This window comes from Butyrivibrio sp. INlla21 (assembly GCF_900116875.1).
In the GTDB taxonomy this organism is placed as follows: Bacteria; Bacillota; Clostridia; order Lachnospirales; family Lachnospiraceae; genus Butyrivibrio.
The window spans coordinates 229639-272234 of the sequence record NZ_FPCC01000002.1 but is presented as its reverse complement, the minus strand read 5'-3'; the positions used below and the strand labels follow the sequence as shown (position 1 = coordinate 272234).

Sequence of the window (42596 nt, the reverse complement as noted above, 5' to 3'; positions counted from 1 at the left end):
GATACTGTGGATTGGTTGTTACCTCCTACCGCATAGACGGTTTTTAAAAGGCTCCAACCACAGTCTCTTTGTTTATTTGTTAATCAGTTAGTTACCGCATGACGGTTTATCAAGAAGTAGGTTACGATTGCAAGGAGCCCTGTGGATCTGAAACAGTATCAATACTATTTTAGGGAGGTCCTATATGATCTATGTAGGAATTGATGTCGCTAAAGACAAACACGATTGCATTATCAAAAACTCTGTTGGGGAAGTTGTTTTCAGAACATTCACCATCAAAAACAATCTCGATGGGTTCAATGATCTTTATCAGAAAATAGAATCCGTAATGGAAGATGTATCAAAAGTAAAAGTAGGGCTAGAAGCCACCGGACACTATAGTTACAATCTTCTTGGGTATCTCATTGATAAAGGTTTGCCCACCTTCGTTATCAATCCGTTACATACCAATCTGTACAGAAAAAGTCTAAGCCTTAGACAGACGAAAACGGATAAAGTAGATGCCAGTACGATTGCTTCTATGCTCATGTCAGATGTGAACTTAAAGTCCTACTCTGACACATCGTACCACAACGAGGAACTCAAGTCACTAACCCGCTATCGCTTTGATAAAGTAAAAGAACGGGCAAAGCTTAAAACTTCCATCTCTCGTCTAGTCTGTATCCTTTTCCCTGAATTAGAAAAACTTGTTCCTACTCTGCATATGAATTCTGTTTATTCATTGCTATACGAATTTCCTGGAGCTAAGCAAGTAGCATTCGCTCATCTTACAAGGCTTTCTAATTTACTGTCCGAATCTTCTAAAGGTCATTACGACAAGGATGTTGCAATAACATTTCGAGAAGCAGCAAGAAACTCTATCGGCTCAAATATGTCAGCAAAATCACTTGAATTAAAGCACACCATTAAGCTGATACGTGAGCTTGATTCCGAGATTGATGAAATCGAAGGAAAAATCAAGGCTATCATGGATACCATCAATTCTCCAATTCTTAGCATTCCTGGAATAAGCTATCGTATGGGCGCCATGATCATAGCAGAGATTGGAGATTTCAGCAGATTTGAATCTGCCGATAAAATCCTTGCCTATGCCGGTTTATCACCATCTACATATCAATCCGGGCAATTAGATAACTGTCATCCTCGAATGGAAAAGCGGGGTTCCAGATATCTACGATATGCTCTGTTTAACGCCACTATCTATGTCTGCCATTGGGATCCGACGTTCAACGCCTACCTTGCTAGAAAGCGAGCTGAAGGAAAGCACTATTATGTCGCTATGTCCCATGCAGCTAAGAAGCTCGTAAGACTGATATATCGGCTTGAAAAATCTAATCAGCCATACAATAAAGCCGTTTAACTAATTCCATACAAATCTTCTTTCAAGAGCATCTTGTGCGATGCTCTATTTGTCATGCAGTTTTCAAGGTACTAATTGCGATGAATAAATCACCATCACTATATTTAAAACATTTCTGTCTTAAAACATTTCTATTGACTTTCTTTAATAGTTAGTCTTTTAACTTTGTATACAACGAGAATCCATATTGTCGAAATCAATTATTGTACCGTCAGCAAACTTTATAGTACCTCTGTCAAATGACGACTTGTAATGATGATAACCGTCATACTTATCCTTAAATTCTATATCGTAATAATAACTCGTATATGTTTCATGGGTTTGAAAATCTCTACATTCTCTTTCGTATAGGTCTTGATGAATAATTTCCTTTACTCCAATTCCTAAAATACTTTCTATTTCTCTCATAAGAGTTTCTCCTTTATTATACCAAGAATATATTAACAGTTAATATATTCTTGATTAGATTATATTCGCCATTCTCAAGCACGTCAATGCTTTTAATTATTACTAGTAAAGAGGATAGCTTTATCCATCCTCTAGAATTTCTGCTCTTATATCATCTTCAAGTTCCCTTATGTCCTTGTCCGTGTAACTAAACAGCTCATGTAATATCCAAGAGATCTCCTGCAGATGTCCTGCTTCACAAGAACTTGGCCCCTTATTGTATTCCTCATACTCTTTTGAATACCGCTTATACCGCCCGATTAACTGCTTTTCAAATTTCCTTATCATGTCTGTTCTCCTTTTCCATAAAATCAAATATAGTCGTTTGGTAGAATCCACTATTATTTTCTTTTAGTCTATAACCGATTCTTCTGTATTCGTCGTATACTGGTTTCCATATCAATTCGCATTGCTTTCTCTCTTCAGGGAAATACTTTTCAAGAGTGTCAAGTTCTTCCTGGAGATAAAGTGCGAATGGACATCCCTTGCATCCAGTTCTCACAAAATTGTAAGGTGGATAGTAAATGTCACAGAGCTTTATCTGATATTCCCTTATGAACCAGTCTTCCCAAGCTTTTGTGACAATGCTCATGGGTTGGAACTTATCGGGGATACCATTTGAATCTTTCTTTGCTTTTCCGGAAAACACAAGACATTGTGCATTTTCACGTCTTCCACCCTCGTCACGCATGATACCAACGATAGCAATTGGACGGTTATTTGCCTTGCCCCACTCATCAAGCGGTTCTTCCTTCATCCTTACACAGCACATATCAGATACGTTCAGCCTTTCTTTAAACTCTTCCGTGAACTGATATTGTAAAACCTTTGGGCAAGTTTTATGTTTGCCCCATTTCCCGTCAATATATGCTTGAACGGAAGGGCACATTCCAATACGGTTGTATCTTTCTACTACATGTGCATGAGACTTTGATTTAAAAGGATATCCATCTCTTTCAAGCATTGGCTTTATCGGTACACTTGGCTTTATGATCTTTATCCTGTCATCATTTTCAGCAAGTTTAAGAACATAATCACGCACCATATTAAGTTCTATTCCAGTATTAGCATATACTCTAGGGATCTTGTTGTTTGGCAACGCTAAATCAATCAGTGCTGACAATACAGTAGAATCCTTTCCGCCAGAAAAAGATACGCTAAAGTTATCTTCGCCATATTTGTTTATGGTAGACTCTATCTTTTGAAGCCTATCGATCAGAAGAAATTCTTCCTCTGAAGGGTTTACAAGTTGCTTTAATTCTTCATAAGTTCTTAACATCATCCACACTACACGGAATCTCCCGCATACGTGTGGCAACACTAAATGCTGTTTTCTTTTGGAACCCCGAGATTTTCATTCGGTCATATACCTACCAAAATCTCATTACTTACCTTGTAATCGGTATCTTTGGCACGCCCTCGTCACAGTGCCCGGTCTCCGCAATTCGTAGTTTATATGTTTTACCCTGCTTTTAAGCTGATTTGCATAAGGAACACCCCTTACTCCATCCCATCTGTTTTAAAATATGTGTTGGTTAAACACAAATTCTAAAATGACGCCCGGCAGCACTACAGGAACCCCGTCTACGGGGAATCTGTGTTAATCCTTTCTTATCTCTTTATAACTTGTTTTAATTGTTTCATGTTCTTCATTTGATACTTTAGCATATGTATTAGATTCTTTTATCATGCTTGTACCCATTTGCCTTTCTCATTCTTTTTAACAGCTCCTTTTAATCCAAGGGCTTCACATTCTGCGTAGTCCTTTGACTTCTTAATGACCAGGTTCTCCATGTCATAAACGTTTCTGCAGTTAGGACAGATTTCTAAAGGAAGCCCAACATTCTCTCTTGAATATAAGGCACTTCTTTTTTCTTCGTCCTCAGGATTGTCGAGTCCACAGTAAGGGCATACCGTTCTATACCAAGAAAGTGATTTACTGTAGATCAGAGGTTTCTTTTTCTCTAACTTCATTGTTTTAAAAGATATAGCGAACATAAGCAACTCCTTTCATCCTCTCAGTATTTTCCTCCACTGTTTACACTCTTTCATTTCCTCAGTCATGAACTCTTCAGCTTCTTTTTCTGACAGCTTCTCGCTCTTTAAGCATTCCCATTCAACGTACTTCTCAGTTACCTTTACTGGCACCGCCCATCTACATTTCATGCAAAGTTCCATATAGCTCTCCTTATCCCAAACTAATGTAAACAGTTTTATTTTCTTTTAGTGCATCCTCATAAGCTTCATCAACATCAACAGCCAGAATGTCATAATCATTTCTGTATGTTTCATTGAAGTCCTTGTCGTAAGCAGTAAAGATGATACGTCTTGGCGAGTCGTATCTGCCAAAGTATTCCGCAGCATCTATTGTTTTCCTTGCAGAGTAGAAAGCCTTTCCATTTCTTATCTTTCTGCCACCGGGAAAAACTGTTCCAGCAAAGTTATCATCATCAAGAGTAGGTTCGTGATATTCCTTTGCCCATCCAGTAGCAATTTCATTTCTGCTGAACTCTCTTAATTTCTTAAGATTACGCTCAACATATTCTGTCTGCGTTTTCTTAAGGCTTTCCTTTGTGTAGAACAGTGTCCCGTCAGGATGAACGAGGATCTTCGTCCATATTCTTCTGCCTCTGTCATCAAATGTCCGAGAGTCCGAAATCTCTGCAAACATCATCAGTTTTCCGTTCGGAAACTTTACTACCTCTTTGTTTCTAAGTGAATCGTATCCCATGTTTACCTCCTTTCTACAATGTGTACTCCATATGGGAATATATCTTCGAGTTCCGTTGTTATGTTGTTCCAACCAACTTCGTTTAAGTTCCTGTGTTCTAAAAGGTTTTCAAGGTATGTTGTTGCCTCAAGAATCTTGTCATTGTCTACATCATTTGCTTCATGAATAATAAAATAAATATCAACACCATCCTTGTAAACGTTGATATAAGATCCTGTTGTCATTCGTAATCGTTCCATAACTGTTCTCCTTTTAATCTATTTCCATGATTTCAATCTCGCCTTCACGGAACTCATATATTTCACCTACTGTTGCAAGTTCGCACCAGCTTGCTGCATCTGAGGATATCTCATGATCTCCGTCGGTGACTGCCATCATCTTGTCATAAATCTTGTCGTAGTCATTTGGCTTGAAGCACCAATCCTGAAAGCCATTATCTTCGTAATGATTCTCAGGAGTTCCCTCTGATGTAACATATCTTTTTACTACTGCATATATTCCATCACTCATATCTGATCTCCTTTAAATAATCTCAATGTTGATTTCATCAAACGCTTCAATCAACATGTTCACAAGCCTCTTTGTGTTCTGATAACCGTATTCACTTTTCTTTATACGGATCCGCTGCATCTTGCATGTAGGCTGGTTAAAACTGTTAGTACCATAAGTGTCTGTCCACTTCTTATCCAGCCCAAACATTCTCTTTGCATGAGTTTCATCAGCAAAGAAGTTGTGCATTGAATACATCTGCTTTCCATCTTCCTCATACTCATAGAGCATGATGAGAAAAGCATTTCCCTGATAGAGGTTGTAAGTAACAACCTTGTCATAGTTGAATATCTCAACCTCTCCTACTTTGTTATCCCAATCCCATTGCAACATATTTAATCTCCTTTCTCACAGCTCATCAGCCGTAAACTCGTTTTCCTCGTCATATTCAGTATCAAAGAACTTGCAGAGGAAGTCGCTCATTTCATTTGGCTCTTTGCAGTCTGAATCCGCCTTTTGGCTCTCAATAATTCCCTCGCAGTAGCTCTTGGCTTCATCATAAAGCTCATCAAGGTACTCAACATCAAAACCAGTTTCTTCATGTAAACAATTATCATCACACCAAATCTGAAATCCTACCATAAAAATCTCCTTTCAACTTTTTCAAACTCTTCGATAGGTACTGCACACTCTACAGCATGAACGCTACCATCCAAGTACTTTGTAGGTTTCCCTATTACAATATGATTCCCCGTTTTCTTTCTGACCTTGAAGGTCTTCCCTATCATTAGCTCGTCAGCTCCAATATATCTTGCACAATCACCTTTTCTCATATCTCACCTCACTGTAACTGCTCTAAATTTTCCTTTAGGTATCTGACTGCCTGGACAAAACTACCAAACTGCGGCAAGTCATTCCATAAGAACACTGGATCACTAAGCCTTGCATCAGTGTTATACCAAGGCATGTGTCTAATAATTCTGTTATCTCCCTTGTGTACACTGAACACAGCCTTATCACTGTTAGTTGCGGTATAGCTTAATTTCCCAAAACAATCTCTGCATATTCCCATAGCGTTCTCCTTTAACATATTTCATAGCATTTTATGTTCCCATTTTCATCAAACCTAACGTTCCATAATCCAGCGTAATAATCAACCTCATCCTCTGGACACTCAGCGTTTTCAATGTCAACGTTTTCCTTTTCAAGAACAAGGTTTCTTACCTGCCACCGAGCCTCATCCTTGGCGGTCAGTTCATCACTGCCATAGCCACAATCTTCAGCTCTTTCATAAATTTCATCCCACGTCATGATTTACTCTCCTTTCTGTAACATCGCTTTTCTGTTAAGCGCATTATCATACTTATCATTGGCTTTGTTTGCTTTTTCTGTGAGCGCCTTTTCGACCTCTATGGCAAATCTCTTTTCAAACGTTTCTTTATCCCAAAGGTCAACAAAGTCATATTCATTCTGTTGGGTAAACCAGCATGGTCCTATATACTGTCTTTCAGACTCGGGTTTCCATTCCATGTTATTGGTGATTTCTCTTCCATAATCAGAAGATGTACAACCATGCTTGTCAACATAGCGTAGCATTATGTTAATCGGCTTTGAACTGTTGTCATTAAACTCTATAAACGTTTCTGCCGGATAGCCTAAGCACTTGACATTTGGTATATCTATCTTTACCACTATTCTTCTGTGAAGGTCTTTTATAACATCATAGCAATCAAAAAGATAGTCACGAATAGTAACGAACTTAGAAACTCTTTCTTCTTGGTTCTTTTGCTTAATGGTTTCTGTTTCTTTGTTTAAGTTCTTTATAACCTCGCTTGTTTCAGCAACAAGTGATTTTAATCTCTCCAAATTCTCATTCATGTTCTCATCTCCTTTAATTAACATCTCTGATGCCACTTCTCATTTCCTTGTAGCTCTTCTCCCAATCCCTGCCATAACAATCCATGAACCTAGACTTGATGAAGTCTTCTCTTAAGTCCTTATCAAGTGGCTCTCCGTTAATGCAAGTAGGATCCACGACCGGAATTTCCATTATTGCATGGATATATGGCTCTCTATCGAGGTCACTATCAGTCTTTAACTCATGTTCCCAAAATCTTACACACCCTCTAAAGTGATGGTCTAATACTGCATACTGTTCTTCTCTAGTCATATCAGTTCTCCTTTGTTCCGTACTTCTCAATCAGTTCTTCCCTGAACACTTCATTAGTAAAATTAAGGAAATCATCAGTGTATCTGTCTGTACCGTAGTACTTATACTCAAACTCCCTAGCCATTTCCGTGAATATACAGAGAAGTTCCATTTCATCACAATCAATGGATATATCTCCTGTGTATCTAAGAAAATCAGCGGTGTCCTGTATTCTCATTGCAGTTTCCATTAGTGCTGTCTGCTGAAAATAAGCAGGTTGCTCAAGGAATCTTTCCTTTGGACTTCGCCAATCATAAGTAGGCAGATCATCAATCTCTTCTCCATCTCTATCGAAACGTATCAAGGTAATATCATTTTGCTTTGCGTACTTGAACACCTCATCCAAGTCGTTTGGCAGATGATGCTCCTCATCCGGAATGACAACAAACATTCCCTCTTCGTAGTCATATGCGTGAACACTAGGAATGTTCCCTATGACCAAGTTGTCAACCGTGTCCTGTGTTAAGTGTGATGTGCAAACATCCATATACTTTCCGATCATGATTTATTCTCCTTTGCTACAACAATAAAGTTGTGATGAAATATATCCTCGCTCTTACTATATATGTCCACCGGTATCATTCTCTTTTTCGTTTTGAGGTTTACTCCTTCATGAACTGAAAAGGAATACTTATACCCCTCAGCAATGGCATCAGACCTTAAATAAGGTCTGTCTGCCACAGTGATAATTCCTCTTTCTGTTTGTATCTGATGTGTTCCTGCCATAGTGATCTCCTTTACATTTGAACTCTTCTCAACTCACTATCCTCAAGACCTATGCCATCAAGCAGCCAGTTCAGAAGTGTATACGTGTTTTCCGCATTGTTTGTTTTTGAAACATAATCAATAATGTTTCTTACAAGTGATCTTGAAGTGCCATCTAAAGTGAAGTTCTCTATAATGTAATCGTAGAACTCGTCTGCATTCATTGTTGGAGCTTCTTCGCTTTCTTTAGTTTCTTCATAGTGCCCCATGCCATCAATGATCTTTCCGTCCTTGCAAAGACAATCCCTTGAGCCGTAATTAAGAACGCCTAAAGCTCCATCAGGAATAGTCATCTTTATTGGCTTGCTATCTGTTTTAATAACCAAATCCTTTCCAGAATTGTTGTAAATGTATGTATAGTCTGAAAGGTTAGGCATGCCCCAAAAATGCCACGTCCTCACATCTTTGAACGTAGGCGTCTTTTCCATTGCTCGTGGATCGAAATGGTCATTGCCTTTCAGATCAGGGCGCTCGTTATCAATCCACTCAATGGCTTTCTTATTACTTATAGCTATTGCCCCATAACCAACCGAGTAACAATCATTTCCCTCTTCGTACTTATAGTGCTGGTTAATCTTTGCAAGTACACCCTTGAAATCATCAAGGCTCTTAAGTCCTTGCATTAGTTCGATAACCTCATCGCCAATTCCTTCAGGATTTTCCGGAGTTCCGTGGTACATATCTCCATTAAATTCTGTTGAACTCCATACCTTGTCATCTGATTCATAATAAAAAAGTGTTCCTCTTGTCATGTCCTTTTCTCCTTAAAAAATATAATTAGTGTGGATTTTAAATCCGTTCTTTCTTACCTGCGTAATCTCTTTGCCAATGTTCATATTTGTGTAGCTGTCATTCTCATAGACATGCCATATCTCACCTTCCTTGATGAGGTACTTACGTTTGTTTAATATATCCACAACGTCATTAGCTCTGCCGTTTGGAACGGCTATCATACTTGATCTTTTGTAAAGGAACTCTTTTCCTTTAACTGCTATAGCTACAAAATTGTCCTGCATATTTTTCTCCTTTAAGGTTGGATGCAATCGTAGACTGTATCTACTTCCTCGCACCATTCACATTTAACTTCTTCATCGGGTTCAAAATCTCTGAACTCACTTCCTACGTAAATCTTTTCGCCTCTGCTCTTTATAGCAGCTATGCATTGCTGACATAACAACATATTGATCACCTCACTCAGCTTCTTCGTAATCCATTCCATGTTCCTCTGTTACAACCATTTCCCCATGATCATTTTCTGCGGCAATAAAGTAATTATCTTCATACTCTGCCTCAAACTTAATCTTTTTGTCGGGGAACATTGCACATATCTTCTTAAATATTGGGAATGGAGCAGCCCAAGCCGTAGTGAACTGTATCTCGTCCTCTCCAATATTTACCTCAAAGGCATCCCATTTCGTTCCCCATTTCTCGTTGTGGTAGTCATACCAATTATGGAATCCGTATTTCTGTTGAAGATTGAAATATTCCTCTCCGGTTATCTCTCTGATAACCTTTGCATCCTCACCAAATCCATCCTTAACAACATCAACCGTCCTGCCGTTGAGTCTAGCTTTAAGAGCTGCAATGTTCTCTTTTTTAGGCTTGCTCAAGTCTATACAACATGTGCTAAAACCCTTAAATAGTTCCTGCGCTTTTTCTCTAACGTCTTTGTACTTGAAATGTTCAAGAATGTAGAGGCTAACAAGCTCATCAACGTAACCGCCTGCCGTGGTATTCTCAAGTTCCTCTGGCACAGGAACAAATGTGTTAAAGGAGAACTCTCCCTTGGTATTCAGAATTGCTTTGATAACTTCTTTATCTGCTTTAATGCTATTCCATGTATAATTTGGCATATCTTATCTCCTTTCAATCTCTCAAATAAGTCCATGTATTTAACTTGGACAGTCCGTATCTCTTGAGGTAAGTGTTAAGCCTTTTAATAAACTGTGCTTTCACTTCCTCGTAACCGGCTACAAGGTTCTGTATCTCGTTTTCCGTAAGAACCGTTAAGTCAGGACGTTCTTCCCAAGAATTAAACGCTTCAATGGAAACAAGGTGCGGATTTGTCTGTCCGTTGTACTTGATACGCTTTCCCCATCCCCATTTATTGCTCTGCAAATCCTCAATCCATCTGTTGAGTGGTTCAAGGTTTGCGTTTATGAAGTAGCTTGGATCTGTTCTAGCGTGGTGTTCCATTTCAAATGCACGCTTTTCATCATCGTCGTTACTTCTGAGGTACATTCCGTAGCCGAAACAGAAACTTGTTTCTATGCTTGGCTTTTCAATGACATAGATGTCATCATGGTCAAGAGGTACAATCAAGCCTATCTGCTTCATGTCGAAGTCAATCATCCTCTGTGATGACCAACATCCTTTCAAGATCTCTTCGTACCGATTTCTGAGGAGCTTCTGCTCCTCGCTAAGTTTTACTGCCATAACTTATCTCCTTTCATTAGTGATACTTGAATATTACCGACTCGCCTTTCTTTAAATTCCAACAGCCACTTCCCTCATAAGCGCACTTGCTGCAATTCCCTTTGCAGTAGTATGCTCCATACTCAGGAGCTGTTGTTTCACCGTTCTCATAAAGTACATGGCTCTCTGGAAGTTGATTGGGATTGTCTATCTCCATCCCTTTCCATGCACTCATGATTGGATGGACATTAGAAGGGAATGAGCCCTTTTTAAGAAACTTGTTTATTCCACTATAGTTCTTGGTAAAGAACAATATGTGGCACTTGGGATTATTTTCTGCAAGTGCTGATACCCAATAGAAATCATCGTCATTAAGGTCACCGCCTACATTAAGTCTTAAGTACTCAACAAAGTTTGCTTGAATTTGCAAGCCAATCTCGCTCCAAAACCTCCGAGGATCTTTCTCATGAATAACTGAGTTTCTTGCACGGTCTTCCTTTACTGTCTTATAAATCATGTCTGACTTAACGTCATAACAATCTCTTGAGCACTGCTTACAGTTTGCACAATCAATAACCGGAAGTAGTGACACCGTGTAACAGTTGGCCCCGGTCTTTGAATTGCCTCTCTGAAGCTTCACATGAAGGCTATCAACATCTCTTTTTGCCATCTCTTTTCTGACATTCCGAATATCGTTAAGCCTCTTTTTGTAAGCCTCTTTTGATAATTGCTTTTTCATTTTATTTTTCCCTTTCTTGTAATACAAAAGGGAGTCACTTGATGACTCCCTTAAGAAACCTGAAATCTCATATTATCTGTAGGTACTTGATAGGTCTTGTAAAGGTTTTTGTTTTCCTCGGAAAATCTCTTGGCATCAAATCGAGAACCAAGTACGTGCTTGTAGCTTGCCTTGCCTGCATCAACCTCAATAACTTCAAGTTTTTTATTTTCCATGTGTTTGATAAGCTTTTCTTTGAGATGGTCCATCTCTCGTTCAACTGACTTGATCATCAGCTGATAGTCTTTATACTCTTGTATAGTTTTGTTAATTTCTTTTTGTGTCATGGCGTTTTCTCCTTTAATCCATTTTCCTTGATAAGCCTACGTGCAATCATTCTGTTTAATTTCTTGCCGTGGTACGGTACGCTGATTGTGTTTACATCGTTAGTGAATATGCAATGATCGCCAGAACAGCGGTCAAATACATATCCGTTTCGCCGTAACAGTGTGCGAAAATCTCTGTACGAGTATTCTTTTGCCATATGCCCTCCTTTCTTTAGAAACCGTAATAAGCATCATCTATGCCACTCATGTCATATTCCGGTTCTTTTTCCTCTTCCTCTTCTACTTCAATTCCAAAGTACTTATACTCCTCTACTTCCATGTCACACTCGTTTTCAAACCACTCCATAGCATAGTCTTCATCAACCTCTAAAAGTCCGTCTTTGAAGCGTGTAGCAAGCTCTGACAGTCTTGAATAAGTGATGGCATATCCTCTGTTAAAGTAATCAAGTGCTCCCTGAAGCGTTCTGTATCCAAAATAACTGCCACCGTCCCATTGTTTTCCGTCAAAGTTGCTGCATACTACATATTCATATACTTCTCCGACCTTGAAATTTGTCGTAATGTAGCCGTCGTGCAACGAGTCCTCGTCCACGATCCTTGCCAGTAGATAACGACTACCTCTTTTCATCAGCTGAATTATCTGCATATCATACCTGCCTTTCTAGAATTCCCGGAACATCTTTCCAAGGGATTTCCTTTACTATTTTAATTTTGTTTGTACAACAAGCATCACCGCTCTCACTTATCTTTCCATAAGCATCAACTAAAGCTATGCGGTTATGTACCTCAATTCCGTAGTAGCTAAAGCAGTTCATGAGGTTCTTGCAGAAATGGAAGCCACAACGTCTTGCTTGTGGCTCCCTTTCATCCTCATAAGACTTTCCGACCTCGTACTGGAATACTCCGTCACCTCTAACCGCCTGCCATGTTGGAGTAAATAACTTATACCCAATCATTACGCTGTTCTCCTTAACTCGTTCATGATGTTCAGCTGATTTAACTTAGCAGCCAAAGCATCAGCGAACTGAACAATCTTGTTATCTGTAACAGTAACGTTCTTGTCGAACCTAAGCTGTCTTACCTCTCCGTGTCTGTATTCCATAGCTATGTAAGCATGAGTCGGATCGTTTAGCTTGCGGATAAAGAATATAAGGCACTGCTTGTCTGCGATTTCCTTTGCGTAGTTCTTCAGACAGTTGTGGAGCTTAATGCCCTCATCTGTCAGCTCTCCTACAGACTCCGGAACAATTACCTTAAGACCGTCAGAACCTTTCATCCAACGCTTCAACTCTTCATTTTCCCTAAGGGCCTTGGAAATGTTATTGACGATACTGTCGATGCGAGCCTCTTCAAGAATGATTTCCTTCTTAGTCATATTTCTTCTGCGCTCGTTTCTCTCTCTAAGTTCTTGCTGTACCCTCTCGTCTTCCTTGCGGAAGTTGGTAGGATAGCAGTACTGGCTGTCAAGCGGATAACCAAGTTTGTCGAGAGTATTAAGATAATCTCTGTAATCTCTGACAAAGTTGATAAGTTTCTTTTCTTCCGATGCCTTGCGAACATACTTGAGAGTCTTTCCGTAGTGCAGATTGTAGCTTGTAACCAGCTCTGAAAGTTCACTTGAGAAGTCAAGTAGCTTTGCGGTTTCAAACTCTTTTTCTGTTACGTTAGGGTTCGCTTTCAAGAACTTAAGCACTCTGATAGATTGGTTCTTTTTGAGGTACTTATATGTGTTTCTGTTAAGCCCAAGAGCTTTGATAAGCTCTGTCTGTGTGTCATCGTAAGGGACATCATAATAATGCGAATAAGAACCAAGATCCTCTGCAATAAGACCATAAAGATTTGCCTTTGTAAGCTTTTCATACATAACAGACTTTTGGCTTGCGTTAATAACAACAGATGAAACATACCATCTGGAGAACATTGCCTTGTTGAACTTGATATACTTAAGATTATCTATCTTGTTAAATCTCTTCATGGTGTGTGGGTATAACTCTCCTTGCAAACAGCAGAAGCGTCTGTATGTATATCCCATGCCTGTTTCCCTAAAGTAATCAGAGGCAGAATATTCCCATTGTTTTTTGTTCCATGAAAATTCAAGGGTGTATTCTTTTTTGTTCTTAAAGTCTAAAATGTATCTTGCCCTCTCTCCATATTCCGGTTCTGTATCTGCCTTATAAACCAAGACATATCTGAGCATAAGCGTGTGGTCATTGAGAACCTCAGGGAATACATACCAATCAACCGTGTCCTCAATGCCCGAAAATCGATTAGAATGTCTTCTCCATACATGGAGTGATTTCATCTTGGCCTTGCAATTAGGGCACTCAATGGTCTGAAGATGTTTTGTCTTGGGTAGCATTACCTTTGACTCACATTTTGTACACCAGCCGTTGCCATTATGATCTACATATATATGCCTTGCTGATGCCTTTAAGGCCCAATCAAGATACTTCTGTTCAATTGGCTTATAAGCTTCGCCATACTCGGCAAGCATGGCTTTCATAGCTTTGTTTATGTACATATCTGCTCCTTTCAGAAACTGAGTCTGAGTTGTCCTGTTTCTTCTTCCTCAATTTCAGCTTCGTTTTCTGTTTTCTCATCAAGATCCAGACTCATAAGAACCGGTTCCGTTTCCTTTTCTTCTGCCTTAACTTCCTTAGCTATCTTGTTGACTTCCTTGGTAAGCTTCTTGGCTACTTCTTTCTTTTCCTCGGGCTTGATAATCTCAAGCATGTTGTAGTAGTCATAAGCAAGGTCAAGAGCTTTTTCCTTTGTAAGCATGCCTTTTGTCTTGCCAATCATAATGCAATAACCCTCGGCAGCAGCTTTAATCATATACTCCATAAAGCCAAGATATGTCTTTTCCTTAAGGCATACGTTGTTCCGAAAGTCTGCGTCTTCCTTACACTTCTTAAGTATTCCTTTAATGACGAACTGATTGTCCTCATCTGTGAAGCCCTTGGTTTCTGCGAGGATTTTCTTTTCGCATTCCTCGTAGGTATGTGACTCGTTAGACTTTGCAAGCGGTTTGAACTCCGGTTTCTTCCCTGGAAATGCAACAATCTTTTCAGGTTCTTTCTTAACCTCTTTTGCTTTAGCTACCGTTGTTGTGGCGCTTTTGGTTGTCTTTGGAGTTACTTTCTTTTCAGCTTTCTCTACTCGTTTCTTTTCGTCAAAGCTCTTGATCTTTCTTTTACAAGCATCAATTCTTGTCTGATGATGACCGTCTGCGTTCATCTTCATGATCTGAATTGCAAGCTGAAGCTGTGCCTTTGTTGCCTGCTCAAGTGCTGATGTATAGTTGCAATCTCCCGCAGGAAGACTGCATAAGCTATCAACTACTCCCATACTGTTCTCCTTTCTTGTTACAGAATGTCAAAAATATAATCGTCCTCAAGTCCTAAATAGTCTTGCATCGCTCCATAATCACCGCCTTCAAGTGCTTCTCTGCACTCAGCGATTATGTCATCTGCCTCTTTCGATGTAAGCCCATCACGTTCCATTAAAATTCTCTTTGTTTCTGTCATAATGCACTCCTTTCTTAAAACCCATTTACTAATCTGTCGAAGATTGTGTAGGGCTGTGTTGCCACAGCCCATTGCCTTACACCTTAATAAGACCAATTGCCTTTTCGGCTGTCCTTACAGGCATGATTACCGTTGTTGCCTCGTCATTAGATACCGTCATAATGCCGTTCTTGGCATATCTTATTTTGCCTTTTTCAAGTGCTTCAAGGCTCTTTCCAAGATACCTTGCATTGATAACCGGCTTTCCTTCACCGAAGTTGTAATATGCCTTGTCGCTTTTCTTAAGCGTCTTATAAGCCGCCTTAAACTTGTTGATCTCGCCAATAGACAATCCCTTTACTTCTTTGTTAGAAGTGAGAGTATTAAGCTGGGTGACAAGGGTAGAAATTGTTTCTACCTTGCCAAGGTCATACTCTCCATTAAGAATTACTGCAAAATCTCTGTTTGTACCTATTGTTTTTCCGCCTGCAATCATTACTCCGTGAAGTTGTTTGCAATCAGGCTCTTTCTTTTTCTCCAAGTCAATGACATAATTCATCAACTCAACCGCCTTAGATGGACCCGCATCAGGTTCCTCGTCTTCCTCTGCTATTTCCTCTTCCTTTGCAACCTTGGCTTTCTTCTTTCCAGTAAACCCTGCCACAACCTCTGGAAGTGTTTCTGCGAGCCATACAAGGTCTTCCATTGTGAGGGTAAGCCCTTTACCCATCTGCTCTTTGCCGTCTTTCTCTGTCCACTTTCTAATGTCAATCTTGGGTTCTCTTCCGTTAAAAGCTACGCTTCTGACCTTAATAGGTCCGTTTTCCTGTGCTGCATACTCTGCAACTACTTCATACTTAAACTCTGCCATAACTTTGTTCTCCTTTTCTCATTGTTTACATTGTTAATTTTTACTAGCCTTATATCATACAGACATCTTAATCTGGTCAAGCAATAACACAACGCTCGACCTTTCCAGAGCTATCAGCTCTTTGATTGCTTTTGCCTTGGAAACTTTGATCTTATCCGTTGCAGTTCCATCGTACTTGTAAAGAGTGTAAACATCATTCTCTTCATCTCCGTACTCTCTACACAGAAGTGCAAGACGGACTTCATTTACTCCACCATGCGAACTACGATATAAAGATACCTCTACATCGTGGATTGTCTTTCTGTTGAAGACTGCAATAGCTTGCTTGATTTGCTTTTCAAAACTGTCCTGCCTATCAGATAACCATTCGCACTCTTCAACCGTAAGCCATGCATTCTCTTCGGCTCGTTTTGTGGAAACGATGCCCTTTTCTCTATACCGAATTTCCAAACCGACATCTTTATCCATAGTCTCTCCTTTCTAATCTGTTTCTAAAATCCCAATAATTTAGTCCCATTTGCTCCTTCAACAGAAGGTACAACTTTGCGTATGTAACTCCAGCATCGAATATATCAGACCCACTTTTGTGCCATCGGTTAGCCATTAACAGTGTTTGTGTGTCATTATCAATGAGCCTTAGATTGTTAAGGTTAGCATCATTCTTATCACCAATAACAGAAACAACTCTCATTCCTTTGGGTATTTCGCCATAGTGTTTCTCCCAAACAAGCTGTCGCTTGGACTTCCATCCATTTTCTGTTTTTATAACATATTCACCTTTAGATGAAATTCTTTCGGCACCTATAGGCATTGTGTTGTGTGGGACTTGCCCTTTCTTAAAGCTGGTTGAATTGCCACCTTTTAGTTTACTGACATATTCTTCTCTGCCACCTTTCGTTTTCTGCCAAGGAACGCCGCCTTGTTTAAAACGTCCATCATTTGAAGCTGACCAACCTCTTTGCAAGCATCTTACATTGATTGTGTTAATCTTGATGCTAGTTCCAAACCTAGAATTAAATTCTCTTGTAAGTTCTTCCCTTGACATAAGTGGCGAGTTTTCCTTTAGAAACTTATCTTCTTCAGCTGTATACTGATGTTCGATATGTTTGCTCAACCCAAGTCTTTTTGTGTGATAGTGGAATGCGGACACCTTATAATCCGTACCATATTTCTTGTTAAACCGATTGCGCAAAGCTTCAACTGGCATTAAACCAAAATTGTCAGTGATGTATTGCTCTTGTTCTCTAGTCATGTCAATCTCCCAAGATAAGTTTCATTGCCACAGAATTTCCAAGTGACTTTGTCTGAGCTGCAAGCTTTTCCGTTCTGAGGATGAGGTCGCCATTGTTAATCATCTGCTTTGCAAGGTTTGTGATGATAACAGACTGTTCATTCTCTGTCTGTCTTTCTTCTGGTGTAAGATCATCTCTCAAAGTAACCTTAATTCTGTCACCTAAAACATCCTGTAACTGTAATAACGTCATTCCCTTATCCATTTTTTTATTCTCCTTTCTTAATCCATTACATTTCCCATCAAAAGACAATCGAGATAGTCCTCGTCTGCTTTTGACCTGCCACCGCTCTTGAGCTGATTAAAATAGCTGTTTGCCTCGCCTTGTGTTTGCCAAGCAGTATCAAATCTAAAGCCTCTTTCATTAGGACGCTGATACCTTATATTGTACTTTGCACCTAAATCAAACTGGTCGTATTCAAGCCTTAACAGATTTCCGTTAAAGGCTTTCTCTTCTCTCAGGATTTCCTTACCCATCACATCTCCTTTCTTTATCTTGCAAACACTTGTATCTATTTCCATTCCGCTTCTTTATATTCCGGTAGATGGAATACGATGTATTTAGTCAGCCTTTCGGACAACTTCTCTATTGCCTCATAGATTGGACTATCACTCACATCTCCTTCACTACACTGATACAGGTAACAATGCAGTGATTTAAGCAGCTGATAATGCCAAGTCTGAACGCCACCGCCAGACTTCCATATGTCATGACCTTCCTCATAATCTTTCCCGTCATACATCTCAGCAGCACCCTTCTGTCCGTATCTCGCTTCGAGTGCGCTCAAGTTAGTTCCTGCAAGTCCCTTAAAGATCCTTTCGTCTGACTCTCCGCGAAATAGTATCTCTATTTCATTTGGAAACTCAAAACCAAAGGCATCAAATCCTACTAGCAAATACCTACTTATAACGTCAGTTATCATAGATAAACTTTCCGTTCCTACATAAAATGAACTCATATTACACCCCTTTCTTTTACACTTTTGTGTAATTAGACTCTTGTCTGTCAACGTGAAACTCTCCGTCGTTTATGTTTAAGCTATACTCAGGATTTCTAATCACAAATCTGATAATGTCCAATAGTGTTGCATCTCTCCACTGCTCGTTCATATCCCTACTACTCCCATGAGTCTTTCAATCTCACTCCAATCATCTGTTCTGTAAAACATTACGGTGTAATCATAATCGTGATTGTGAACACGCACCTCAAAAATATAACGCTCATATTCACCGCCGTATTCCCTTTTATCTGGGTTTACGTAGTCTTGCCATACGTTTACCTCAATCTCAAGGTCTGGATGTTCAACGTATCTTGAAATGTGAGGACATACATCATTGTGCCATGAATTATCTTCCCATCCCTTTGGGCGATGGAACTCTCCGTCATAGTCTGGGAACTCAGTTTTCCATGTTCTTATTATTTCACCGCTCTCAGTTAACATATTTCATCTCATTCTCCTTTCAGTTAATTAGTACAAGTATTACGAATGCTAAGCCCATTCCAGCTACGAACATCGTGCATTTCTTTAAGAACCGCCTAGTTTCGCAATACTCGATGTAGTCTAACGCTCTGCGTTCCCTTTCTACCATTTCCCACAATTCTGTCTTTACCATACACATTCTCCTTTCGCTTAAACTACGTTCTCCCACTTCTTTCCGTTGTATCTGTAAGCATGGTTGCTGAGGAAATCCTCGGGCGCAAGAACCTCTGAGTTTACAGATGATACCATCTCATTTAACTCTCCCTCCATACCTGAGAATGAGTTTCCGTTGATGAGAATAACCTCATGTAGTGAGGACGGTAACATATATGTGTTTTCTTTTACGTCTGTATAGAGAATTGCTGCTGCTCCAAGCGTTTTCTGGTCATTAGTCACAATAGTCATAGGGGGTTCTAGATCTGATATTGGTGCGCCAAATCCTGCAAGAGCATCCATCATGCTCATTCTCTTTGACGGAGTAATAACCTTGGCTGACTTAATCGCATCAGCGAATAGCTTTGCGTTTGTGATACCCCACTTCTTTACGTGCTCATCAGTTATTTTTATAGTTCCCCTGCCAAAACCTACATCATCTACGATGACGTATGCATGCATGTAAAGGTCGTCAAATCCCTTTGCCTTTCTCTTAGAAAGTCCTTTTCTAGGCTTAGATGTAAGCATTACAGATAGTTTTGTCTTTACATTCTCATAATCTAAGAACCAACTTCCGTCAAAGCTTGGTGTTCCTGACCCTTTGTATGCCCTGATTATCATGTCAACATTCTCATCTACGGTTCTGTCCTCTGAGAAATAAATCATAGGCGCAATGTTGCTTCCCTCTGACCGAATTTCAAGACCATTTCTCTTCACTCCATTTTCCTTTTCCACTTCTCTGAGCACCACTGTCTTTCCCTCAAGTTCCATAGCAACCCTATCTCTGATTTCTTCTGCAAATGTCATGTTCATAATTTTGTTCTCCTTTTTCTTTAACTGTTAATTATTTGCACTGTACCATATTAAGTTATATAAAACAATAGTCACAGACTATTATTTTTAATAAATACACCTACCATACTCAGCAGGTCTGCCTTTACGCTTGCATTTCCCTTTACTACATCAGCAAATATGACGCGCAAGGCCTCAATGTCGTGTGTAACTATCGCCTTCATGATTTCTTTTTCCATTTCATCACCTTCTTTATGCTTGCATGGTTATTTCCTTTCCACCTATGCTCTTAAACTTATTCTTCTCAAAGTAGTATCCACTCCAGTAAACATCTACAATCTCGTCATCTGAGATGGTTTCCCTTGTGCCATTGTCGTACATGGTGCAGATAATCAAATCGCCTACCTCAAGATCTTCCGGTCCTTCAAATTCCCATTCCATTCCTACTGCGTCAACACATACTGCGGTATCCGTTATGTTGTCTATTTCGACGATTTCCATTGCTCTTGGATATGTGTTTGCAAGTGTAAATGCCGTTAATAAAGCAGTTATCATATTATTTCTCCTTTCAATTCCTTAAATCTTTTATCGCTTCAACGTTACATTCCTTGCACAGCTCTTCAAACGTTTTCCCATTCCCGTGCATGATTGGTCCGCAAGCTATGTAGACTGTAGTAAATATACTTCCGTCGTTTCGTTTCTGTTCTACTACTGTTACTCCCGCGTCATAGTTATATCCTTTGCGGAGTACTGAATCTTTACTTCCAAATATCATAGGCAGCTTTCCTTTCTTATCCAAACTCCTCATCTTGCCATGCGAAGTTGACTCTCTCTTCTAACTCTGCGATTTTATCATGCAGGTAATATAATTGCTCCTGCAACTCAGCGGTATTGTGATAATCCAATATATACGATAATTCCTGGTATTTCCCTCTGAGTTCTGCAAGCTCCTTTTCGAGTTCCCTTGGGTCCTCATATTGTCTATACATAACGCCACTCCTTTCTTTTACGCAACAAAAAAGAGCAGTTTTAGTCATGCTCAGGACTGCCCTCGTATCGCTTAGAGGCGTGCGGTAAACAATAACCTCATGAATGAGGCAATTAAATTTTAGAACAATAAATGTTAGTTGTAAACAGCCATTTCATTGGAGTATCTCGCTCAAACAGGAACTCTGAGAAACCGGAGAAAAGGCTCGCGACAGCTTCCATCGTTTCCCTTTCGCCTAGGCTTACGTAGTCATATTCATCGGGGATCCATTCAATCTCAATCGCATGAATAACAAAATTCTCGTTCAGAGGCGTCGCAGTGTAAGTTAGTTTGCCTTGCTCGACGAGTTTGTCTAGCGTAGCAATAGCCTGCTCATACATAGCGTATTCCTTTTTCCTTACGACGTAAGGTGGGAACACCCTATCTCCTTCTTGGTTAGCAAGAAACTCAAGTAGTTCCTTATCATCCATACACAATAAATTCCTTTGCATGTGAGTCATACGTTGCCATGTCAAAGCTGACACACGCCCATAACACACGCAAAGCTTCACCCTCCTTTCTTTTGTTCCGTCTACCATACAAGACCTTTGTTGCTTCATATGGCGTAACTCTCCGATTGCCATTTGCCTTTGCAAATTCCCTAGCATAGCTCAGTGATATTCCGTCAGCAACCGTGAGTGGCATTATGAGTGCTTTGCCCATACAGACCTCCTTTCCATGATACCACAACGTAATCGCGCCGCCCATCCCCATATAGGAAAATGAACAGCGTGAGCCAATTTGCCTTGTGCCATGGCAGTAAACTGCCTAATGCACCATTTCCCTATGACGAGAAGAGGCTTTCCCTCTGGTGCCAAAAGCTCCATTTCTTTTAGTGTGTGACTCTTGTTATCCAGAGGTGTGCACTCCCTCATTGTTTGCAAGAGCCGTTTGCTTTAAGAGCGTTTTGGTATGCGCTCTGGAGCTGTTTTGCCTTAGGTGTACCAAACCTAAGCGGTGTTTGCGCTTTTGCCTTAGCGACCAACTATGCCAAGTGGCATGTTTCATGCGTTGGATAACATGACTACGGTTTCTTTTTCCCAACCGCAGAGAGGCTTTGAGAATAGATTTATGTCATAGCGCCTCATCTCGTTTGGCGCTTGTACACGATGCCTAATCCTTTTGTACCTCGCTTTCCTTTTGCTAAGCACCTACACGCTAGGCGTTTCCCTAGCTCCTCACCTCTGTACGGACCCGTCGGTCACCGCTACCTCGGTGCTTTGCCTTTGTTTAAGGAAGTCTGGTCTCCCTTACATAAATCGCATGCAGTTTTAAGTTGTTTCATGCGTCAACTAAGCCCCGTTTCGCTTAGGCTCATCAGTTACGGACTTTCACCGTAAGACGGGGAGGCAGTTTAGCGTCATGCCTAGGACGTTTGCCTTACTTTGCGAGCTTGATCTTGAGTTCGATTGCCTTGGCGTCAGCTGATACTTTCTTCTGGTCAGCCTCTGCCTTTGCCTTTGCTTCCTTAACGGCTGACTCTTCCTCGTCAAGAGCCTTAATCTGTGCATCAATGTACACAGCGAATGCCTTTTCCGTTTCAGGAAGTTCTGCCTTTCTCTTGTTCCATGCCTGACGCTCAGTCTTAATTTCAGCAAGCCTGTCAATAGCATTCTGAATATTACGCTGAGCCTTGTAGTATGCTGACAGGGTATCCCTCTCACCATCCTCAAGTACGGCATTTTTAGCAATTGCACATCCAAGCAATGACTCTACTTTCTTACGGAATGCAGGGTCAGATACCTGCACCTCAGCGGTTCCATTGGTTGTTGCCATGAAATCCCACACAAATCCGATAAGGTCTTCAACGTCACTCTCTGCAACGTGGAGTTCTCTTGTTGTCTTGTTGGTCTCACCACATGACAGTATCTCTTTCCACTTGGGATAGATGAGGTTACGTGCAGCATAGAGCGCATCCTCTGTGATAGTCTTATCAAACCGACTATTCTTCTTGAGGCGAACGTAATTCCATACTGTCTCCTGCAACTTCTTTACGTCTGTCTGCCACTGGATGAAGTAGTTGTTATCAATTCCGGCACCATCTATGAGGTCCTTGTTGATAGCCTTTCTGTTACCGGTGTTATGTGCGATAACGATAGCGGGTCTCATTGCGTTGAAGTTGTAAACTTTCTTTGTCTTTGCCATAATTCATTCTCCTTTTGGCTTTTACTGCTGCGTGACACTATGCCACACAGTAGGCTCTTGCATTTGTGAGCCTATATCAATACACGACCCAACGTCATGTACTCATATAGTGCGTAGGATCTTGGAGGTCATCGCCGACTTTCTGCCAGACCCTACGCAAATAAAACGTCACGGTAGAGGTCATCGCCGACTTTCTGCTACCGTCACGTCAATACTCACAAGTGCAATCGCTTCAACTCATTACCTAGCGAACATGGTTAGGCAGTCACCTAACGGGTGTGCGGGAAACTTACGCAATCCCATCGACATCCTTGTCATCACCTTGCGTGTGGATGAACCACAAACCTCACGTATCGCATATCCCCGTGAGCGGAACTATTCACATCTCAAGACCTACACAATCGAGTTGCCACATTGCCATGCCGTCATATCATGCACCCACGTACCGTCCATCCCAGCCTTAAAGCTCAGGCATTATGTGAGGTAGCTCATTCCTCACTCGTGTTAAGCACGTATCCTCATGACGTAACGTGTGGTCTGGGAGCACATCGCCGTGTTTCAGCCCAGGATCCTCACATGACGTGATGTGGTACTTTCAATCGCTTATTCCTGTTAAGACGTGACATAGTCATGCCATAGGAAATGCTTGGAGGTCATCGCCGACTTTCTGCCAAGGTTTTTTCCACCGAAAAAACAAGCGGAAAAAACTTTCCTACACTATATACGCAATTAGCACTCTAATTTTTTGCACTTTTTTTGAAAAAAAATAAAAAAATTTTTGAGCACTAAAAAAAGCCCGTAAAAACGGGCTTTTTAAAGCGCTATAGGTTAGCGATATAGCATTTTAGCGCATTCCGATATTTTAGATTGCAGGCGTGTAATGGTTGATACGTTACAATGTAACTTTTTAGCGCATTCTGTAAACGTTGCGCCGTTTATACGCATTTTTACTATAGTTTCAATGCGTTTATAATCCTTAGGATATACCGACATAACGACCGATAAAAACGATTGATACAATGACATAGACTCTATATCGTCAAAGTCTGCATAGCTTGCTAGCGCCTTTACATTAAATATATCTATCTCTTGACCGTCAATCACTGTATAAACATGTTTATAGTGTTTTTGCATGAACTGATACATAAACCGACTACAAGCACCATAAACGGCTTTTATTGCGTTATCGCTAGTAATAGTCAATACTCCGTCAATTATTGCTATATCGTCAATATTTTCGATGATAGCGACTAAAATTTCACTCCTTACATCGTCAATGTCAATAATTGCCGTGCCATGCGTCAATATTTCATAGGCATTCATGTTACCCTTGCTATATAGCTTGTTTAGGCAATGACGTGCAATTTTGCCGTGAATATCGTTATATACGATAGTATCAATCATACTGTCATACATCTTTACGTCGTTAAAAGTCGGTGAAAATACGCTATTAATCGGCGTTTTGGGTAACAATAAATTGTTATCATGGTTGCTAGTGTTAATGTTAATGGTTGCGGTTGTTGTGCTTTTACTCATAGTAAATACCTCACTTTCATAATTTGACTAGCCGTGATTGATTGATTGATTGATTGAATGGCTAGTCGGTTATTGTTTACACGTTCATTATACCGCCGACTATCAATTGCAAATTATAGTTTGTATACCCTATAGGGGGTATTTTTAGCGTAAACCCTGGATTTTTCTGGATCTCCGGTTAAGCTACTTCACTCACACACAGAGTTCAAAAGCAGAACAATACCCAAAAACACAGATTAGTAAACATAGCATAAATAGTGAAATAAAGAGAGAAAGAGAGAATCGAAGAGAAAATCGAAGATATATAGAGAAAGAGGGATATAAGGATAGATTATAAAAAAATAACAAGACATAAATAGATATTATAATAAACAGATTAAAACGTCAGTGTTTCTGAAGGAAACAGTGACAACGGCTGCGGAGCTTGCCGTGTAAGCGGAGTAGAGGGATAGGTGAGACATGAGCATCATTACAGCGAATGTCGGAGAGAATTAAAGAGAAAAAGACCCCATAAATATTTTGTCTACTTTTTAATACCCTTTTCTTTAAAGGGACACCCCCTTCAAACCCGCATGGTTAAGCCAAAAAAAAATCAGTTTGTCTACTTTTGTATTTTTTGGGTATTTTAAGCAAAAATGCTTCAAAGCCAGTATTCATCTATGTTTGAGGGTGTTTACCGAGAAATGAAAAACAGGTAGACAAAACGCTGAAAGCCAGAGCCAGAGTGGATTTGAAAGAAAAAATTTTTTTGAAAACCCATAAAACGTGGAGGGATGAAAACGTAACTTCAAAAGCCTAAAACATGCATGGTTACTGAACGTGGAGGGATTTTGTATACTATTATCAACACCATAAGTAGACATAATTAACAATAGATGATATGATGTTCATGCTAGAAAAAATTAAAAGTATTGGAGGGAGATTGATGATCCATGTAGTAGATGCACCAACTGGGCAAGGGAAGACAAATGCAGCAATAAACTATATGAATAGTCATGATGAAAGATTTTTGTTTGTGACACCATACAAGACTGAATTGCAAAGGATAATAAAGTCATGTCCTGAAAAGAAGTTTTGCCAACCGGAAGCTGAATACTCTAAGAATACAAAAGTCATAACAAAGAAGAATGGAATAAAGAGGTTGTTTAAAAGTAAGAGGAACATTGTTACCACTCATGCTCTGTTCAGATTATTTGATGAGGAGATGATAGAGTTTTGCAAAAGATACAATTATATTCTTATCTTGGATGAGGTAACTGATGTTGCAGAAATTTACGATGAGTTAAAGCCTGATGATCTAAAGGTATTATTAGAGAAGTTTGTAACTGTAGACAACTGTATGCTTAAGTGGAGAGAAGATAAAGCTGGGTATAATGGCAATAAGTTTCTAAGAGAAAAAGGACTGTGTGACATGAATTGCCTTTATGTGTATGGCCAGACTACTATGTTGTGGCAATTCTCGATAGACATCTTCAGTGCTTTTAAAGAAAGCTTTATATTGACCTATATGTTTCAAGGACAGCTTCAGAAGTATTATTATGATTTCCACGGCCTAGAATATGATAGATGGTATGTGAAGGGAAATAACCTTGATAATTATCAATTAACTCCGGACAGACAAGAGTATGGCAGTCCTTCACAAAATAAAAGTCTTGTCAGCATTGTGGATGGGGAAAGAATGAACAGCATAGGTGATGATTACTATGCACTGTCAAGTACATGGTATAACGATGAAAAGCACCAAGATGATATAGATATTGTCAGAAAGAAGCTTGTTACTTTCTTTAAGCATTATGCTGAAGGTGGATCCGATTATGCTTTATGGACCTGCTTTATAGATGACCAAGAAAGCTTAAAAGGTAAAGGGTATGCAAAAGGTTTTCTTTCCTGTAACGCCAAGGCGACAAACCTATATAAGAACAAGAATAATCTAGCATATATGATAAATACATTTATCAACCCGGTTATCAAGCAGTTCTTTGAAGGAAATGGAATAACTGTTGATGGTGATATGTATGCTCTCTCATCTCTTATACAGTGGGTATGGCGTTCTGCAATAAGAGATGGTAAGCCAATAAAACTATATATCCCTAGTAGTAGGATGAGGAATCTATTTGAACGATGGCTTGACGATGAGATTGATGTTGAATGGGGGTAATTGCATCTCAGGAAATGTATAAAATGTGTTTTCTACACTTGCATTATTTAAAGTTTATGGTTATAATATGACTATGAACAGTGTCATAGTAAGTTCTCCTACTTAATGTTTCCTGTGCATCATATAGCTCTCCCGCAAGGGATGTGTTGGAAGCGGAGGTTCGATTCCTCTCACAGGATCTAGGGTAAGCCTATATACCTACAAGTCTCAGGTTTCACAAACCAACTACCCAGCGTATAGGCAGTCACAGGCACTAACGTCTGGCCGGCTGAGTACAGACAGCCAAACGTAACTACTGATTTTATTTTGAAAATCTTTTTACATCACTAGTAACTCCGTTAAATATTTTGAGGTTGCGTCTGTACAGCGATGTACCTGCTGATGGTACGGACACGGCGTTCATTGCATGCTTACGCCGAGTCGCAAGTATGTGGGGCGTCCTCCCGGCTTGGATGCCCCTTATTAAAGGCAATAGCCTTAGGTACACCATAATGGGATTCCCTTATATTCCACCATTCACCCCGGGAATCGTTGGTGCAAGTCCAACATGTACCACTTTTTATTACAAAAATCTTGAGAGGTTTCTATGGCAGGCATAAAAGTTCCCCAGTATGACATCTTTAAAATCAATACTAAGAAGCTTAGGTACTATAATTGGGACCTGAAGATTTCTAAGCGTGACGCTTTCCTCTGCGGAGAGATAGTCTCCCTCTTTGAAGCCCAAGAGTTTCGTCTTATATCCCAGATACTAGACAGACCCATAAGCGAGATAGACTTTTCTCAGTATATCTTTGTCCCAGAAGTTGAAAATAAGGCTGACTTCAAGCGTATAACATCTAAGGGTGTAAAGGTCAATGGCATTCTCTTTAAACGCTTTGTTGGGACCCCTAATGGCCTTAAGCATAATACACTGATGTTTGTGAATGTTGAGGTATTGGATGAACTTAATAGACGCTGTGATTGTGGAAGAAAAGCTATCCCTATTATCCCGTCAAAGCTTGAGGCTTATAAGTCACTCTCCTGTTCTGCTTCTCAGCCTATCTGCAGTCCTAAAGGTATTCTTGTGGTCCCAGACTGTATAACGCATATTTCCGAAGATGTTATTAACATAGACTGCCCTTTAGATAGTGCTGACCCTAAGATAATCCCTGTGGAAAATGAGTCTCTCGAAAACAATACTGCAGATGGATTCAGTATATGTACTGTGGATTATATGTACCGTGTGGCTGAAAGCCTTGGCCTTGATTACCTTCCCGGTGGTGTATGTCTTAGAAATGCTTGGTTTAAAGGCATGCTCTACCCATTCCCTATAATGGAGTTCTTTGAAACTTATTATGACAAGGATAACGTGACGGATATATGGGGAAATGAGCATAATATCGCAGATATAGAAATGATCACTACGGAGTCTTCTTTAAAACTCTGGAAAGCCTATGACAGTATTGAAGATTATATAAGACTAACCGAGGAGAATGGATATACCTGGGCGGTAACTAAGATATCCCCTAGGGAGCTGGATGACCAAAGAGAACTTAATTACCAGTATCTGCAGTCTTATGATTTTGATGATGAGGATATCGAAGAACTCTGCGCTCCGACTGTACAATATCTAAAAGATGCATTGTGTGGGGATTATGAATCCACTCTGAGGTTCCTTGGTATATCTTCCAACTCGGAACCCAATACTTGGCAAAGGGCCTTGTATGAGAATCCTTATATGATGGGTGATCCATTTATCATTGATTCAGTCTATAGGATGATACGCAAAAAGATAGATAACGCCAAGATAGGAAAACTGCTTGTGGATGGCAACTATCAAATTTGCTCTGGAGATCCTTTTATTTTGATGGAACATGTATGTGGGCTTCCATTAAAGGGGCTTCTTAAAGCAGGAGAAATATACTCTTCCTACTGGTCAAACAAAAATACAAATGATGTAGTTGTGTTTAGAAGCCCAATGACTTCTCATAACAATATCCGTAGATGCGAGGTGGTATGTCAGCCAGAACACGCATATTGGTATCAATACATGGATGGAATAATGATTCTTAATGGTTGGGATACAATGTGCCAAGCACTCAATGGGGAAGATTTTGATGGGGACATAAATTTCTCTACGAACAATCCAATACTGTTAAAGAGATATAGAAAACTACCTGCGCTGATATGCATACAACATAATGCGTCCAAGATTATTCCTACCGAGGAAGATATTGTTAAGAGTAATTGGAACGGAATGGGTAATCAAGTTGGGACTATAACTAACCGCATTACTACGATGATGGAAACTCAATCCCATTTTGAAAAAGGTTCAGCAGAGTATGATGAGCTTCAGCGGAGAATCGCTGCAGGGCAGCATTTCCAGCAGCTGGAATTGGACAAAATTAAGGGAATTTTAGCGGAACCAATGCCAAAGTACTGGTATGACCTACATAAATGTGAGAATGATTTCCAGCGTTCTATATGTGCCAACAAGAAACCTTACTTCATGATCTATGTCTATGATGATTATAAGGCAAGGTATAACAAATACCTTAAAGAGTCAGAGAAGACACAACAGATAACTTACGGCGAAGTTATAGAACCGGATAAAGAGTTCCTTGAATACAAGGAGTCTCGTAACCCATTTGGAATGGGACCGTGTGCAATGAATAGAATCTGTTGGTATATAGAAGGCCAGTTTAAAGGAATTGTCTCCAAGGTAAAGAGGGAGTCAGTGTTTGATTACGAACTGCTTAAGTATGGGGTATCTTATTCTTCTGACCTTAAAGGCAAGATGCAAGAACTGGCAAATGAGTATTCTATAGCGGTCCATGAAAATCTGAAAAACACAGACTATCTTAGCCGGGAACAGGGGAATAATAATCGTAAGCTCGTGCAAAGATATTATAGACAAGAGGCCGAAAAGCTCATTCCTAACGATGAACAAAGATACGATGTGATACTTGATCTTTATTACGGGAATGCAATCAACAGGCAATTTTGTTGGGATGTGATTGGTGAGATGATTGTGACTCGAGTAAAAGATTTGCAGCACTAGCAATAATTAACAGTAACAAAGTGGGAGGATTGGGATGATAATAGCTGACGAGAAGAAGTATGTTGAGGATATTCTAAGAGAAGGTAGTAAACCCTCTAACATGAGCGTGAAAGGGCTTATTAGATATATCGCAAGGTATTATTATGAGAAATTCAAGGATGAAGATTTAAATACTTATATCCGCTACGTCCTTGATGTAATCGGAATGATGAACATGTCTCTCCTTGAATATCAGGAATATAGGTTTGCTGATTTTACAAGACAGTATTGTAAACGCTTAAGAGATGGATCTTTCCCTCATGAACTGCGTGAGGTATCTGAAATCTCTTTTACCGAAGAAGAATTGAAGATAATTAACAGCGCGGTGTATAGAAAAGAGCGCAAAGTCCTCTTCGCCCTCTATGCTCTTGCGAAGATATACTCTCCTACTCTTGGGTGGATTAACTGTTCGGAAACAGATATTTTTAAATATGCTAATGTCCATGTGACTTATAAAGAAAAACTTCAGATACTTCATGCCCTTTATAACGATGGCTTAATAGAAATCAATCACATGATTGATAAGAGTGGTTATCGCGTGAATCTTGTCCCTGATTCGCCAGTTGCATATGTCACAAAGGATTTGAATGATTTCGGAAAGCAGTATCTTTCTATGACGAGTAAGGAGTCCGAGCCTGTCCATTTATGACCCAGTTTATATTTATTTTATATTTCAGTTCAGTTCCTTATAAGGGATAGGGAAATTTGCAAGTCTACGACTGTGAATTTTGTAACTGTAATTGGATAAAAAGGATAAAAAGGAAAAAGAAATGGAAGTAATGAACAGATCGGAATTTATTAGAGAGATATCTCTTCGATCTAATGTTGAGGTTGAGGATGTCCAGAAGGTCATTGAGGCTGGAGAAGATATTCTCATGAATAGCTTCCGCGAAGGTGAGGCTGTTCGTCCCTTTTACGGGATAACATTAAAACCAAGGCCGGTAAAAGATGGAGAATATCTCAATCCTAAAACGTTGGATATTGTAGAGGTAAAGAACAGAAAAACTATAGGCATACTGCTTTCGACTACATTTAAGCAGAAGCTTAATGGGACAGGATGACACTCTTTATACAGAGTGTCTTTTTGTTTGAGAATGAAAGGAAAATAATATGGCAAAGATGATCACGCCACGCAATCCCAAATCCGTGGCCCGTACTCCTATCGGCGTATTGCGAACGGAGTATAACATGCTTGCCGATGATTACACTGATGTAGTTAATGGCGAGAAACTATTGTGTCCGTGTTGTGGTGAATGGAAAAAAGCTACGGCTTTTTATCAGGACCAACGTTTTGCAACCGGGCGTTTTTATTTTTGTACTGAATGCTTGTTGGATATGGCGACAGATTACGACAAGAAGACAAAGACTCGCACGGATAACAGAGAAAAGACAATGAAAGTATTGCAATTACTTGATCTTCCTTTTATAGAGAGTTTATATCAGAACTGTCTAAAAAAGATTGAGGAAGATACAGGCGAAAGGCAGCGGCCTACTGCTTTCCAGATGTTAGTTACTCAGTATAAATCTTTTCCTCAATACAAAGGTAAGACGTGGAAAGATAGTAGCTACACTGCTACAGATGAAGATCTTGATGATGAAGATAGTGAGGGCGTTGCAAAGATTAGCCCGCGCACCGTTAAGAATGGACGCAAGAGATTTGGTGCCGGCTATTCAGATGAGGAATATCAATTCCTTGAGAATGAATATCAAGAATGGATGACTCGCTATGAATGCAATACAAAGGCACAGGAAGAAATCTTTGAGCGCTTGGCTATGAAGAAACTTGAGATCCATAAGGCTACGTTGGCAGGCGACTCTACAGATAAGCTTGATGCTACTTATCAGCAATGGCTTCAAACGGCAAACATAACCCCCAGACAGTCCGCATCTAACAATGTAACTGATGCGCAGACGTTTGGAACTCTTATACAAAAATTTGAAGAGGACCGCCCTCTTCCGGAAATCGATCCAGAACTAAAGGACGTAGATAAAATAGGTTTACTTATAGATGTTTTCTTTAAAGGACATCTAAGTAAAATGTTCGGACTGAAAAATGCTTTTGCAAATATCTATGAAAAGTATATGAAGAAATACACTGTTGAACCTCCGACATATGAAGAGGAAGAAGACAGTGAATCTATCTTCGACAGGGTATTTGGTAATATGGATGGCTAAGGCTGCTAAGAAAACATTTGCAGAAGTACAACAAGAAAAATCCGAACGAATAATGGAAGGTGTTGGCTATTGGGCCTCCTTCTATCGAGAGAATCCTCAGCGTTTTGCTGCAGAGTTCTTGAATGTTAAATTAAAAATATTTCAAAAGATACTTCTATACATGATGATGCACATGATACATTTCATGTATTTCGCCAGTCGTGGGTTAACTAATGGCTCTGCTATATAGAAATATATAGTTATAATCGGGCAAAATCGGTGGACGCTGAAATGCCAACACCGAGGTAACTATCATGAATTAAAAGGCATGATAACACCGTAACGCGCAGATAGTGACGAAAAGAATAATCTATCCAAGAGTGTCCGACACCTTAACGTAAAGTCGTAGGTGAAAATGTGCGCTGAACTTATAGGAAAAGAACTATAAGAATCAGAGGATAAAAAGCCTCTGAGATAACATATTGCCGGCAAGACTTGGTGTACAAGTCTCTATTGTGTAATTAGATGTATCTTATACCCCGGTACGAAGATATGCGTAGTATCCGGTACTAAGGGACAAGCAATGGAAGTTATCAGCAAGATAAAGGATGACTTCATGAAGAATTATGGTTGGGGCTCTCAGAATTTATGTAATGAGATACAAGCTATCTCTGATAGCCCTAATACGGGCAAGTGCGATTTTTGGAATGGCTCTTACATCCATATCGTTACTGCCAATGATAATGCTCGCCATAACAGAGCGAACGTTATCATCATAGACGAGTTTAGAATGGTTGACCTTAAGACGATCACTACTGTCATAAAGAAGTTTTTGACGGCTCCAAGATCTCCGGGCTACTTAAACAAGCCTGAATACTCTCACCTTCAAGAGAGAAACACTGAGATATATATGAGTTCCGCATGGTACTCTTCTCACTGGTGTTTTAAAAAGGCTCAGTCGTTCCTTGCGAACATGCTCGATGACAAGCGAAGTTATTTTATTTGTGGCCTTCCTTATCAGCATGCTATACAGAGCGGTCTTCTTATGCGAGAAGAAGTTGAGGATGAGATGTCTGAGGAAGATTTCGATCCCGTTTCATGGAGCATGGAGATGGAGTGTTTATTCTACGGGCAGAACAGTGATGCGTTCTTTTCTTATGAAGATTTCAATAATAGGAGAAAGATTAAGAATGCTTATCTCCCACTCTTCATGTACGAAAAACGTGGCATCCATGTTCCCGAGCTGTCACCAAACGAAAGGCGTATTATGTCGGTGGACGTAGCTCTTATGGCATCAACCAAGCATGATAACGACTCAACAAGTATTCAGATCAATGTCGCCATTCCTGATGATAAAAGGTATCGAAGTAATTATGTGTTCTTAGATAGCCGAGAAGGTCTCACCACAGATGAGCTAGGCATTATAATTATGCGTTATTTTTATCATTATAATTGCACAGATTTAGTTCTGGACTGCGCCGGAGTCGGTTTGGGAGTCTATGATTTTATTATTAAGGAACAGTATGACCCTGACACCGGAGAAACCTATGGAGCGCTTGCTGCATGCAATAACCCAGAAATGGCTGAAAGATGCAAAGTAAGAAATGCACGTAAGTGCGTTTGGTGTATAAAAGCATCTGCGGACTTTAATTCTAATGCTGCTACGGCGTTAAGAACAAGCCTTAAGAACGGAGAGATAAATCTTCTTGTAGATAGTCATGACGCTTCTGAGATTGTGAAGAAGATTCCATCTTATTCAAGCCTTTCCGAAAAGGAGCAGACGGATGTAATCATGTCATACGTCCAGACCTCTCTTCTTATAAATGAGGCTATAAACCTCGATCATGAGCTTGTAAATAATAAGGTCAGATTGAAGGAACGCAGTGGAACAAGAAAGGATAGATACTCTTCTATGCTTTATAACAACGCGGTGGTGCAGATATTGAATACTCAATTAAAACCACAACAAAGTAATGCAAAACAGATATTAGACCTTATGTATATGCGTAAGGGGAAAATAAAAAAATAAGGAGGTTGCCGAATGGCTCGAAAAAAAACAGGTGCTAATGGCACCTCTGTAGCAAAAGTGTCAACTCCGGTAGGAAAACCTAATCAAACGGTTGAAGCAATAAGTGAGCGTTTTCGTAATGAAGAGTCTGAAAGGGTAAAGAAGAATTATGATGCTGCTATGAAAGCTATGAAACAATTCAGAGACCCCAATAAGACTTCGTCTAAAAGTATGACGGCTTATACAAGGGAAACTATTAGAGGTTACCTCCAAGCTCCTGCTTCAAATGAAACGAACCTTATCAATGTTTCAAGATATTTGTATTATAGGTCGCAGATATATTTTAGGCTTGTACAATGGTATGCAACTATGTGGGATCTGCGCTGTAGGCAAGTAATACCAAAGTATGACCTAACTAAGGACAGTGACTCTTCGAAGATGCTTAAAAGCTACAATGACACACTTGATTGCCTTGAGAAATACAATATCCAAGGTAATTGGTATGACGTGGCTGTAAAGTGCTACACGGAGGATGTGTGTTATTCTTTATTCTTTAAAGATGACACGGGCTCTTTCTTTTATATTCTTGATCCCTCATATTGTGTGATTGTTGGTAAATACTTTACGGGTAATTTTGCTTTTGCAATAGACATGACAAAGTATAAAAGCCAAGCAGGTCAACAAGTTATTGAATGGATTGGTGAACCTCTTGCTTCTATGTGGAAAGAGTATGAAAGAACAAATGTTAAATACATTCAAGTCCCCGATGAATATGCCGCTTGTTTTAAGTTTAGAAGCTCGGATTGGAATTTAATAATCCCTCCGATGGCTACTCTGTTCCAAGAGCTTGCTTCTCTTATGGACATTGCAGACAATCAGGCTATAGCAGACGAACTAAGTATATATAAGCTTATTACTCTTCCAATGAAGGTTCTGTCTGGTGCCAAGATGGCTGACGACTTTGAAATAAGCCCGGACCTTGCATTTGAATACTTTAGCAAAATGGTCCAGAATGCTCTTCCCGATTATGTGGCAGCTGCCATGGTTCCGGGCGACGGACTTGATGTAGTTAATTTCTCAGATACTGCTGCCGACAAAGATGTGGATAGGTATGAACAATCTCAGAATACTATCTTATCAACGGCCGGTGGTGGTGCTGTGATAAACGCCAACAATCTTAATAACACTGCAATGTTTAACGCATGGCTTAAAGCGGAGACTGAGTTTGCAATCAGTAGTTTGCTGCCGCAGATTGAAGGATTTACAAACTTCCAACTTTCGTTTGATCTGGGAAACAGAGCTTGCAAAGTGAAATACTTTGAGGTGTCTGTTTATACCAAGAAGGATCTTGGCGAAGAACTTCTAACATCGGCGCAGTATTCTTTCAGCACTCGCCTTGCATATTTAACAACGCAGGGAATCTCTGAAAAAGATGCTTTGGCTATGGAATTCTTGGAGAATAATGTGCTCCATCTGAATACTCTTATGAATCATCCTCTGCAGAGTTCTTATACTACTGCCGGGGTTCAAGGAGAAGTTGGAGAAGGAAGGCCCGAGACGCCCGATGAAGAATTAAGCCCAAGCGGTGAACGAAGTCGTAATTCATAAAGGAGGCTGTCATGAAACATATTAAGGCTCCTGCAGAATATGACAAAACAGTTAAGACGCACGGCGCTTTTCTTAATTGGCTCCAAGAGTATTCAAAGGTAATCGTATCTATTACATTTTTTATTTTTGTAATTGTTAATTTCTATCTTCTTGTGATGTTTGCCGTTGAGTATTTTACTTCTGGCAATATGGAAGATCTGAGTGTGTTGCTATCTGAAACGCACACAACGTTTAGGGAAGTTATAGGCGGTTACATTATAAAGGCTGCGGTTGAGAACAGTTTAAAAATTGGTGGAAGTGTAATCACAAGATACATTGATTATAAATACCCGCGAGGTACAGAGGACGAAAAGGATGAAGAAGAAATTTATACTAACCCAAGAGGAGAAGACGGCTGATCTTTTAAAGGCAAGTGGTTTTACTTTTGTAAAAAAAGAAGGGAAAACATATGCCTTTGTGAATGATGGGAAGCTGACGTTCTCTACCGAGGGATGCAAGATGGTTTACACTAATCTTCTCTCGGTATAAAAGAAAGGAGCAGAGCATGAATAAGATTCTAACACTAGAAGACCTCGTAGCTTTCTGTGAAAGCGGAAAGCTGTCAAGGTTTAGCAGCTCTGAGTCTGGGTATTCTCTGAGAGTAAAGGTTCCGGCTACATACGCCAAACATGAGAGTGACGACTATACTCTTTATGGCGAAGTGAAGATAATGCACACCGGAAGAAACAGGAATGGATCTAATTTAACCCTGGATGCAATGAACAAATGCAAAAAGAATTTGGCTTATAAACCTCTTCTCGCAAACTTCTGCGAGGTGGATGGGGTTAAGGATTTTACTAGCCATGACTTCACTATCGGTGATGACGGGGAGGTAGAGTATCAAGAATTCCCTATCGGATGCTTTACTGCTGATGAACCAAGGGTTGAATATGACAAAGAAAAAGATAGAAATTATCTTTATGCTATTTGTGCTATTCCTAGAGAATACACTGCTGCTGCAGAAATTATCGAGAGAAAGGGCGGAACTAAAGTATCTGCCGAACTTGCAATCAACGAAATGTCTTACGATGCAAAAGAAAAAGAACTTGTTCTTGAAGACGTTGAGGTTGTAGGTGTTACGTGTTTAGGCACGGATCCCGAGACGGGTAATCCTGTTGAAGAGGGAATGGAAGGAGCAAGACTTGATATTGCTGACTTCTCCAATGGCTTTACTAATTATGATATTAAGCTTCTCAAAGAGATGCTTGATAAATATAAATCAGTAGAGAATTTTGCTCTACAGAAAGGAGAAGACATGGGTAATGAACAGTTAGAGCTTGAGCTTGAAGAGACCCCTATTGAGGAACCTATTGTAGAAGAGGTCCTTGAGGAAGTTCCTGCGGACGAGGTTGAAACCTTGAGTGAGGAAGTTCTTGCTGAAGAGCCTGCCGAGGAAGTAGCCGAAGACAACTTTGAAGAGACTCCCGAGGTTGAAGCTATCACAGAATCGGAAGAGACTGCTGAACCCGAAGCTGAACCTCCTGTAGAGGAAAGCAATACAGCCGAGATGTCTGTAAGTTTCGGTGAGAAGGTTTATACTTTCAAGCAGAGTTTACGTGATGAACTCTATGCTCTTAGTCAGCTCGTTAATGACACTTACGCAGAATCAGACAATGCTTACTACGAGATAGACGTATATTCTGATTCTAAGGAAGTTATTATGGTTGACTTTTGGTCTGGCAAAGCTTACAAGCAGACTTATAAGGTTCGTTCCGGTAAATACTCTCTTGTTGGTGATCGTGTATCAGTTCATGCACGCTATATCACTGACGACGAAGAGAAGGCATTGGATGACCTTAAGGCTAATTATGCAGCTGCTTCAGAGAAGCTTCAGAAGTATGAAGATGAGCCTAAGAAGATGGAGATTCTTAATTCTCCTGATTATGGGTATGTATCATCGACTGATGAGTTTGAAAAGCTTAAGATTCAGGAAAACCATTTTGACCTTAGCATTGAAGATACAAAAGCAAAGGCTGATGAAATCTTGCTCAATGCTGCTAAGAAAGCTGAGTTTGCAAATACCTCTACCAACAGTACTGTTGGAGTGGTTCGCATCCCTCCTAAGAATGTCAAGGAAGTTGGCAGATATGGTGGAATGTTTGTAAAGTAAATAGTTACGGTTAGGAAACCGTCTATATAAGTAAATGGAATAACCATTACTTTGTAACTGAGCCTTAAAGGCTCTTTTTTATTACACAAATATCGAAAGGAGAAATATCATGATTGATATCACAAAAGGCTCTCATGTAGTAAGCTTCCCTAGTAAGGTGGCTTCTATGATGGGACAGTATTCACATGTTTACAATATCGTTCTTCAGGCAGATACAGACAATGGTATGCTTGCAGGCCGTGGCGATTATGTAAGCTTTGATCAGTACGAGCAGGCTGCTCCTTCTGACGAGTTCGCTGGAAGAATTAACGAGCAGGCAGCAAATGGAAATTGGTATGTAGAGGTTACAGCTCTTCCTGCAGACGAGGAAGTTCTTGTTATCTACAATGCGGCTATCAGCCCTTATTCAGAGAGAGAGTTCCAGGATGAGTCTCTTTTCTACAATGCAGCAGGTGAGGTTGCTCAGGGTGGTGTTCTTTGTGTTGGTGACGTTATCGAACTTTCAGAGAACGCTTTCACAGGTACAATTGCTGCAGGTTCTGCAGTTAGTTTCGATTCTTCTACAAAGAAGTACATCGTTAGTGCAATTTCAGGTTGATGAGAAAGGAGGTAGAATATAATGAAATTAACATTTAGTGAGCATGTAAATGGCGTATTTGCTGCTATGCAGACAAATTACGAGGCTATGAATAATCTCATGCAGGACGTAGCTCTTGGAAAAGAGATCTACGATGCAGAGTCAGACAGAATTATTTCTAAGAAAGAAGCAAACGACAAGATCTACCAGTTCTCTCTTAAGCTTCTTGGAATTGAGAACGTACATGATAAGAAGCAGGTTCGCAGAGGCTTCCGTGATCATGGCAGAGAGTGGTTCGATATTATCGAGGATACCATTGATGCTAGAATCGCATGGGGCTTTGCTGACAACATGTGGTTTGATGAGCTTGTTGATCAGAGAAATATCGCTTATGGCGACAGACAGGATTTCTATATTGAGAATGACGCAGTGCTTTCAGTAGCAAAGGCTGGTGTTTCACACCACGACCACGTTATTCAGAGACTCCCTGCTGGACAGACAATCTCTGTTCCTACAGCTCTTTATGTTGTAAAAGTTGGTGCTGACATCAACAAATACATTGTTGGTCAGATTGATTGGACAGCTCTTGTTGATGCTGTTTCAAAGGCATTTATGGTAAAGATTCAGACAGAGGTTTACACAAACGTAACTTCTGCAGCAGCTTCTCTTCCTGTTCAGACAGGATTTGTAGGCACAGGTACTCTCTCATCTTCAACAAAGGCTGCTTTCGACGCAATCATCGAGAACGTTTCTGCAGCTAACGATGGCGCTGAAGTTGTTATCATGGGAACAAAGTCTGGCCTTTCAAAGATTTCTGCTATTGCAGACATCACATATAATGGAAACCTTATCGCAAACGCTCAGAAGGATAGCGTAATGAACTCAGGAAACATTGGTATGTACGAGGGAACAAAGCTTGTTGAGATTCCTAACAGATTCGCTTCAAAGCTTCCTCTTACAGGTTCAGGCGCTGCTCTTCCTAATAAGTTGTTTGATCCTACAAAGCTTATGATCATCCCTGTTGTTGGAGACGCAGGCAAGTTCGTTAAGTTTGTCGATGAAGGTGACACTCTTATTCTCGAGAAGACAGACCGTGGCGACTATGTATCTGACATCATGACATATGAAGTACAGAGACACTTTGGTGTTGCTACTGTTCTTGGAAGATACTTCGGTCAGTGGACACTTTAATTATTTAAAGGTGAATGAAAGGAAAATAAAATATGGCTAAGAGTAGTAAAACAACGACTAAGACAACAACAAAAAAAACTACGACTAAATCTAAACCCGTAGTAGAACAGTCAACAAAAGACATTGAGATAGTCGAAGAGCCTGTGGTTGAAATTGTTGAGAAACCCACAAAGGTTGAAAAGAAGAAGGACTTTAAATCTACTGACGGGGTTGTTTGTAGAAGTGTTACCCCGGGTTCATTGTTTGTAGATGGACCTAAGTCTGGAATGTTGTACACATTTGCCGCTTATGGCGATGAGGCTGAGATTGAGTATAGAGACCTTAAAGGTCTTATTATGATGAGATCCCCTAACATCTTCACTCCACGATTCATTGTTGAAGATGTTGATTTTATCGCAGAGACTCCTCAGCTTGATGCATTCTATTCTAAACAGTTTTCTACTAAAGACCTTAGAAAGATTCTTGAACTTCCCGTTGAAGAAATGGTTGAAGAAATTAAGAAGCTTCCTTCCGGTGCGCAGGATAACATGAAGACTCTTGCAGCTACTGCAATTGGTGAAGGTAATCTTGATAGCATTAAGAAAATTAAGGCTTTAGATGAACTTTGGGGGACACAGTTTGATGCGTTCTCTGGTTCAGAGGACTAATGACGGAGGTGAATTATGTCATCTCTATCTTATGACGAAATATTTTCAAATTTTCTTGGGAACATAACGGATCCTGCCTTGGCAAAAGAGGCAGCAGATTTAGTAAATGAAATGATGGTTGAATATCTACACAAGTCTGTGTCGGGGGTTTACGTAAGAAGACTCTTCTCTTCTATTTCATTAGACGATGAAGTGCAGACTTTGACGTATTCTATGAAACAAGCGGTAGATGAATCGGCCGATAAAGATTTTGTATCAACAGTGCTTGGTAAAGCTATGGTTGTGCAGTGGGCTACCCCACAGGTACAATCTAAAGTTAATATGGCTCAGATGTTTACGGGTTCTACGAAGAAGTTTTATTCGCAGTCAGCCCACATTGAAGAGCTCCGTGCATTAAAATCTGATATGGAAAAAGAGTTGCAGTTCTATATATTAACTCGTGGGTCATTCTATAATGGCTATGTGGAGTGGTGATATGGTATATGAATATGGTGAATTTACTCCAAATCAGGTTGCTGACATCAAGCATTTAATACAAAAGAAAATCTTTTTTCTGCTCATAGTTGTGGATCCCGAAACCCAAGGACAATATAAAAGCGTTAATGTCCCTGCAGCATTCGATGATATTTTACGAATGCTTGCGGGATTTAATGATCTTCTCAATCATCCCACCGAGGTTGTGTCAATAAGCTGCAGACTTAAAGCTGCCCTTGAGGAATATCAAAAGGGTAATGAGTATGACTTTAAGGTCTATCGCAGACTTATTCTTACAGCTGGCAAGGAAGTTGAGAGTATAAAGGAGGTGTGAGAATGCCTTCTTTTGAAACATTTAAAAAACTACACGGTGGTCTTACCGTGGGACAAACTCATAAAGCTGATTCCGATATGGTTATGGAGGCAACATGGGATAATGATATAGATACTCGGGTTGCCTATTTCTATGACTTCGACCATGACAATCATATAACTCAGCTAGATGATCTTCATCCCGAACAAGACGAAAAGAAAATTCCAATTAGCATTAAATTCATTGCTCACACAAAACAGACTCTTGCGAAAGATACTATCAGCTATCATTTGCAGTTTCGTCCATCTCAATCTGAAGATGTGATCCCTTATTACAAAGAAAAGTTTGAAGACAGATATGGCGCCACTTTCCCAATAGGTTTGTACGTCGATATCCCGGATAGTAAAGGTCGCTATAACCGTTGGCTTGTAGTTAGCAAAGCAGATTATAATGACGTTCAGTTCTCCGATTTTGAACTTCTTAGATGTGATTATGTTTTTCAGTGGGTTATAGACAACAAGAAAATGCAGATGGCTGGTGTCCTCAGAAGTCAAAATTCTTACAACAGCGGTGTCTGGGTTGACTATAAAATAGAGAGCCCGGAAGACCAACAGAAATGTTTGCTTCCACTTACGCGAGAAACTGAAAAGCTTTTCTATAATCAGAGAATGATTATAGACAATAAGGTTTTAACTGAGCCAAGAGCGTGGGTGATAACAAAGCCTAATCGCATAGCCAATAAAGGCATATGTGGTCTTACGTTTGCGCAGGATGTATTTGATCCTCATAGAGATTATGTGGAGAAGGATGCTGACGGAAATGTAATAGGTATGTGGGCCGACTATTATGTAGACGGGATTGCCCCAGAAGATCAGCCGGATTATTCGGATGTTACTTGTGAGTTATCCGTTGTTGGTAATAAGCGCATCAAAATAGATGGTGGCTATAAACGGTTATCAGTTACGTTTTATAAGAACGGTGAGTCTACGGAATTTAAAGAAGGTAATTGGAATTATTATGTAGACGGTACAGACGTATCGTTGTTTATTGAAGAAGTTTCCGATGGACTTGAAAAGAATGAACGGTCTATCAAATTCATAGGGACTGATGCCTATATTGGAAAGATACTTACTGTTAAGTTTACTTCGGGAACAGTATCTGACAGTATAGAACTCAGCATCACAGGTTTATAAGGAGGTGATCTAAATGGAATTAACTGAAAAAGAGATTGCCGAATTGCGTGCCTACAGAAATATTCCAGATGAAGATGATATCCGGTATAAGCAAGTTATCAAGGAAATGCTTATTAACAATAATAAGATAATCTATCTGCTCCATAACGAAGAACTTGAAAAGGCTGACGCAGATAGCGATGAATACCTTGATACCAACATTCTGCCATATTATATGGTGAATCCTACTCAGTCCGAGGTAAAGAACTTTATCTGCTTTGAAACATCTTTTGAAGAGGTTTCAAGGTATAACTCAGTTATAAAAAACCAGCAAGTAATATTCTATATTCTTTGTCATCAGAAGGACATTACCGAAAAGTACACAAGTACAGCAAGGCATGACCTTATAGCAGCTGTGCTTATTGACATGTTTCAAGGATCTAATATCTTTGGAACTCAACTTAAGTTGATGTCCGATAAGCCAAGCGTTGTTGACACTGACTATGCGTGCAGAACGTTAGTCTTTGAACAGCAGACGCTTAACTCGCTTTATGGAAAACAAGGAGGATTGAGGATTGGCAATTAACAAGTCTAAGATTCTCCGAGGAGATCCTATAGTCATAAATGAAAAGATAACCCTAAGGCAACCGACCATAAATGAAATTATAGATTTTGACGAAGAGAAATTCTTCGGAATCTTTTGGAGCATGTGCTCCGCTGCATATGATAGGCCGGCAATGCTTGATGACATGGGTATTGATTTTATGACGGTATCTGATTGGC

66 protein-coding genes (1 of these 66 running past the window's edge) are annotated in these 42596 nt (G+C 39.9%); 18 read left to right on the top strand and 48 right to left on the bottom strand.

Annotated features, from left to right (window positions below):
• The first annotated feature begins 184 nt into the window (after positions 1 to 184).
• A complete protein-coding gene (locus BM377_RS01545; protein ID WP_092242689.1) occupies positions 185 to 1360 on the top strand; it encodes an IS110 family RNA-guided transposase in 1176 nt (391 codons plus the stop codon).
• Between the two features lie 159 nt (positions 1361 to 1519).
• Here the strand turns inward: BM377_RS01545 and BM377_RS01540 are convergent, their stop codons facing one another.
• The 48 genes from BM377_RS01540 to BM377_RS01335 all read right to left on the bottom strand — a co-directional run bounded on the left by BM377_RS01540 (position 1520) and on the right by BM377_RS01335 (position 24283).
• Positions 1520 to 1768, bottom strand: coding sequence for a hypothetical protein (locus BM377_RS01540; RefSeq protein WP_092242684.1), 249 nt, complete (start codon positions 1766 to 1768; stop codon positions 1520 to 1522).
• Between the two features lie 120 nt (positions 1769 to 1888).
• The gene (locus tag BM377_RS01535; protein ID WP_092242681.1) at positions 1889 to 2095 is read right to left on the bottom strand and encodes a hypothetical protein; all 207 of its coding nucleotides are present in this window, start codon (positions 2093 to 2095) and stop codon (positions 1889 to 1891) included.
• Positions 2079 to 3089: a phosphoadenosine phosphosulfate reductase domain-containing protein gene (locus BM377_RS01530; protein WP_092242679.1), complete on the bottom strand. Its 1011-nt coding sequence runs from the start codon at positions 3087 to 3089 to the stop codon at positions 2079 to 2081. The genes BM377_RS01535 and BM377_RS01530 overlap by 17 nt, the downstream gene beginning before the upstream one ends.
• A gap of 404 nt (positions 3090 to 3493) precedes the next feature.
• Positions 3494 to 3805, bottom strand: a complete 312-nt coding sequence (locus BM377_RS01525) for a hypothetical protein (protein ID WP_092242676.1) — start codon at positions 3803 to 3805, stop codon at positions 3494 to 3496.
• Positions 3806 to 3817: 12 nt separating this feature from the next.
• Positions 3818 to 3985 carry a hypothetical protein gene (locus BM377_RS16245; protein WP_177223763.1) on the bottom strand — a complete coding sequence of 56 codons (168 nt, stop codon included), beginning with the start codon at positions 3983 to 3985 and terminating at the stop codon, positions 3818 to 3820.
• 10 nt (positions 3986 to 3995) lie between these two features.
• A complete protein-coding gene (locus BM377_RS01520; protein WP_092242674.1) occupies positions 3996 to 4538 on the bottom strand; it encodes a hypothetical protein in 543 nt (180 codons plus the stop codon).
• 2 nt (positions 4539 to 4540) lie between these two features.
• Positions 4541 to 4777 (bottom strand): hypothetical protein, encoded by a 237-nt coding sequence (locus BM377_RS01515; protein WP_143104447.1) that lies wholly within the window; start codon positions 4775 to 4777, stop codon positions 4541 to 4543.
• A gap of 13 nt (positions 4778 to 4790) precedes the next feature.
• On the bottom strand, positions 4791 to 5048 hold the full coding sequence (locus tag BM377_RS01510) for a hypothetical protein (protein ID WP_092242669.1): 258 nt from the start codon (positions 5046 to 5048) through the stop codon (positions 4791 to 4793).
• A 12-nt stretch (positions 5049 to 5060) separates the two neighbouring features.
• Entirely contained in the window at positions 5061 to 5420 is a 360-nt protein-coding gene (locus BM377_RS01505; protein ID WP_092242667.1) for a hypothetical protein, read from the bottom strand.
• A 15-nt stretch (positions 5421 to 5435) separates the two neighbouring features.
• Positions 5436 to 5669 carry a hypothetical protein gene (locus tag BM377_RS01500; RefSeq protein ID WP_092242665.1) on the bottom strand — a complete coding sequence of 78 codons (234 nt, stop codon included), beginning with the start codon at positions 5667 to 5669 and terminating at the stop codon, positions 5436 to 5438.
• Positions 5663 to 5860 (bottom strand): hypothetical protein, encoded by a 198-nt coding sequence (locus BM377_RS01495; protein WP_092242663.1) that lies wholly within the window; start codon positions 5858 to 5860, stop codon positions 5663 to 5665. The genes BM377_RS01500 and BM377_RS01495 overlap by 7 nt, the downstream gene beginning before the upstream one ends.
• Positions 5861 to 5868: 8 nt before the next feature.
• The gene (locus tag BM377_RS01490) at positions 5869 to 6099 is read right to left on the bottom strand and encodes a hypothetical protein (protein ID WP_092242660.1); all 231 of its coding nucleotides are present in this window, start codon (positions 6097 to 6099) and stop codon (positions 5869 to 5871) included.
• Positions 6100 to 6110: 11 nt separating this feature from the next.
• A complete protein-coding gene (locus BM377_RS01485; protein WP_092242657.1) occupies positions 6111 to 6338 on the bottom strand; it encodes a hypothetical protein in 228 nt (75 codons plus the stop codon).
• A gap of 3 nt (positions 6339 to 6341) precedes the next feature.
• Positions 6342 to 6905: a hypothetical protein gene (locus tag BM377_RS01480; protein WP_143104446.1), complete on the bottom strand. Its 564-nt coding sequence runs from the start codon at positions 6903 to 6905 to the stop codon at positions 6342 to 6344.
• Between the two features lie 13 nt (positions 6906 to 6918).
• The gene (locus BM377_RS01475) at positions 6919 to 7197 is read right to left on the bottom strand and encodes a hypothetical protein (protein WP_092242651.1); all 279 of its coding nucleotides are present in this window, start codon (positions 7195 to 7197) and stop codon (positions 6919 to 6921) included.
• Position 7198: 1 nt separating this feature from the next.
• Positions 7199 to 7738, bottom strand: a complete 540-nt coding sequence (locus BM377_RS01470; protein ID WP_092242648.1) for a DUF5983 family protein — start codon at positions 7736 to 7738, stop codon at positions 7199 to 7201.
• Positions 7735 to 7962: a hypothetical protein gene (locus tag BM377_RS01465; protein WP_092242645.1), complete on the bottom strand. Its 228-nt coding sequence runs from the start codon at positions 7960 to 7962 to the stop codon at positions 7735 to 7737. Before BM377_RS01465 ends, BM377_RS01470 begins: the two co-directional genes overlap by 4 nt.
• A gap of 11 nt (positions 7963 to 7973) precedes the next feature.
• The gene (locus tag BM377_RS01460) at positions 7974 to 8753 is read right to left on the bottom strand and encodes a hypothetical protein (RefSeq protein WP_092242642.1); all 780 of its coding nucleotides are present in this window, start codon (positions 8751 to 8753) and stop codon (positions 7974 to 7976) included.
• 12 nt (positions 8754 to 8765) lie between these two features.
• Entirely contained in the window at positions 8766 to 9017 is a 252-nt protein-coding gene (locus BM377_RS01455) for a hypothetical protein (RefSeq protein WP_092242639.1), read from the bottom strand.
• Between the two features lie 11 nt (positions 9018 to 9028).
• Positions 9029 to 9181, bottom strand: a complete 153-nt coding sequence (locus BM377_RS16240) for a hypothetical protein (protein ID WP_177223762.1) — start codon at positions 9179 to 9181, stop codon at positions 9029 to 9031.
• 10 nt (positions 9182 to 9191) lie between these two features.
• Entirely contained in the window at positions 9192 to 9854 is a 663-nt protein-coding gene (locus tag BM377_RS01450; RefSeq protein ID WP_092242637.1) for a DUF1281 family ferredoxin-like fold protein, read from the bottom strand.
• Positions 9855 to 9867: 13 nt separating this feature from the next.
• Positions 9868 to 10437 carry a hypothetical protein gene (locus BM377_RS01445; RefSeq protein WP_092242634.1) on the bottom strand — a complete coding sequence of 190 codons (570 nt, stop codon included), beginning with the start codon at positions 10435 to 10437 and terminating at the stop codon, positions 9868 to 9870.
• Positions 10438 to 10453: 16 nt separating this feature from the next.
• Positions 10454 to 11155 carry a GP88 family protein gene (locus tag BM377_RS01440; RefSeq protein ID WP_092242633.1) on the bottom strand — a complete coding sequence of 234 codons (702 nt, stop codon included), beginning with the start codon at positions 11153 to 11155 and terminating at the stop codon, positions 10454 to 10456.
• 50 nt (positions 11156 to 11205) lie between these two features.
• Positions 11206 to 11481, bottom strand: a complete 276-nt coding sequence (locus BM377_RS01435; protein ID WP_092242632.1) for a hypothetical protein — start codon at positions 11479 to 11481, stop codon at positions 11206 to 11208.
• The gene (locus tag BM377_RS16760) at positions 11478 to 11678 is read right to left on the bottom strand and encodes a type II toxin-antitoxin system HicA family toxin (protein WP_092242629.1); all 201 of its coding nucleotides are present in this window, start codon (positions 11676 to 11678) and stop codon (positions 11478 to 11480) included. The genes BM377_RS01435 and BM377_RS16760 overlap by 4 nt, the downstream gene beginning before the upstream one ends.
• Positions 11679 to 11692: 14 nt before the next feature.
• Positions 11693 to 12127, bottom strand: a complete 435-nt coding sequence (locus tag BM377_RS01425; protein ID WP_092242621.1) for a hypothetical protein — start codon at positions 12125 to 12127, stop codon at positions 11693 to 11695.
• Between the two features lies 1 nt (position 12128).
• A complete protein-coding gene (locus tag BM377_RS01420) occupies positions 12129 to 12437 on the bottom strand; it encodes a DUF7666 domain-containing protein (RefSeq protein ID WP_092242620.1) in 309 nt (102 codons plus the stop codon).
• Positions 12437 to 14002 (bottom strand): PcfJ domain-containing protein, encoded by a 1566-nt coding sequence (locus BM377_RS01415; protein WP_092242619.1) that lies wholly within the window; start codon positions 14000 to 14002, stop codon positions 12437 to 12439. The genes BM377_RS01420 and BM377_RS01415 overlap by 1 nt, the downstream gene beginning before the upstream one ends.
• An 11-nt stretch (positions 14003 to 14013) precedes the next feature.
• A complete protein-coding gene (locus tag BM377_RS01410; protein WP_092242617.1) occupies positions 14014 to 14829 on the bottom strand; it encodes a hypothetical protein in 816 nt (271 codons plus the stop codon).
• 17 nt (positions 14830 to 14846) lie between these two features.
• Positions 14847 to 15008 carry a hypothetical protein gene (locus BM377_RS16235; protein ID WP_177223761.1) on the bottom strand — a complete coding sequence of 54 codons (162 nt, stop codon included), beginning with the start codon at positions 15006 to 15008 and terminating at the stop codon, positions 14847 to 14849.
• 76 nt (positions 15009 to 15084) lie between these two features.
• On the bottom strand, positions 15085 to 15858 hold the full coding sequence (locus BM377_RS01405; protein ID WP_092242616.1) for a PC4/YdbC family ssDNA-binding protein: 774 nt from the start codon (positions 15856 to 15858) through the stop codon (positions 15085 to 15087).
• A 54-nt stretch (positions 15859 to 15912) separates the two neighbouring features.
• Entirely contained in the window at positions 15913 to 16326 is a 414-nt protein-coding gene (locus BM377_RS01400) for a hypothetical protein (RefSeq protein WP_092242613.1), read from the bottom strand.
• Positions 16319 to 17110: an HNH endonuclease gene (locus BM377_RS01395; protein ID WP_092242610.1), complete on the bottom strand. Its 792-nt coding sequence runs from the start codon at positions 17108 to 17110 to the stop codon at positions 16319 to 16321. Before BM377_RS01395 ends, BM377_RS01400 begins: the two co-directional genes overlap by 8 nt.
• A 1-nt stretch (position 17111) precedes the next feature.
• Complete coding sequence (locus tag BM377_RS01390; RefSeq protein ID WP_092242607.1) at positions 17112 to 17354, bottom strand: hypothetical protein; 243 nt, start codon at positions 17352 to 17354, stop codon at positions 17112 to 17114.
• A gap of 17 nt (positions 17355 to 17371) precedes the next feature.
• Complete coding sequence (locus BM377_RS01385) at positions 17372 to 17671, bottom strand: hypothetical protein (protein ID WP_092242606.1); 300 nt, start codon at positions 17669 to 17671, stop codon at positions 17372 to 17374.
• Positions 17662 to 18108: a hypothetical protein gene (locus tag BM377_RS01380; protein ID WP_092242605.1), complete on the bottom strand. Its 447-nt coding sequence runs from the start codon at positions 18106 to 18108 to the stop codon at positions 17662 to 17664. Before BM377_RS01380 ends, BM377_RS01385 begins: the two co-directional genes overlap by 10 nt.
• 16 nt (positions 18109 to 18124) lie before the next feature.
• Positions 18125 to 18259 (bottom strand): hypothetical protein, encoded by a 135-nt coding sequence (locus BM377_RS16610; protein WP_278289927.1) that lies wholly within the window; start codon positions 18257 to 18259, stop codon positions 18125 to 18127.
• Positions 18256 to 18591, bottom strand: coding sequence for a hypothetical protein (locus BM377_RS01375; RefSeq protein ID WP_092242603.1), 336 nt, complete (start codon positions 18589 to 18591; stop codon positions 18256 to 18258). The genes BM377_RS16610 and BM377_RS01375 overlap by 4 nt, the downstream gene beginning before the upstream one ends.
• A gap of 19 nt (positions 18592 to 18610) precedes the next feature.
• Complete coding sequence (locus tag BM377_RS16230) at positions 18611 to 18763, bottom strand: hypothetical protein (RefSeq protein WP_177223760.1); 153 nt, start codon at positions 18761 to 18763, stop codon at positions 18611 to 18613.
• Positions 18764 to 18780: 17 nt separating this feature from the next.
• Entirely contained in the window at positions 18781 to 19596 is an 816-nt protein-coding gene (locus BM377_RS01370; protein WP_092242600.1) for a DUF5688 family protein, read from the bottom strand.
• A gap of 71 nt (positions 19597 to 19667) precedes the next feature.
• Complete coding sequence (locus tag BM377_RS16225) at positions 19668 to 19814, bottom strand: hypothetical protein (protein ID WP_177223759.1); 147 nt, start codon at positions 19812 to 19814, stop codon at positions 19668 to 19670.
• A 13-nt stretch (positions 19815 to 19827) separates the two neighbouring features.
• Positions 19828 to 20130 carry a hypothetical protein gene (locus BM377_RS01365; RefSeq protein WP_092242596.1) on the bottom strand — a complete coding sequence of 101 codons (303 nt, stop codon included), beginning with the start codon at positions 20128 to 20130 and terminating at the stop codon, positions 19828 to 19830.
• Between the two features lie 13 nt (positions 20131 to 20143).
• The gene (locus BM377_RS01360) at positions 20144 to 20350 is read right to left on the bottom strand and encodes a hypothetical protein (protein ID WP_143104444.1); all 207 of its coding nucleotides are present in this window, start codon (positions 20348 to 20350) and stop codon (positions 20144 to 20146) included.
• Positions 20351 to 20366: 16 nt separating this feature from the next.
• Complete coding sequence (locus tag BM377_RS01355; protein WP_143104443.1) at positions 20367 to 20564, bottom strand: hypothetical protein; 198 nt, start codon at positions 20562 to 20564, stop codon at positions 20367 to 20369.
• A 112-nt stretch (positions 20565 to 20676) separates the two neighbouring features.
• Positions 20677 to 21033 (bottom strand): hypothetical protein, encoded by a 357-nt coding sequence (locus BM377_RS01350; protein ID WP_092242586.1) that lies wholly within the window; start codon positions 21031 to 21033, stop codon positions 20677 to 20679.
• Positions 21026 to 21265, bottom strand: coding sequence for a hypothetical protein (locus BM377_RS01345; protein ID WP_092242583.1), 240 nt, complete (start codon positions 21263 to 21265; stop codon positions 21026 to 21028). The genes BM377_RS01350 and BM377_RS01345 overlap by 8 nt, the downstream gene beginning before the upstream one ends.
• A 717-nt stretch (positions 21266 to 21982) precedes the next feature.
• On the bottom strand, positions 21983 to 22747 hold the full coding sequence (locus BM377_RS01340) for a hypothetical protein (RefSeq protein WP_092242580.1): 765 nt from the start codon (positions 22745 to 22747) through the stop codon (positions 21983 to 21985).
• Positions 22748 to 23575: 828 nt separating this feature from the next.
• On the bottom strand, positions 23576 to 24283 hold the full coding sequence (locus BM377_RS01335; RefSeq protein WP_092242577.1) for a hypothetical protein: 708 nt from the start codon (positions 24281 to 24283) through the stop codon (positions 23576 to 23578).
• 925 nt (positions 24284 to 25208) lie between these two features.
• Between BM377_RS01335 and BM377_RS01330 the strand changes: the two genes are divergently transcribed.
• The 17 genes from BM377_RS01330 to BM377_RS01245 all read left to right on the top strand — a co-directional run.
• The gene (locus BM377_RS01330; protein WP_092242573.1) at positions 25209 to 26441 is read left to right on the top strand and encodes a DEAD/DEAH box helicase family protein; all 1233 of its coding nucleotides are present in this window, start codon (positions 25209 to 25211) and stop codon (positions 26439 to 26441) included.
• 586 nt (positions 26442 to 27027) lie between these two features.
• On the top strand, positions 27028 to 29481 hold the full coding sequence (locus tag BM377_RS01325; RefSeq protein ID WP_092242562.1) for an RNA dependent RNA polymerase: 2454 nt from the start codon (positions 27028 to 27030) through the stop codon (positions 29479 to 29481).
• Positions 29482 to 29515: 34 nt separating this feature from the next.
• The gene (locus BM377_RS01320; RefSeq protein WP_092242559.1) at positions 29516 to 30169 is read left to right on the top strand and encodes a hypothetical protein; all 654 of its coding nucleotides are present in this window, start codon (positions 29516 to 29518) and stop codon (positions 30167 to 30169) included.
• Between the two features lie 121 nt (positions 30170 to 30290).
• A complete protein-coding gene (locus BM377_RS01315) occupies positions 30291 to 30581 on the top strand; it encodes an HU family DNA-binding protein (RefSeq protein WP_092242556.1) in 291 nt (96 codons plus the stop codon).
• A gap of 49 nt (positions 30582 to 30630) precedes the next feature.
• Complete coding sequence (locus tag BM377_RS01310; protein WP_092242553.1) at positions 30631 to 31695, top strand: hypothetical protein; 1065 nt, start codon at positions 30631 to 30633, stop codon at positions 31693 to 31695.
• A 562-nt stretch (positions 31696 to 32257) separates the two neighbouring features.
• Positions 32258 to 33703 (top strand): hypothetical protein, encoded by a 1446-nt coding sequence (locus BM377_RS01300; protein ID WP_092242547.1) that lies wholly within the window; start codon positions 32258 to 32260, stop codon positions 33701 to 33703.
• Positions 33704 to 33715: 12 nt separating this feature from the next.
• Entirely contained in the window at positions 33716 to 35290 is a 1575-nt protein-coding gene (locus BM377_RS01295; RefSeq protein ID WP_092242544.1) for a hypothetical protein, read from the top strand.
• An 11-nt stretch (positions 35291 to 35301) separates the two neighbouring features.
• Positions 35302 to 35688 carry a hypothetical protein gene (locus BM377_RS01290; protein ID WP_092242541.1) on the top strand — a complete coding sequence of 129 codons (387 nt, stop codon included), beginning with the start codon at positions 35302 to 35304 and terminating at the stop codon, positions 35686 to 35688.
• 146 nt (positions 35689 to 35834) lie between these two features.
• Positions 35835 to 37439, top strand: coding sequence for a hypothetical protein (locus tag BM377_RS01285; RefSeq protein WP_092242538.1), 1605 nt, complete (start codon positions 35835 to 35837; stop codon positions 37437 to 37439).
• A 109-nt stretch (positions 37440 to 37548) separates the two neighbouring features.
• Positions 37549 to 38037 carry a hypothetical protein gene (locus BM377_RS01280; RefSeq protein ID WP_092242535.1) on the top strand — a complete coding sequence of 163 codons (489 nt, stop codon included), beginning with the start codon at positions 37549 to 37551 and terminating at the stop codon, positions 38035 to 38037.
• Between the two features lie 21 nt (positions 38038 to 38058).
• A complete protein-coding gene (locus BM377_RS01275) occupies positions 38059 to 39207 on the top strand; it encodes a hypothetical protein (RefSeq protein WP_092242532.1) in 1149 nt (382 codons plus the stop codon).
• A 32-nt stretch (positions 39208 to 39239) separates the two neighbouring features.
• The gene (locus tag BM377_RS01270) at positions 39240 to 39854 is read left to right on the top strand and encodes a hypothetical protein (protein ID WP_092242529.1); all 615 of its coding nucleotides are present in this window, start codon (positions 39240 to 39242) and stop codon (positions 39852 to 39854) included.
• Between the two features lie 15 nt (positions 39855 to 39869).
• Positions 39870 to 40328, top strand: coding sequence for a hypothetical protein (locus BM377_RS01265; RefSeq protein ID WP_092242525.1), 459 nt, complete (start codon positions 39870 to 39872; stop codon positions 40326 to 40328).
• Between the two features lies 1 nt (position 40329).
• A complete protein-coding gene (locus BM377_RS01260; RefSeq protein ID WP_092242522.1) occupies positions 40330 to 40662 on the top strand; it encodes a hypothetical protein in 333 nt (110 codons plus the stop codon).
• Between the two features lie 2 nt (positions 40663 to 40664).
• Complete coding sequence (locus tag BM377_RS01255; RefSeq protein WP_092242515.1) at positions 40665 to 41834, top strand: hypothetical protein; 1170 nt, start codon at positions 40665 to 40667, stop codon at positions 41832 to 41834.
• A gap of 13 nt (positions 41835 to 41847) precedes the next feature.
• Positions 41848 to 42399, top strand: a complete 552-nt coding sequence (locus tag BM377_RS01250; RefSeq protein ID WP_092242511.1) for a hypothetical protein — start codon at positions 41848 to 41850, stop codon at positions 42397 to 42399.
• Positions 42389 to 42596 carry the beginning of a hypothetical protein gene (locus BM377_RS01245; protein WP_092242508.1) on the top strand. 578 nt of this gene lie beyond the right edge of the window, so only the first 208 of its 786 coding nucleotides appear in the window; the start codon lies at positions 42389 to 42391; its stop codon lies beyond the right edge, outside the window. Before BM377_RS01250 ends, BM377_RS01245 begins: the two co-directional genes overlap by 11 nt.

Excerpts from the sequence above, each read along its gene's own strand:
- BM377_RS01310 (WP_092242553.1), top strand. The coding sequence starts at position 30,631 with ATGGCAAAGATGATCACGCCACGCAATCCCAAATCCGTGGCCCGTACT.
- BM377_RS01350 (WP_092242586.1), bottom strand. The coding sequence starts at position 21,033 with ATGGATGATAAGGAACTACTTGAGTTTCTTGCTAACCAAGAAGGAGAT.
- BM377_RS01270 (WP_092242529.1), top strand. The coding sequence starts at position 39,240 with ATGGCTAAGAGTAGTAAAACAACGACTAAGACAACAACAAAAAAAACT.
- BM377_RS01280 (WP_092242535.1), top strand. The coding sequence starts at position 37,549 with ATGATTGATATCACAAAAGGCTCTCATGTAGTAAGCTTCCCTAGTAAG.
- BM377_RS01255 (WP_092242515.1), top strand. The coding sequence starts at position 40,665 with ATGCCTTCTTTTGAAACATTTAAAAAACTACACGGTGGTCTTACCGTG.
- BM377_RS01495 (WP_092242663.1), bottom strand. The coding sequence starts at position 5,860 with ATGAGAAAAGGTGATTGTGCAAGATATATTGGAGCTGACGAGCTAATG.
- BM377_RS01400 (WP_092242613.1), bottom strand. The coding sequence starts at position 16,326 with ATGGATAAAGATGTCGGTTTGGAAATTCGGTATAGAGAAAAGGGCATC.
- BM377_RS16245 (WP_177223763.1), bottom strand. The coding sequence starts at position 3,985 with ATGGAACTTTGCATGAAATGTAGATGGGCGGTGCCAGTAAAGGTAACT.
- BM377_RS01375 (WP_092242603.1), bottom strand. The coding sequence starts at position 18,591 with ATGTTAACTGAGAGCGGTGAAATAATAAGAACATGGAAAACTGAGTTC.
- BM377_RS01470 (WP_092242648.1), bottom strand. The coding sequence starts at position 7,738 with ATGATCGGAAAGTATATGGATGTTTGCACATCACACTTAACACAGGAC.
- BM377_RS01265 (WP_092242525.1), top strand. The coding sequence starts at position 39,870 with ATGTCATCTCTATCTTATGACGAAATATTTTCAAATTTTCTTGGGAAC.
- BM377_RS01510 (WP_092242669.1), bottom strand. The coding sequence starts at position 5,048 with ATGAGTGATGGAATATATGCAGTAGTAAAAAGATATGTTACATCAGAG.
- BM377_RS01325 (WP_092242562.1), top strand. The coding sequence starts at position 27,028 with ATGGCAGGCATAAAAGTTCCCCAGTATGACATCTTTAAAATCAATACT.
- BM377_RS16240 (WP_177223762.1), bottom strand. The coding sequence starts at position 9,181 with ATGTTGTTATGTCAGCAATGCATAGCTGCTATAAAGAGCAGAGGCGAA.
- BM377_RS01360 (WP_143104444.1), bottom strand. The coding sequence starts at position 20,350 with ATGATATTTGGAAGTAAAGATTCAGTACTCCGCAAAGGATATAACTAT.
- BM377_RS16235 (WP_177223761.1), bottom strand. The coding sequence starts at position 15,008 with ATGACAGAAACAAAGAGAATTTTAATGGAACGTGATGGGCTTACATCG.
- BM377_RS01490 (WP_092242660.1), bottom strand. The coding sequence starts at position 6,099 with ATGGGAATATGCAGAGATTGTTTTGGGAAATTAAGCTATACCGCAACT.
- BM377_RS01455 (WP_092242639.1), bottom strand. The coding sequence starts at position 9,017 with ATGCAGGACAATTTTGTAGCTATAGCAGTTAAAGGAAAAGAGTTCCTT.
- BM377_RS01320 (WP_092242559.1), top strand. The coding sequence starts at position 29,516 with ATGATAATAGCTGACGAGAAGAAGTATGTTGAGGATATTCTAAGAGAA.
- BM377_RS01505 (WP_092242667.1), bottom strand. The coding sequence starts at position 5,420 with ATGTTGCAATGGGATTGGGATAACAAAGTAGGAGAGGTTGAGATATTC.
- BM377_RS01405 (WP_092242616.1), bottom strand. The coding sequence starts at position 15,858 with ATGGCAGAGTTTAAGTATGAAGTAGTTGCAGAGTATGCAGCACAGGAA.
- BM377_RS01415 (WP_092242619.1), bottom strand. The coding sequence starts at position 14,002 with ATGTACATAAACAAAGCTATGAAAGCCATGCTTGCCGAGTATGGCGAA.
- BM377_RS01465 (WP_092242645.1), bottom strand. The coding sequence starts at position 7,962 with ATGGCAGGAACACATCAGATACAAACAGAAAGAGGAATTATCACTGTG.
- BM377_RS01480 (WP_143104446.1), bottom strand. The coding sequence starts at position 6,905 with ATGAATGAGAATTTGGAGAGATTAAAATCACTTGTTGCTGAAACAAGC.
- BM377_RS01545 (WP_092242689.1), top strand. The coding sequence starts at position 185 with ATGATCTATGTAGGAATTGATGTCGCTAAAGACAAACACGATTGCATT.
- BM377_RS01295 (WP_092242544.1), top strand. The coding sequence starts at position 33,716 with ATGGCTCGAAAAAAAACAGGTGCTAATGGCACCTCTGTAGCAAAAGTG.
- BM377_RS16760 (WP_092242629.1), bottom strand. The coding sequence starts at position 11,678 with ATGGCAAAAGAATACTCGTACAGAGATTTTCGCACACTGTTACGGCGA.
- BM377_RS01285 (WP_092242538.1), top strand. The coding sequence starts at position 35,835 with ATGAATAAGATTCTAACACTAGAAGACCTCGTAGCTTTCTGTGAAAGC.
- BM377_RS01300 (WP_092242547.1), top strand. The coding sequence starts at position 32,258 with ATGGAAGTTATCAGCAAGATAAAGGATGACTTCATGAAGAATTATGGT.
- BM377_RS01500 (WP_092242665.1), bottom strand. The coding sequence starts at position 5,669 with ATGGTAGGATTTCAGATTTGGTGTGATGATAATTGTTTACATGAAGAA.
- BM377_RS01390 (WP_092242607.1), bottom strand. The coding sequence starts at position 17,354 with ATGGATAAGGGAATGACGTTATTACAGTTACAGGATGTTTTAGGTGAC.
- BM377_RS01330 (WP_092242573.1), top strand. The coding sequence starts at position 25,209 with ATGATCCATGTAGTAGATGCACCAACTGGGCAAGGGAAGACAAATGCA.
- BM377_RS01445 (WP_092242634.1), bottom strand. The coding sequence starts at position 10,437 with ATGGCAGTAAAACTTAGCGAGGAGCAGAAGCTCCTCAGAAATCGGTAC.
- BM377_RS01380 (WP_092242605.1), bottom strand. The coding sequence starts at position 18,108 with ATGAGTTCATTTTATGTAGGAACGGAAAGTTTATCTATGATAACTGAC.
- BM377_RS01395 (WP_092242610.1), bottom strand. The coding sequence starts at position 17,110 with ATGACTAGAGAACAAGAGCAATACATCACTGACAATTTTGGTTTAATG.
- BM377_RS01260 (WP_092242522.1), top strand. The coding sequence starts at position 40,330 with ATGGTATATGAATATGGTGAATTTACTCCAAATCAGGTTGCTGACATC.
- BM377_RS01425 (WP_092242621.1), bottom strand. The coding sequence starts at position 12,127 with ATGCAGATAATTCAGCTGATGAAAAGAGGTAGTCGTTATCTACTGGCA.
- BM377_RS01435 (WP_092242632.1), bottom strand. The coding sequence starts at position 11,481 with ATGACACAAAAAGAAATTAACAAAACTATACAAGAGTATAAAGACTAT.
- BM377_RS01520 (WP_092242674.1), bottom strand. The coding sequence starts at position 4,538 with ATGGGATACGATTCACTTAGAAACAAAGAGGTAGTAAAGTTTCCGAAC.
- BM377_RS01440 (WP_092242633.1), bottom strand. The coding sequence starts at position 11,155 with ATGAAAAAGCAATTATCAAAAGAGGCTTACAAAAAGAGGCTTAACGAT.
- BM377_RS01370 (WP_092242600.1), bottom strand. The coding sequence starts at position 19,596 with ATGAACATGACATTTGCAGAAGAAATCAGAGATAGGGTTGCTATGGAA.
- BM377_RS01540 (WP_092242684.1), bottom strand. The coding sequence starts at position 1,768 with ATGAGAGAAATAGAAAGTATTTTAGGAATTGGAGTAAAGGAAATTATT.
- BM377_RS01250 (WP_092242511.1), top strand. The coding sequence starts at position 41,848 with ATGGAATTAACTGAAAAAGAGATTGCCGAATTGCGTGCCTACAGAAAT.
- BM377_RS01365 (WP_092242596.1), bottom strand. The coding sequence starts at position 20,130 with ATGATAACTGCTTTATTAACGGCATTTACACTTGCAAACACATATCCA.
- BM377_RS01460 (WP_092242642.1), bottom strand. The coding sequence starts at position 8,753 with ATGACAAGAGGAACACTTTTTTATTATGAATCAGATGACAAGGTATGG.
- BM377_RS01450 (WP_092242637.1), bottom strand. The coding sequence starts at position 9,854 with ATGCCAAATTATACATGGAATAGCATTAAAGCAGATAAAGAAGTTATC.
- BM377_RS01420 (WP_092242620.1), bottom strand. The coding sequence starts at position 12,437 with ATGATTGGGTATAAGTTATTTACTCCAACATGGCAGGCGGTTAGAGGT.
- BM377_RS01315 (WP_092242556.1), top strand. The coding sequence starts at position 30,291 with ATGGAAGTAATGAACAGATCGGAATTTATTAGAGAGATATCTCTTCGA.
- BM377_RS01345 (WP_092242583.1), bottom strand. The coding sequence starts at position 21,265 with ATGGGCAAAGCACTCATAATGCCACTCACGGTTGCTGACGGAATATCA.
- BM377_RS01530 (WP_092242679.1), bottom strand. The coding sequence starts at position 3,089 with ATGATGTTAAGAACTTATGAAGAATTAAAGCAACTTGTAAACCCTTCA.
- BM377_RS01275 (WP_092242532.1), top strand. The coding sequence starts at position 38,059 with ATGAAATTAACATTTAGTGAGCATGTAAATGGCGTATTTGCTGCTATG.
- BM377_RS01335 (WP_092242577.1), bottom strand. The coding sequence starts at position 24,283 with ATGAGTAAAAGCACAACAACCGCAACCATTAACATTAACACTAGCAAC.
- BM377_RS01355 (WP_143104443.1), bottom strand. The coding sequence starts at position 20,564 with ATGTATAGACAATATGAGGACCCAAGGGAACTCGAAAAGGAGCTTGCA.
- BM377_RS01515 (WP_143104447.1), bottom strand. The coding sequence starts at position 4,777 with ATGGAACGATTACGAATGACAACAGGATCTTATATCAACGTTTACAAG.
- BM377_RS01485 (WP_092242657.1), bottom strand. The coding sequence starts at position 6,338 with ATGACGTGGGATGAAATTTATGAAAGAGCTGAAGATTGTGGCTATGGC.
- BM377_RS16230 (WP_177223760.1), bottom strand. The coding sequence starts at position 18,763 with ATGGTAAAGACAGAATTGTGGGAAATGGTAGAAAGGGAACGCAGAGCG.
- BM377_RS01340 (WP_092242580.1), bottom strand. The coding sequence starts at position 22,747 with ATGGCAAAGACAAAGAAAGTTTACAACTTCAACGCAATGAGACCCGCT.
- BM377_RS01525 (WP_092242676.1), bottom strand. The coding sequence starts at position 3,805 with ATGTTCGCTATATCTTTTAAAACAATGAAGTTAGAGAAAAAGAAACCT.
- BM377_RS16225 (WP_177223759.1), bottom strand. The coding sequence starts at position 19,814 with ATGGAAAAAGAAATCATGAAGGCGATAGTTACACACGACATTGAGGCC.
- BM377_RS01385 (WP_092242606.1), bottom strand. The coding sequence starts at position 17,671 with ATGGAAATAGATACAAGTGTTTGCAAGATAAAGAAAGGAGATGTGATG.
- BM377_RS01535 (WP_092242681.1), bottom strand. The coding sequence starts at position 2,095 with ATGATAAGGAAATTTGAAAAGCAGTTAATCGGGCGGTATAAGCGGTAT.
- BM377_RS01410 (WP_092242617.1), bottom strand. The coding sequence starts at position 14,829 with ATGGGAGTAGTTGATAGCTTATGCAGTCTTCCTGCGGGAGATTGCAAC.
- BM377_RS01475 (WP_092242651.1), bottom strand. The coding sequence starts at position 7,197 with ATGACTAGAGAAGAACAGTATGCAGTATTAGACCATCACTTTAGAGGG.
- BM377_RS01290 (WP_092242541.1), top strand. The coding sequence starts at position 35,302 with ATGAAACATATTAAGGCTCCTGCAGAATATGACAAAACAGTTAAGACG.
- BM377_RS16610 (WP_278289927.1), bottom strand. The coding sequence starts at position 18,259 with ATGAACGAGCAGTGGAGAGATGCAACACTATTGGACATTATCAGATTT.